Origin of the sequence: Microbacterium sp. NPDC076768 (assembly GCF_040687205.1) — a bacterium.
Taxonomy (GTDB): Bacteria; Actinomycetota; Actinomycetes; order Actinomycetales; family Microbacteriaceae; genus Microbacterium.
In genome coordinates this window covers 516,030-573,063 of sequence record NZ_JBFBMU010000001.1, presented here as the reverse complement: position 1 = coordinate 573,063, position 57,034 = coordinate 516,030, and the positions used below count along the sequence as shown (strand labels likewise).

At 63.0% G+C, this 57,034-nt stretch carries 53 protein-coding genes and 1 pseudogene (2 of these 54 only partly in view); 28 read left to right on the top strand and 26 right to left on the bottom strand.

What is annotated here, in order from left to right; all coding sequences use genetic code 11:
* The 7 genes from AB0O87_RS02910 to AB0O87_RS02880 form a co-directional block, all read left to right on the top strand.
* Positions 1-459, top strand: the 3' end of a protein-coding gene (locus AB0O87_RS02910; protein WP_363511561.1) for a hypothetical protein. 555 nt of this gene lie to the left of the window's left edge; only the last 459 of its 1,014 coding nucleotides appear in the window; the start codon falls outside the window, past its left edge; the stop codon is at positions 457-459.
* Complete coding sequence (locus tag AB0O87_RS02905; RefSeq protein ID WP_363511559.1) at positions 456-1,415, top strand: ROK family protein; 960 nt, start codon at positions 456-458, stop codon at positions 1,413-1,415. The genes AB0O87_RS02910 and AB0O87_RS02905 overlap by 4 nt, the downstream gene beginning before the upstream one ends.
* Positions 1,412-2,416 (top strand): ABC transporter permease, encoded by a 1,005-nt coding sequence (locus tag AB0O87_RS02900; protein ID WP_363511557.1) that lies wholly within the window; start codon positions 1,412-1,414, stop codon positions 2,414-2,416. Before AB0O87_RS02905 ends, AB0O87_RS02900 begins: the two co-directional genes overlap by 4 nt.
* Before the next feature lie 12 nt (positions 2,417-2,428).
* Complete coding sequence (locus AB0O87_RS02895) at positions 2,429-3,661, top strand: alanine racemase (RefSeq protein ID WP_363511555.1); 1,233 nt, start codon at positions 2,429-2,431, stop codon at positions 3,659-3,661.
* 24 nt (positions 3,662-3,685) lie between these two features.
* Positions 3,686-4,462, top strand: coding sequence for an ATP-binding cassette domain-containing protein (locus AB0O87_RS02890; protein WP_363511553.1), 777 nt, complete (start codon positions 3,686-3,688; stop codon positions 4,460-4,462).
* 11 nt (positions 4,463-4,473) lie between these two features.
* A complete protein-coding gene (locus tag AB0O87_RS02885; protein WP_363511551.1) occupies positions 4,474-5,487 on the top strand; it encodes an SIS domain-containing protein in 1,014 nt (337 codons plus the stop codon).
* A 200-nt stretch (positions 5,488-5,687) separates the two neighbouring features.
* The gene (locus AB0O87_RS02880) at positions 5,688-6,044 is read left to right on the top strand and encodes a hypothetical protein (RefSeq protein WP_363511549.1); all 357 of its coding nucleotides are present in this window, start codon (positions 5,688-5,690) and stop codon (positions 6,042-6,044) included.
* Positions 6,045-6,068: 24 nt separating this feature from the next.
* On the opposite strand, the gene AB0O87_RS02875 is transcribed toward AB0O87_RS02880, so the two are convergent.
* On the bottom strand, positions 6,069-6,524 hold the full coding sequence (locus AB0O87_RS02875; protein WP_363512896.1) for an Lrp/AsnC family transcriptional regulator: 456 nt from the start codon (positions 6,522-6,524) through the stop codon (positions 6,069-6,071).
* A gap of 233 nt (positions 6,525-6,757) precedes the next feature.
* Here AB0O87_RS02875 and AB0O87_RS02870 point away from each other — a divergent pair, with 233 nt between their 5' ends.
* A complete protein-coding gene (locus AB0O87_RS02870) occupies positions 6,758-9,103 on the top strand; it encodes a pyruvate dehydrogenase (RefSeq protein WP_363511547.1) in 2,346 nt (781 codons plus the stop codon).
* On the opposite strand, the gene AB0O87_RS02865 is transcribed toward AB0O87_RS02870, so the two are convergent.
* Positions 9,084-10,772 (bottom strand): hypothetical protein, encoded by a 1,689-nt coding sequence (locus tag AB0O87_RS02865; protein WP_363511545.1) that lies wholly within the window; start codon positions 10,770-10,772, stop codon positions 9,084-9,086. The two genes, AB0O87_RS02870 and AB0O87_RS02865, sit on opposite strands and share 20 nt — an antisense overlap.
* Before the next feature lie 213 nt (positions 10,773-10,985).
* On the opposite strand from AB0O87_RS02865, the gene AB0O87_RS02860 reads away from it, so the two are divergent.
* From AB0O87_RS02860 to AB0O87_RS02845, 4 genes are all read left to right on the top strand, one after another.
* Positions 10,986-11,588 carry a class I SAM-dependent methyltransferase gene (locus tag AB0O87_RS02860; protein ID WP_363511543.1) on the top strand — a complete coding sequence of 201 codons (603 nt, stop codon included), beginning with the start codon at positions 10,986-10,988 and terminating at the stop codon, positions 11,586-11,588.
* A gap of 204 nt (positions 11,589-11,792) precedes the next feature.
* Entirely contained in the window at positions 11,793-17,381 is a 5,589-nt protein-coding gene (locus AB0O87_RS02855; protein WP_363511541.1) for a DUF11 domain-containing protein, read from the top strand.
* Positions 17,382-17,597: 216 nt separating this feature from the next.
* Positions 17,598-19,943 (top strand): helix-turn-helix transcriptional regulator, encoded by a 2,346-nt coding sequence (locus AB0O87_RS02850; RefSeq protein ID WP_363511539.1) that lies wholly within the window; start codon positions 17,598-17,600, stop codon positions 19,941-19,943.
* Positions 19,944-19,992: 49 nt separating this feature from the next.
* Positions 19,993-21,684 (top strand): sugar phosphorylase, encoded by a 1,692-nt coding sequence (locus tag AB0O87_RS02845; protein WP_363511537.1) that lies wholly within the window; start codon positions 19,993-19,995, stop codon positions 21,682-21,684.
* 13 nt (positions 21,685-21,697) lie between these two features.
* On the opposite strand, the gene AB0O87_RS02840 is transcribed toward AB0O87_RS02845, so the two are convergent.
* The 3 genes and pseudogenes from AB0O87_RS02840 to AB0O87_RS02830 all read right to left on the bottom strand — a co-directional run.
* Complete coding sequence (locus tag AB0O87_RS02840) at positions 21,698-21,925, bottom strand: RNA-binding S4 domain-containing protein (protein WP_363511535.1); 228 nt, start codon at positions 21,923-21,925, stop codon at positions 21,698-21,700.
* A 118-nt stretch (positions 21,926-22,043) separates the two neighbouring features.
* Entirely contained in the window at positions 22,044-22,814 is a 771-nt protein-coding gene (locus AB0O87_RS02835) for a hypothetical protein (protein WP_363511533.1), read from the bottom strand.
* 164 nt (positions 22,815-22,978) lie between these two features.
* A pseudogene (locus tag AB0O87_RS02830) lies at positions 22,979-23,137 on the bottom strand (response regulator transcription factor); the annotation flags it as partial.
* An 88-nt stretch (positions 23,138-23,225) separates the two neighbouring features.
* Between AB0O87_RS02830 and AB0O87_RS02825 the strand changes: the two are divergent.
* Entirely contained in the window at positions 23,226-23,402 is a 177-nt protein-coding gene (locus AB0O87_RS02825) for a hypothetical protein (RefSeq protein ID WP_363511532.1), read from the top strand.
* Between the two features lie 14 nt (positions 23,403-23,416).
* On the opposite strand, the gene AB0O87_RS02820 is transcribed toward AB0O87_RS02825, so the two are convergent.
* Positions 23,417-24,799, bottom strand: coding sequence for an LLM class flavin-dependent oxidoreductase (locus AB0O87_RS02820; RefSeq protein WP_363511530.1), 1,383 nt, complete (start codon positions 24,797-24,799; stop codon positions 23,417-23,419).
* Positions 24,800-24,980: 181 nt separating this feature from the next.
* On the opposite strand from AB0O87_RS02820, the gene AB0O87_RS02815 reads away from it, so the two are divergent.
* Entirely contained in the window at positions 24,981-25,187 is a 207-nt protein-coding gene (locus AB0O87_RS02815) for a hypothetical protein (RefSeq protein ID WP_363511528.1), read from the top strand.
* 238 nt (positions 25,188-25,425) lie between these two features.
* Here AB0O87_RS02815 and AB0O87_RS02810 read toward each other — a convergent pair whose 3' ends face one another.
* The gene (locus AB0O87_RS02810) at positions 25,426-25,623 is read right to left on the bottom strand and encodes a hypothetical protein (RefSeq protein ID WP_363511526.1); all 198 of its coding nucleotides are present in this window, start codon (positions 25,621-25,623) and stop codon (positions 25,426-25,428) included.
* Between the two features lie 130 nt (positions 25,624-25,753).
* Between AB0O87_RS02810 and AB0O87_RS02805 the strand changes: the two genes are divergently transcribed.
* The 9 genes from AB0O87_RS02805 to AB0O87_RS02765 all read left to right on the top strand — a co-directional run bounded on the left by AB0O87_RS02805 (position 25,754) and on the right by AB0O87_RS02765 (position 33,441).
* Complete coding sequence (locus tag AB0O87_RS02805) at positions 25,754-27,202, top strand: adenosylhomocysteinase (RefSeq protein ID WP_363511524.1); 1,449 nt, start codon at positions 25,754-25,756, stop codon at positions 27,200-27,202.
* Positions 27,199-28,512: an amidohydrolase family protein gene (locus AB0O87_RS02800; protein ID WP_363511522.1), complete on the top strand. Its 1,314-nt coding sequence runs from the start codon at positions 27,199-27,201 to the stop codon at positions 28,510-28,512. The genes AB0O87_RS02805 and AB0O87_RS02800 overlap by 4 nt, the downstream gene beginning before the upstream one ends.
* Complete coding sequence (locus AB0O87_RS02795; RefSeq protein WP_363511520.1) at positions 28,509-28,937, top strand: cupin domain-containing protein; 429 nt, start codon at positions 28,509-28,511, stop codon at positions 28,935-28,937. Before AB0O87_RS02800 ends, AB0O87_RS02795 begins: the two co-directional genes overlap by 4 nt.
* 57 nt (positions 28,938-28,994) lie before the next feature.
* A complete protein-coding gene (locus tag AB0O87_RS02790) occupies positions 28,995-29,846 on the top strand; it encodes an ABC transporter substrate-binding protein (RefSeq protein WP_363511519.1) in 852 nt (283 codons plus the stop codon).
* Complete coding sequence (locus AB0O87_RS02785) at positions 29,843-30,709, top strand: amino acid ABC transporter permease (protein WP_363511517.1); 867 nt, start codon at positions 29,843-29,845, stop codon at positions 30,707-30,709. The genes AB0O87_RS02790 and AB0O87_RS02785 overlap by 4 nt, the downstream gene beginning before the upstream one ends.
* A complete protein-coding gene (locus AB0O87_RS02780; protein ID WP_363511515.1) occupies positions 30,706-31,443 on the top strand; it encodes an amino acid ABC transporter ATP-binding protein in 738 nt (245 codons plus the stop codon). The genes AB0O87_RS02785 and AB0O87_RS02780 overlap by 4 nt, the downstream gene beginning before the upstream one ends.
* A 195-nt stretch (positions 31,444-31,638) precedes the next feature.
* Positions 31,639-32,535, top strand: coding sequence for a LamG domain-containing protein (locus tag AB0O87_RS02775; RefSeq protein ID WP_363511513.1), 897 nt, complete (start codon positions 31,639-31,641; stop codon positions 32,533-32,535).
* A 65-nt stretch (positions 32,536-32,600) separates the two neighbouring features.
* A complete protein-coding gene (locus AB0O87_RS02770) occupies positions 32,601-33,032 on the top strand; it encodes a MepB family protein (RefSeq protein ID WP_363511511.1) in 432 nt (143 codons plus the stop codon).
* A gap of 208 nt (positions 33,033-33,240) precedes the next feature.
* Complete coding sequence (locus AB0O87_RS02765; protein WP_363511509.1) at positions 33,241-33,441, top strand: hypothetical protein; 201 nt, start codon at positions 33,241-33,243, stop codon at positions 33,439-33,441.
* A gap of 79 nt (positions 33,442-33,520) precedes the next feature.
* On the opposite strand, the gene AB0O87_RS02760 is transcribed toward AB0O87_RS02765, so the two are convergent.
* From AB0O87_RS02760 to AB0O87_RS02750, 3 genes are all read right to left on the bottom strand, one after another.
* Positions 33,521-33,859: a DUF4190 domain-containing protein gene (locus AB0O87_RS02760; protein ID WP_363511507.1), complete on the bottom strand. Its 339-nt coding sequence runs from the start codon at positions 33,857-33,859 to the stop codon at positions 33,521-33,523.
* 128 nt (positions 33,860-33,987) lie between these two features.
* Positions 33,988-34,248 (bottom strand): hypothetical protein, encoded by a 261-nt coding sequence (locus AB0O87_RS02755; RefSeq protein ID WP_363511505.1) that lies wholly within the window; start codon positions 34,246-34,248, stop codon positions 33,988-33,990.
* Positions 34,249-34,425: 177 nt separating this feature from the next.
* Positions 34,426-35,106, bottom strand: coding sequence for a DJ-1/PfpI family protein (locus AB0O87_RS02750; protein WP_363511503.1), 681 nt, complete (start codon positions 35,104-35,106; stop codon positions 34,426-34,428).
* Positions 35,107-35,140: 34 nt separating this feature from the next.
* Here AB0O87_RS02750 and AB0O87_RS02745 point away from each other — a divergent pair, with 34 nt between their 5' ends.
* On the top strand, positions 35,141-35,917 hold the full coding sequence (locus tag AB0O87_RS02745) for an IclR family transcriptional regulator (protein ID WP_363511501.1): 777 nt from the start codon (positions 35,141-35,143) through the stop codon (positions 35,915-35,917).
* Positions 35,918-35,933: 16 nt separating this feature from the next.
* Here AB0O87_RS02745 and pnuC read toward each other — a convergent pair whose 3' ends face one another.
* Genes pnuC through AB0O87_RS02730 form a run of 3 tightly spaced genes read right to left on the bottom strand, consistent with a single transcriptional unit; the run spans position 35,934 to position 37,984 of the window.
* A complete protein-coding gene (pnuC, locus tag AB0O87_RS02740; RefSeq protein ID WP_363511499.1) occupies positions 35,934-36,647 on the bottom strand; it encodes a nicotinamide riboside transporter PnuC in 714 nt (237 codons plus the stop codon).
* A gap of 2 nt (positions 36,648-36,649) precedes the next feature.
* Positions 36,650-37,177, bottom strand: a complete 528-nt coding sequence (locus AB0O87_RS02735; protein WP_363511497.1) for an N-acetyltransferase family protein — start codon at positions 37,175-37,177, stop codon at positions 36,650-36,652.
* A 48-nt stretch (positions 37,178-37,225) separates the two neighbouring features.
* The gene (locus tag AB0O87_RS02730; protein ID WP_363511496.1) at positions 37,226-37,984 is read right to left on the bottom strand and encodes an alpha/beta fold hydrolase; all 759 of its coding nucleotides are present in this window, start codon (positions 37,982-37,984) and stop codon (positions 37,226-37,228) included.
* Between the two features lie 73 nt (positions 37,985-38,057).
* On the opposite strand from AB0O87_RS02730, the gene AB0O87_RS02725 reads away from it, so the two are divergent.
* On the top strand, positions 38,058-38,756 hold the full coding sequence (locus tag AB0O87_RS02725; RefSeq protein ID WP_363511494.1) for a WYL domain-containing protein: 699 nt from the start codon (positions 38,058-38,060) through the stop codon (positions 38,754-38,756).
* Positions 38,757-38,798: 42 nt separating this feature from the next.
* Here the strand turns inward: AB0O87_RS02725 and AB0O87_RS02720 are convergent, their stop codons facing one another.
* From AB0O87_RS02720 to AB0O87_RS02695, 6 genes are all read right to left on the bottom strand, one after another.
* Positions 38,799-40,001: a hypothetical protein gene (locus AB0O87_RS02720; protein WP_363511492.1), complete on the bottom strand. Its 1,203-nt coding sequence runs from the start codon at positions 39,999-40,001 to the stop codon at positions 38,799-38,801.
* A 53-nt stretch (positions 40,002-40,054) separates the two neighbouring features.
* On the bottom strand, positions 40,055-40,975 hold the full coding sequence (locus AB0O87_RS02715) for a helix-turn-helix domain-containing protein (protein WP_363511491.1): 921 nt from the start codon (positions 40,973-40,975) through the stop codon (positions 40,055-40,057).
* Between the two features lie 100 nt (positions 40,976-41,075).
* Positions 41,076-41,960, bottom strand: coding sequence for a class C sortase (locus AB0O87_RS02710; RefSeq protein ID WP_363511489.1), 885 nt, complete (start codon positions 41,958-41,960; stop codon positions 41,076-41,078).
* Positions 41,957-44,782, bottom strand: a complete 2,826-nt coding sequence (locus tag AB0O87_RS02705; RefSeq protein ID WP_363511487.1) for a SpaA isopeptide-forming pilin-related protein — start codon at positions 44,780-44,782, stop codon at positions 41,957-41,959. Before AB0O87_RS02705 ends, AB0O87_RS02710 begins: the two co-directional genes overlap by 4 nt.
* A gap of 195 nt (positions 44,783-44,977) precedes the next feature.
* Positions 44,978-46,492 (bottom strand): SpaH/EbpB family LPXTG-anchored major pilin, encoded by a 1,515-nt coding sequence (locus tag AB0O87_RS02700; protein ID WP_363511485.1) that lies wholly within the window; start codon positions 46,490-46,492, stop codon positions 44,978-44,980.
* 236 nt (positions 46,493-46,728) lie between these two features.
* On the bottom strand, positions 46,729-47,646 hold the full coding sequence (locus AB0O87_RS02695) for a DUF808 domain-containing protein (RefSeq protein ID WP_363511483.1): 918 nt from the start codon (positions 47,644-47,646) through the stop codon (positions 46,729-46,731).
* 141 nt (positions 47,647-47,787) lie between these two features.
* On the opposite strand from AB0O87_RS02695, the gene AB0O87_RS02690 reads away from it, so the two are divergent.
* The 3 genes from AB0O87_RS02690 (at position 47,788) to msrA (ending at position 49,836) form a co-directional block, all read left to right on the top strand.
* Positions 47,788-48,708 carry a DUF4862 family protein gene (locus AB0O87_RS02690; RefSeq protein WP_363511482.1) on the top strand — a complete coding sequence of 307 codons (921 nt, stop codon included), beginning with the start codon at positions 47,788-47,790 and terminating at the stop codon, positions 48,706-48,708.
* Positions 48,709-48,814: 106 nt separating this feature from the next.
* Entirely contained in the window at positions 48,815-49,303 is a 489-nt protein-coding gene (msrB, locus tag AB0O87_RS02685; RefSeq protein WP_363511480.1) for a peptide-methionine (R)-S-oxide reductase MsrB, read from the top strand.
* Entirely contained in the window at positions 49,300-49,836 is a 537-nt protein-coding gene (gene msrA, locus AB0O87_RS02680; protein ID WP_363511478.1) for a peptide-methionine (S)-S-oxide reductase MsrA, read from the top strand. Before msrB ends, msrA begins: the two co-directional genes overlap by 4 nt.
* A 111-nt stretch (positions 49,837-49,947) precedes the next feature.
* Here msrA and AB0O87_RS02675 read toward each other — a convergent pair whose 3' ends face one another.
* From AB0O87_RS02675 to AB0O87_RS02645, 7 genes are all read right to left on the bottom strand, one after another.
* On the bottom strand, positions 49,948-50,751 hold the full coding sequence (locus tag AB0O87_RS02675; protein ID WP_363511476.1) for an alpha/beta hydrolase: 804 nt from the start codon (positions 50,749-50,751) through the stop codon (positions 49,948-49,950).
* Between the two features lie 97 nt (positions 50,752-50,848).
* Positions 50,849-52,300 carry a catalase gene (locus AB0O87_RS02670; RefSeq protein WP_363511474.1) on the bottom strand — a complete coding sequence of 484 codons (1,452 nt, stop codon included), beginning with the start codon at positions 52,298-52,300 and terminating at the stop codon, positions 50,849-50,851.
* Positions 52,301-52,375: 75 nt separating this feature from the next.
* Entirely contained in the window at positions 52,376-52,798 is a 423-nt protein-coding gene (locus AB0O87_RS02665; protein ID WP_363511472.1) for a Fur family transcriptional regulator, read from the bottom strand.
* 66 nt (positions 52,799-52,864) lie between these two features.
* On the bottom strand, positions 52,865-54,913 hold the full coding sequence (locus tag AB0O87_RS02660) for a hypothetical protein (protein WP_363511470.1): 2,049 nt from the start codon (positions 54,911-54,913) through the stop codon (positions 52,865-52,867).
* A gap of 4 nt (positions 54,914-54,917) precedes the next feature.
* On the bottom strand, positions 54,918-55,919 hold the full coding sequence (locus AB0O87_RS02655) for a glycoside hydrolase family 130 protein (protein WP_363511468.1): 1,002 nt from the start codon (positions 55,917-55,919) through the stop codon (positions 54,918-54,920).
* Positions 55,920-55,934: 15 nt separating this feature from the next.
* The gene (locus tag AB0O87_RS02650) at positions 55,935-56,777 is read right to left on the bottom strand and encodes a carbohydrate ABC transporter permease (protein WP_363511466.1); all 843 of its coding nucleotides are present in this window, start codon (positions 56,775-56,777) and stop codon (positions 55,935-55,937) included.
* Positions 56,777-57,034, bottom strand: the final stretch of a protein-coding gene (locus tag AB0O87_RS02645) for a sugar ABC transporter permease (RefSeq protein WP_363511464.1). Its footprint extends 663 nt past the window's final position; 258 of the gene's 921 nt are visible here — the last part of the coding sequence; its start codon lies off the right edge, out of view; it ends in the stop codon at positions 56,777-56,779. The genes AB0O87_RS02650 and AB0O87_RS02645 overlap by 1 nt, the downstream gene beginning before the upstream one ends.

The window sequence follows — 57,034 nt, the reverse complement described above, 5'->3', positions numbered from 1 at the left end:
CAGATCCTCCGCAGCGAGGGCATCGACCTGGATCGCGTCGTCATCGGGCACATGGATACTCACGCCGACCCCACTTACGTGCGGCGCGTTCTCGACCAAGGAGTCAACATCGCCATCGACACGATCGGCAAGCAGGTGTGGGAGTTTTTCCTTGGCCCCGCCACGCACCGAGACGAAGGTGAGTTCACGAAACGCTCCTATTTTCGATCTGACGAAAAGCGCGCCGACCTCGTCGCAGAACTCATCGCGGAAGGGCACGGAGACCGCATAACCCTTGCGCTCGACCTCACGGGTGCCGAAGTGTGGATGAACCCCACGACCCACGGCCAGACCGGATACAGCTACCTCAGCGAAGTCTTTCTGCCGATGCTGCGCGACCGCGGGGTGACCGGCGACCAGTGTGAACAGCTGATCACCGACAATCCTGCACGCCTCCTGCTTGTCGAGGGAGCATCATGACAACTGCAGCCTCGACCGGAAACACGCACTCTTCGATCTATGTCGTCGGGATAGATGTCGGCGGAACCAAGATTCATGCCGGCCTCGTGGACGCAAACGGAGACATCGTTGCGGAGACCACCGTTCCCACCCATGTCGCAAGCGGCGCCGACCTCGCTTCCCAACTCGTCGAGGTGATTGGCAACCTCGCCGACCTGGGCGGCGTCACCCTCTCTCAGATAGTTGCCACGGGGATCGGCGGCGCCGGCGTACCCAACGACACTGCGGGTTTCGATCTCGCTCCCAACCTCAGCGCCACCGAGAACGGCCTTTCTGAAGACCTCGAAGCCGCGCTTGGGCATCCGGTCCTGCTGGAAAACGACGTGAACGTAGCCGCTGTCGGAGAGCTGCATAGCGGAGTCGGTCGCGAGTCAGACAACTTCGTTTACGTGGCAGTTGGCACCGGAATCGGGATGGGCATTGTTGCGAACGGGTCGCTTGTGCGCGGCGCCACGGGTGCCGCAGGCGAGATTGGCTACCTTCCGATTGGTGCCGACCCGTTTGATGAGCGGAACCATCGCCGCGGCCCGCTGGAGGAAAGCCTCGCCGGGCATACTCTGGCCGACCGTTACAGGCTCAGCACCGGGCGCACCATCACCACGCGCGAAGTGTTCGACCGAGTTGCCGAAGACGACGAACATGCCGTCGCTGCCGTCAGTGACGAGGCCAAGCATTTGGCGCTAGGTCTCGCGGCGGTGAACGCGGTACTCAACCCCGAGATCATCGTCCTCGGTGGCGGTGTGGGTTCCCGCCCTGAGCTTCTCCTGCCCCTCGCGGCGTGGCTCCTCGAACTCGGCATCCCTTCTATTGACGTCCGTCTCAGCGAGCTCGGACACCGTGCTCCGGTAGTCGGAGCAGCGCGCCTCGCGCTAGACCACATTCTCGCCCCCCTTGTTTCGAAAGGCCTGACCCGATGAGCGCCGCAGCCCCTCAGCAAGCCCCCAATCGATCGGCACCAACGCAGCGTTCCTTGCTGACGCGGCTGAGCGAGGTGACGTGGAGCAACTACGTCGTCTATATCGGGTTCGCCGTCGTCTTTTTGTTCTTCGCGGTCACTCAGACGCAGTACTTTCTCACAGGCACGAACCTGGTGAATATCGTGATCCAGGCGGCGCCGATCACGATCATGGCGATCGGCATGGTGTTCGTTCTCAGTACCGGCGAGATCGATCTCTCGATCGGCTCTGTCGTTGCTCTGTCTGCGTTGACAGGAGCCGTCACGCTCGAAGCGACGGGGTTGTGGTGGTTGGCTGCGCTCGCGGGGCTCGCCATCGGTGCGGCGGTCGGCCTCGTCAACGGGATCTTTGTCACGTGGGTGCGGTTGCCTTCATTCTTGGTGACGCTCGCGATGTTGGGAATTGTTGCGGGCCTCGCTCGTCAGCTGACCGAGCTGCAGTCCGTCCCGGTCACCGACCCGACCTTTGTCTGGTTGTTCGGTGGCGGAAACTTCCTCGGGCTGCCGATCCTGTTGTGGTGGACGGCCGCAGCCGTTCTTGTTGGCTGGCACTTCTTGCGTCAGCGTCGTTACGGCGCGCACGTCCTCGCTGTCGGTAACAGTGCCCCGGCCGCCAGGGTGAGCGGCATCAAGGTGAACCGCGTGCGCATCATGGTTTTCGTCGGTAGCGCGACGGCGGCCGCACTGGCCGGTCTGCTGTATGCCGGCCGCCTACAAGGTGCCCGCTACACGCTCGGCGAGGCAGATCTGTTGACGGTGATCGCCGCCGTGATCGTGGGTGGCACCAGCCTGTTCGGAGGAAGAGGCACGGTGATCGGTGCGCTCATCGGCAGTCTGCTGATGAGCATGATCAATAACGGGCTCATACTCGCTGGCTTGAACGTTTCTCAGCAGATGATCGTTCGCGGCATCATCATTCTCATCGCGGTCTCGTTTAGCCTCCGTGGCAAGAAGAACAGCTAGGAGCGACACCACATGTTTCTGAATCTCCTTCGTCGGCGCAACGCACCGCTCCTTAACGCGGCAGCCGCGCTGCACCAGGCTGGCAAGATTCCGGCCAACACCTACGTGATCGACCTTGACGCTGTAGGCCGCAACGCCGCCGCTTTTGTCGCAGAGACCTCCAGGCTCGGGCTCACGCCGTTCGCGATGACCAAGCAGATCGGACGCAATCCAGACGTCTCCCGCACTTTGGTCGCTAATGGCCTCACCCACGCGGTCGGTGTCGATCTGGAGTGCGCTGTCGCCGCCACCACCGGTGGACTCGCTGTGGGGCACCTAGGCCATTTGGTGCAGATCCCGCGCCATCAGACATCTATCGCTGCTGCGACGGAACCTCTCTACTGGACGGTGTTTAACGAGGAGAAGGCGCGAGAAGTCGCTCTCGCGGCGATCGCACGCGGACGGGTGCAAGACCTGCTTCTTCGCGTGGTCGCCCCCGGCGATCGGTTCTACACAGGACACGAGGGTGGCTTTGCGCTCGACGACCTCGTCGCAGCTGCCGATCGCATCGACAGCATCCCTGGAGTGCGCGTGGCAGGGGTGACGACCTTCCCCGCCACGCTCTTTGACGCGATTTCTGGCCAAGCGCAGGCCACACCCAACCGCGCCACCCTGACCAAAGCAAAAGAGATGCTTCTCGCCTCTGGCCGCAGTCACGTCGAAGTGAACGCTCCTGGCACCACTTCTGTGTCTGTCTTGGAATCTCTTGCAAGCGCAGGGGCAACGCAGGTCGAGCCGGGGCATGGCCTTACAGGGACCACGCCACTGCACGCCGTCGAAGATCTTGTCGAAGAGCCAGCCATCGCCTACGTCAGCGAAGTGTCGCATTTTCACGACGGCTCGGCCTACGTGTTCGGCGGCGGCCTCTATGTTGATCCGGTGCTGGGCGGCAGCGCGACGCAGGCGCTGGTGTATCCGGCAGGATCTGTCGATACCGATGGGGCACACGATCGTGACGTCGATATGCCGGCGCCAGAGGCGATCGACTACTACTGCCGCATTCCGCTCGGCGACACGGCGTCGTCTTCCGGCGGTCGCGTAGAGGTCGGCGACACCGTCATCTTCGGATTTCGACCGCAGGTGTTCGTCACCCGCGGTCTCACCGCCGCGATCTCCGGTATCTCGACTGGCAACCCCCATGTCGAAGGGATCTGGGCCGCCGATGGCTCCGCTCCTCTCGTTCCTTTCTCTTCCACGCCTGCGTAACGTTTCTCAGAACAGGACACGCTGATGAATTCACTACCTGCCACCGCTGATAGCCCCGCTGGCACCACCGACCCCGCGCTGCGACTTGTCGGTATCCATAAGAACTTTGGTGGCGTCGTCGCCATCAAGCGCTTTGATCTTGAGGTGATGCCAGGCGAGATTGTCGCGCTCGTCGGCGATAACGGCGCAGGCAAGTCGACTCTGATCAAGATCATCTCCGGTCTCTATCAGCCCAGTGAGGGGGAGATTTGGCTCAACGGCGAACCGGCGAAGTTCCGTGATGCTTCAGACGCCCGCGCCAAGGGCGTGGAGGTCGTCTACCAAGACTTGGCGCTGGTGCAGGATCAGCCGGTGTACATGAACATGTTTCTCGGTCGTGAGCTGACAAAAGGGCCGCTGAGGATTCTCGACCGCAAGAAGATGGCGCGTCAGACACAGGAGCTCGTGGACACTCTGGATGTGCGCATTCCTTCCGCACGCGCGACTTTGAGTGATCTTTCTGGTGGTCAGCGACAGGGCGTGGCGATCTGTCGGGCGACGCACTGGGCATCTGGGCTTGTGCTCTTGGATGAGCCGACCGCTGCTCTCGGTGTGGCGGAGACGGCGAAGGTCGAAGAAACAATCGCGAAGCTGCGCGAGCGCGGTGCTGCCGTGCTCATCGTCAGTCACAACATGGAGCAGGTCTTCCGACTCGCCGACCGTGTGGCTGTATTGCGCCGGGGGACTCAGGTCGGCGTGAAGAAGCTCGCAGACACGAGCCACAACGAGCTCGTCGCCATGATCACCGGGTTGCAGTCGTGACAGGCGCGCACATGCGTGCCGAGATCGACGAGCAGCCCGAGAGGTGGCTTGACTTCGCCCGCACACAGCGGGAGGCCGTGCACTCCGCAGCTGCCCTCATTCGGAATGTAGATCCCGCGCTCCTGGTGTTCGCTGCTCGTGGCTCTAGTGATCACGCCGCTCAATACGGGCAGTACCTTGCCCACAATCTCCTCAACATTCCGGCGATGTTGGCGACGCCGAGCACCTTCACCGCTTTCGACACAGAGCTGCGTTTCCCTCGATCCGTCATGCTCGCCGTCTCGCAGTCAGGTGAGTCTCCAGACCTGCTCGCGACGGTGCGCTCTAGTCAGCGCGCAGGTGTTGCCGTGATTGCCTTCACCAACAACGCGGACAGCTCATTGGCGCGGCTCGGCGATGTTCATGTGGCGCTCGCTGCTGGTCCTGAACTGTCTGTGGCTGCGACGAAGACCTACACGGCAGAGCTGTTGGCGCTCTACTCCGTGCTTTCGCACGCCGCGGGTATCGAGTGGAGCGACACGCACCAGTCGATTCAGACGGCTGCCGCAGCAGGTGCCGAGCTCCTTGCGGCGAGCGGGCCCCTAATTTCGAGCTGGAGCGCGGAGCTTGCGGATGCTGCTCGTGTTCTTGTCGTTGGCCGTGGCTACTCCATGTCTTCTGCGAAAGAGGCCGCTCTGAAACTTATGGAGACGAACGGCATCGCCGCTTCGGGATGGAGTGCCGCAGACGCCAAGCATGGCCCGCTAGGCCAGGTCGTGCCAGGCACCCCAGTGATCTTTCTGACAGCGAGCCCAGGCGGGCGTGAATCTGTCGAAACGTTCGCAAACGATGTTGTGGCGTTGAGTGGACGTCCGATCGTGCTTGATTCATCCTTCCCCGGCCTGTCTTACGCCGGCCTGGATCCTGCGCTTGTTCCACTGCTTGAAATCATCCCGCTGCAGATCTTGGCACTGCAGCTCGCGGTGTCTCGAGGGTTGGACCCTGACCGCCCGACTGGGCTGAAAAAAGTCACACGAACGCACTAACAGCGGTGGGTTCGTGGCGCTGGGGTTTCTATACGAGTGTCAGTGTCGGTCTGCTCACGAGCGATGCGCTTACTTTTTCGGCTTACTTTAATAACATGACGCATGGCGCCGATGTGGACGAGCTCAGGTCGGGAAGTGATCATCTTTCACGTGATGCAGTTGGGGCCGGCGATCCGGCGTTTCAGGGAGGAGAATCCAGCATGAACGAAGGCCATGTCGACTACGACGCGCTGAGCGACAGGTACGCAGATCCGGCGGCGACGATCATCCCTTCGGGTCCCGCGCGAACAGGCGAGGATGCGGCCGCTGCAGGTCGGGAGTTTGCCGTCGCTGAGTATGGATCGGTTGAGGCCATGCAGCAGGAGATTCGCCGGGGGCGCCCACGGATCGGTGCCGAACCAGCGCGAGCAGCGACAACGCGAACAGTCAGGGCGACGCTGTCCGATCGGGAGTGGGAGGCGTTCGAGCAACTCCGCGCCCAAAGAGGCGCTCGTCAAGCGGAACTCGTTCGCGAGGCGGTTCACTTCTATCTCGTTGAGCATCGCGCAGCGAGCTAGTCCCGCAACAAGATCGTCAGTGCCTTAAAGCAGCTGCTCGATGCGGTACGGCACCATCTCGCGCATGACGAGCCCGGTGGTCGTGCGTTTTACGCCGTCAACATCGAGGATCCGCCCGGCGATGCGGTAGAGGTCGTCGGCGTCGCGGGCGACCACTCGAATCATCAGGTCGCTGATGCCGGAGAGTCCGAGAACTTCGGTGACCTCCGGGATTGTGGAGAGCGCCTCGCCGACCTGGTCGAGCTTGCGCTGAGTGACCTTGGTGAGCACGTAGGCGTGCAGAGGAAAACCGAGAGCGCCGGGGTCTACGCGTCGTTGGAACGAACGCAGCGTGCCATCTTCGTCCCACCGGCTCAGGCGGGCACGCACGGTGTTGCGCGCGAGGCCGGTCGCCTCGGCCAGCGCGACGATGGTCGCCCCGGGAGATCGGGTCAGCTGGCGGATCAGGCTGCGGTCCGTGTGGTCGGCGATCTTCCTCATAGACACAGTGCTCAGCTTCTCTCGTGGTGAGTCGGCGAAATTGCGCGTTCTGAATAGTTTAGAGAGTGACAGTTGTCCATTGCGATCTCTGCTGATCCAATAGCAGAAAGATTTGCTTTACTCCGCTCCCGCCTGTGGCGCTCACAACGCGCGCAAGGCGACTGCCTCAGAAAGGCAGGAGCATTCGAGGTTTCGGCGACGTCGCCGAAACCGATTCCCGAGGATGTCGCCGCATGACCATCTCTGCCCCCGTCGCCCCCGCCACTGCCATCGACTCGCGTGCCGATCTCCGCGCGCTCGCCGCCATCGAGCAGCGTGTGCTGTGGCTTTCGACGTCGATGATTCATCACGCCAACCGAGTGCGCCCGAACCCCTCCGGGCTCAAGGTGGGTGGACATCAGGCGTCGAGCGCATCGATTGCGACCATCATGACGGCGCTGTGGTTCGATCAGCTTCGCCCGGAAGATCGGGTCTCGGCGAAGCCGCACGCCTCACCTGTTCTGCACGGCATCAACTACCTGCTCGGTGAGCTGGAAGACGAGCAGATGACGACCCTGCGCGAGTTCGGTGGCATCCAGAGCTATCCGAGCCGCTCGAAAGATCCAGACACGGTGGACTACTCCACCGGTTCTGTCGGCATCGGTGCCACGGCGCCCATCTGGGGTGCAATCGCACGCCGTTACTCTGCGACTATCTCGACGACTTCAGCCCGTGGTCGGCAGTACTCCCTCGTGGGGGATGCAGAACTCGACGAAGGTGCGGTGTGGGAGGCGTTGCTCGACTCGCACGTGCCAGACCTCGGCGAGCTGGTGTGGATCGTGGATCTCAACCGGCAGTCGCTCGACCGTGTGGTGCCGAACATTGCGGCCCGCAAGCTGGAGCGGATGTTTGATGCCGCAGGGTGGCAGGTGCTCACCGTGCCGTTTGGGCACCGGTTGGAACGCTTCTTCGCGCGGCAGGGCGGAACGGAGCTACGCGACAGAATCCTCGGCATGCCCAACGCCGAGTACCAGCGGCTGTTGCGCTGTAGCGCCACCGAGCTGCGTCACCGCTTGCCTGGCGCTGATGCGGCCGCACCTGCGATCCGGGCTCTGCTTGACGGCATCGGCGACGCCGAGCTGGTCGAGACCATCCGCAACCTTGGCGGACACGACCTCGCCGCTCTGCGGGAGGCATTCGCGCAAATCGACGATGAGCGTCCGACTGTCATCATCGCCTACACGATCAAAGGCAATGGGCTGCCGACTGCTGGGCACCCCCAGAACCATTCCTCGCTGCTGGCAGACGAACAGTACGCCGCGTTCGCCGCCGAGACGGGCATGGATGTGTCCGCGCCGTGGCAGCGGTTTGATCCGGAGTCGGAAGAGGGGCAGCTGTGTGCCGAGACGGCTGAACGGTTGCGTCGCGATCCGGTGCCGACGGCAATCCCCCCGGCTGTTCCGACCGACTTTGGCCGCACCCCGAGCGGCACCGGTGCCACCCAAGCCGCGCTCGGACGCGTGCTGCTTGACCTCACCCGTTCGGCCCCGGCTGTGGCGCGCAGGGTGGTCACAGCCAGTCCTGATGTGAGTTCGAGCACGAACCTCGCCGGTTGGCTGAACAAGGTCGGAGTGTGGTCAACGCAGGATCGGCAGGACTGGTTTGACGATGACCCGGAGACGATCATGCACTGGCGTGAGCGTCCGAGTGGGCAACACATCGAACTCGGCATTGCCGAGGTCAACCTGGTGAGCCTGCTCGGTGAGCTCGGCGCGACCTGGAGCCGTTGGGGTGAACCGCTGTATCCGATCGGCGTGCTCTATGACCCGTTCGTGGAGCGGGCCCTCGAACCCTGGTCGTATGGGATGTATGCGGGTGGGCAGTCGATTCTGGTCGGCACTCCCTCTGGCGTCACGCTCGCTGCCGAGGGTGGTGCGCACCAGTCCATCAAGACACCTTCTATCGGACTAGAGCAGCCAGAGCTGCTCAGCTTCGAACCCGCTTTTGTGCAAGAAGTCGAATGGATGCTGCTCGCCGCGATGGCACAGATGGGGCGCCCTGGTGGTCGCTCCGCATACCTGCGGCTGTCGACCAAGCCGGTCGATCAGACTCTGGCGGCAGTCCCCGCCGATCCGGCGGCTCGAGAGCGGCGTCGTCGCCAGGTGGTTGCTGGCGGGTACCGGCTGCGCACAGCGTCCACGCCGGTAGCGACGCTCGTGGCGATGGGCGCGATGGTGCCAGATGCCTTGGAGGCAGCGAACCGGCTTGCCGACCTCGGCCGCGACGTCGACGTGGTGTGCGTCACGAGTGCAGGGATGCTGTTCGAGGCGATGCAGTCGCGCAAGGGGCAGGATGCGGGGGAGAGCTGGATACTCGACCAGGTGCTGCCAGCCGACCGCGCGACACCGATGGTGACCGTTCTTGACGGTCACCCGCACGCGCTGGCGTTCCTCGCCGGTGTGCACGGCGTGCAGAGTCGGCACCTCGGCGTGAGCCGCTTCGGGCAAGCAGGCAACCTCGCCGATGTGTACCGCTATCACGGCATTGACTCCGACAGCATGGTGCGTGCCGTTCTCGACCTCACCGACCACGTCCTGTAACGGTTGTGGGGGCGCTGGTCACGGAGTTCCCCGCGGCATCCGTGGCGGTGACGGTGTACTCCTGTTGCATTCCCAGACGCGCAGATCGATCGTTCAACACGATTGCGGTCTGATCCCACTCCGTTCCATCGGCCGCTACGGAATCAATGGGCGTATCGGTGCCGCTGCGCCACAGGTCGTAGGTGAGTGTCAGATCGTCTCTGTCCCAGTTTCCCGGAATCGAAACCTCGACTTGGCCTGGTCCTGAGAACTCCGCCGTCGGCGCCCATTGGGCATCTGCCAACCGCGGGCCGTCCTTCGCGCCGCCTGGTGGGGAGGTGGAGAACCGCACTAATCCTGCGAACTCGCCACCGTTGACTGACACAAACTCGCCACCGATCGAGATCAAGTCTCCTGCGCCGGTGATCGAAAGGCCCGCCTGCGAAAGTCCGGTCGAGTTGCCAATGCTCCAGGTTGGGCTCCACGCGTATTGCGCAGGTGCTGGTGCACCGCCCCAGTCCTGGAATCGGCTGTTGGTTTGTGTGCCCAGCGTGCCTCGCGCGTCTGTGGTGAATGCCGCGGAGTGTCGATACGTTTCGGTCGATTGAGCCTCTTGCATCCCCATCGTCTCGCACGAGTGCATGTGGTTGGTGGTGTACACAACGTCACCGGTGGAATAGACGCCATAGCTGTCGCCGAGGCAATCGGAGATCCAACGCACCTCACCGGTGCCGGCTTCCGCTGCGAAAGCCCCCTCGAGTTGCACGGTACCTGGAACGGAGTATGACCAACCCGTGCCGTACACGCCCGATGCGTCAACAGCGAGACTGAAAATGCCCGCCCTGCCCGTGGCATCGCTGTTGTTGATTGTCCGCGAAACTCCCCAGCGCTCGTCTAACGCGCCGGAGGTCTTGTCGAGGGCAGCGATGCCCCCGATCGACGAATTACCGTTCACCTCAGAGAAGCGACCGCCGACAATAACTTTCGCTCCCGCGGGGTCCATCACCATCGCATCGACTTGGTGATCAGTCTGCGGCGCCCAGGTTGCAAGGGTTGCCGTTTGATCGTCGATTGCGGCGAGATTCTTGCGGCCGCTGCCGTTGACTTGAGTGAACGATCCGCCCAGATAGATGTTCGGCCCATCAACAGCAATCGCATAGACGCCCGTTCCTCCCACGATCGGAGCAACTTCTGGAATGAGCTCTCCGGTCGTGGCGTCTAAGGCGGCAAAGTTCCAGCGGTCCTCACCGTTCACGCTGGTGAAAGACCCACCGATATAGACCCGTTCACCATCAGCCGACGCGGCAACTGCCTTGATCGCACCGTTGACCTGAGGTGCGAACGGCAAGAGCTCCCCAGATTGAATGTCGTATGCCAGCGCGTTCGCCCGCGCCGTGCGCGCGCCGCCGGTACCTGTCGATGCCTCACGTGCGTTGTCGAAATCACCCACAGCAAAGACCGTCGAACCGATCGTTGTCTGTGCCCACACATACCCGTCATCAATCTGCACCGTCGGAATCGGATCAGAGGTCACGACGTCTGCACTGCGTTGCACCAACAGCGAGCCTGTCGGCGGCACGACGTCGGCGGCCGATGCGGGGGCCGCGGCAATGACACTGACAGTCAGCAGCGCCGCCCAACCCAGTGCAATAGACCTCCTTCGGCCACCAAATACTTTGAATTTTCCCAAGAGTGCCCCCCACCCAACTTTCACCACAGACGATCCCAGTTGAATTCGCGGCTCAGCCTCACGTCAAGCGATTGGCGGGGTTGTTCCATCTGAAGCGGAAAAGCTGGACTCGAGGAGGCGCGGGCGGGCCCAGACGTGGTTCTGAAATACTCACTGATACTGGATGATCGTTGCAGGGATCTGCGCCAGCGACCGAAACTTTCGGAGGGTCATATGACCAGTGATGCGCGTGTTCGCCAGAGCTACACCGACCGTGCAAGCGAGTACACGGCGCTCTTGGGTGACATCGATCAGATGGACACGAGGGACCGAGCGCGCATCGCTCGGTGGGCTGAGGGGATCGACGGTCGCCTCCTCGATATCGGGTGCGGTCCCGGTCACTGGACCGCGTTTCTCGCCGATCGCGGATGCGCGGTGGAGGGCATCGATCTAGTGCCGGCCTTCATCGAAGGAGCCTCCGCTCGTTTTCCGCACATTCCTTTCAGAGTTGCGTCTTTGACCGACCTCGACGCGGAGCAGGATTCCTTTGGTGGGGTGCTCGCCTGGTACTCGATCATCCATGCACCCGCAGAAGAGATTCCGTCATTGCTGGCTGCCGTCCGCCGCGTGATCCCGGAGGGCGGCAGACTCCTCCTGGGGTTTTTTGATGGACCGGATGGCGAACCCTTCCCGCATGCCGTGACGACGGCGCATACCTGGACCATTCCGGGCATGGCAGAGCTGCTGTGTCACGCCGGTTTTTTGGTGAATGACAGCGAGTCACGAGTGTCTGAGGGGCAGCGCCCGCACGCCTCGATATCCGCAACGGCGGTGTAGTGGGTCGAGGGTGAGCCGCGGGTGGTTTTTGTCTCGCTACGTCGAGCGAGCCCTACTTCTCCTCTCTGCTGTTGCTAACAATGGGCGCGACCGCTCTGCGTAGCCATGCCCGTTGTGCTGCGCCAGAGGTGAACGGGTTAGGGAGAAACACGAATGCTTGGCGCGCCCAAAACTTCCCATAGCGATCGCAGGAGCCGACGTGGGGTGCTCCGGCGACGGTTGTCCGGCATCGCCTCACTGTCACTCGTCGTCGGGTTGCTGGCGACAGCTTCTCCTCTCGCCGCCTCTCCTGCTCACGCGGCGCCGGGTGATGCCTTCGACGGCGCCCGAGCGACGGTCTTCGTGGCGCAGAACGCCGTCGGTGCGGGAACCGGTCTCTTTCGCTCTGAAACAGAAGGCGACGGAACCTTCGCCTTTACCGCCGAGGGTGCTCCCGCCAGCGGAACGTACAACGCCATCGGCTACAACACCGCAGACGACTACATCTATGGCTCCACAACGTCGACAATCGGCACCATCCCGCCTCGCGCGTTCGTGCGCATTGGGCAAGACGGCGTCGTGACCAGGGTGGGAACCTACACCTTCCCTTTCGCCCAATATGCGGGAGCTTTCAACGCCGACGATGGGCTTTACTACTCGACACAGTGGACTTCGGGTCAGCCCACTCTTTATGCGCTCAACGCGGCGACGGGAACGGTGGCCTTTACCCGCACGATCGCAGGAACCGGTTGGGGCGTTGCCGACTTTGAGTACCTCGGCGGGTACTTCTGGGGCGTGGACTCGATGGGAAATCTGCCTCCGGGAACGCTTATGCGTATTGACCCCGGCAACGGGGCGGTCGCGTTCTTTGAGGGTGTGATTCCCGACGCCGCGGCGGGTTCTTGGGGGGCGGCGTGGAGATTCGGAAACGGCAACCTCGGGTTCTCCCACAACGCCTCCGGCACCATCGCTCAGATCAAGATCACCAATCCAGAAGCTGCTGCCCCGACCTTCGAGATAGTCGATGTTGTGAGGGGGCCGCTCTCTAACGGCAACGATGGCACGGCTATCCCCGGTGATCCTGTCGACCTTTCGATCACGAAAGAAGGTCCAGCAACCTTTCGCCCCGGTGGCACGATCAGTTACACGCTGACAGTAACGAACGACGGTCCTGGTGAATCCAGCGGTTGGGTGATCAAGGATGCCGCGCCAAGCGAGCTTTCGAACGTCACCGCTTCGGGAGATGGAACCTGCACCGTCGTCGGCAACAACGTCAGCTGTTCTGGTGGACGACTCGCAGCCGGTGCGTCTGCCGAGATCGTGCTGACCGGCGACACCGCCACCACGGAGCGCGCGTGCCTGACCAATACCGCCAGCGTCGGCGGCAACGAGAAAGACGACGACGAGAGCAACAACGCCAACTCCGCGACCAGCTGCGCGCAACTGATCGAGATAACAAAGAGCTCCGACGCCTCGGCGCAGACACGAGTGGGCGATACGGTCACCTACCAGGTGAGTGCCACCAACGTCGGTGCGTCGGATTTCACCGAGGCGGAGCCCGCGTATGTGTTTGATGACCTTTCCGCAGTCGTCGATGACGCTGTCTACAACGACGATGCGACGGCTTCTCGGCCGGGAAGTACCTCCTATAACGCCCCAGTGTTGACCTGGTCTGGTGCGCTCGCCGCTGGCGAAGCTGTGGATTTGGAGTACAGCGTCACGCTGCGCGCAGGGGGCGATGGCCTCGTGCGCAACGTCGCGTGGGAGCCTGAGGACCCGAACGCGCCGACACCCCCCGACTGTGACCCCGCTGTTGACGGACAGGACGCGGCGACGGGGGAGACCTGCGCGCAGAGCGAGTTCCTGCTGCCGAAACTCTCGATCGACAAGTCCGCCAACCGCACCGACTTGCCAGCGGTAGGGGAATCGGTGGAGTACACCGTGACGATTCGGAACCAAGGTCCTGGGGACTTCACCTCTGAGGAGCCGGCCACCTTCACCGACGATCTCTCCGCAGTACTCGACGATGCAACACTCGACTCCGGGGCTGCCGCCAGCGTCGGAACGGTTTCGTTTGCGTCCCCTGAACTGTCTTGGACAGGCGTTCTGGCCTCGGGGGAGTCGGCAACGATCACGTACTCGGTGACCTACACAGGCGACGGGGATCAGATTCTTACAAACCACGCGTGTCTCCCCGCCAGCGATATCGCCACGGGGCACCCCCAGTGCGACACAGTGACAATTCCTGGGTCTGGGCTGTCGCAATGGAAGCAAGCGACAGGGTCTTCGCCGCCCCTGGTTGCGGGCTCGACCATCACCTACACGCTCTTCTTTGACAACGATGGCCAGGCTGCCGCTACGGTAGACGCGGTTGATGACCTAACCCACGTCCTCGATGACGCCGATGTCACGGTCGAACCATCGTCTGCAGACGGCTTAACCGCGGTTCGCAATGGCGCAGAGATCAGCGTCAGCGGTTCAGTGCCAGCCGGCGAGCTGTACACCGTCACCTATACCGTCACTGTGTTGCCAGATGCGCAGCGAGGTGACGACACCGCTTCCAACTTCTTGCTCGCGCCGGGTGAAGAGCCGCCGACCGATGGAGTGTGTGATCCCGCTGATTCCGAAGCACCCACGTGCACCAGCAACCCGATTAGCGGTATCTCGTACGACAAGACCGTCGTGGCCTCGGAGACGCCAGTGCGCGAGGGCACTGAACTCACGTACACCGTCGTCGTTACCAATACCGGCGCGACGACGGTAGATGTCGCGCGTGATGACGATCTGAGCGATGTGCTTGACGATGCATCTCTCACGACCACGCCGCAGTCCGACACCTCGAGCGTCACTGTCGACGGGCCTGAAGACGGCCTACTCCAGATCCGAGGCACCTTGGCCGTCGGTGAAGTCGCAGAGATCACCTACACCGCCACCGTCAATGCGCAGAGCGATCGGGGCAACAACACCGCGGCAAACTACCTTGTGACTCCAGGACAAGCCCCCGATCCAGACTGTGACCCGGCCGATGGACAGTGCACCCTCACACCGATTCAGAGCTACACAGTGTCGAAGACGGCAGATTCCGCTGTGGCAGCACCCGGTGATGTCATCACATACACAGTCGAGATCGCAAACACGGGAGCGACCGCTTTCACAGCTGCCGATCCGGTGAGTTTCACCGATGACCTGTCGGCGGTGCTCGATGATGCCGTGTACAACGGCGACGTGAGCGCGGGCGGGACTGTGGAAGATGACGTGCTCACCTGGTCCGGCGCACTTAACGTCGGCGAGACCGCAGAGGTGACGTATTCCGTTACCGTGAACGACCCCGCTACCGGTGACGGAGTGTTGACAAACGCTGTGGTTCCGCAGGCCCCTGGCGGGGATTGTGCCCCCGATGCCGACTGTTCCGTCAGCACGTTGGTCTCTTCCTACACCGTGGAGAAGCAGGCATCGTCGACCACGGCATTGCCTGGCGACACCATTGACTACACGATCACGGTCACCAATACCGGCGAAGTGGACTACACCGCGGATGCCCCCGCGTCTTTCACAGACGACCTCTCGGATGTGCTCGATGACGCTGTTTACAACAACGATGCCTCTGAGGGGGCCTCAGTCGACGATGGCGTACTGAGCTGGGCGGGGCCGCTCCAGGCCGGTCAATCGTTGATCGTGACGTACTCCGTCACAATCAACGACCCGGTCACAGGTGACCAGAATCTCAGCAACGCCGTCGTCCCCACGAGCCCAGGTGGGGTGTGCGCTCCTGATCAAAGCTGTGAAACGGCGTCTGCCGTCGCATCCTTCGCGGTTTCGAAAGCTGTCGATCTGCCGTCAGCGTTGCCCGGCCAGACAGTGACGTACACCGTTACCGTGACCAACACCGGCGCAGTTGACTATTCGGATCTCACACCAGCGTCGTTCACGGACGACCTCTCTGGGGTGCTCGATGACGCGACGTATAACGGCGATGCCTCGGAGGGGGCATCTGTCACGGGCAGCACGCTCACATGGACTGGCGCGCTCGCCGCGGGAGCCACCGTCGACGTGACCTACTCTGTGACTCTCGATGACCCGCTCACGGGCGATCATGAGCTCGTGAATGTCGTGACGCCAGCGGCTCCGGGAGGCGAGTGCGACGAGCAGTGCTCGACCCAGACGCCGGTCGGTTCTTTCCGGGTGGAAAAGTCGACCACCTCCACTGAAGTGCTCCCTGGCGAGGTCGTCGAGTACGAGATCGTCGTTGCCAATACGGGTCAGACGGCCTTTACAAACGAAGCACCGGCGAGCTTCGTCGATGATCTTTCGAAGGTGCTCGACGATGCAACCTACAACGGTGACGCCCGCAGCTCCCGTGGTGACAGCGTCGATGTGACCGGTGGAGTGATCTCCTGGAGCGGGCCGCTCGCGATCGGGGAGTCCATCACTGTGACGTACTCGGTCACTGTGAGTGACTCGCTGACGGGGGATCAGCTGCTGCAGAACGCGGTGGTGACACCTCCTGGCGCAGGCGGTAACTGCGCGGTGGGGTCTAGCGACCCCGCGTGCGTCGCCAACGTGCCGTCAGGGTCTTTCACGGTCTCCAAAACCTCGGACCTAGAAAGTGCGTTCCCCGGTGAGGTGGTGAGGTACACAATCACGGTGACCAACACCGGACCGATTGACTACACCGACGAAGAGCCTGTGTCATTCACCGACGACCTCTCGCGGGTGCTCGATGACGCTTCGTACAACGAGGATGTCTCGCATGGTGGCGCTCTTGTGGGCACGGAACTCGTGTGGAGCGGGCCGTTGGGTGCGGGTGAGAGCGTTGACGTGACCTATTCGGTCACGGTGCATGCGCCGGTCACCGGTGACTCCATGTTGCGCAACATCGTTGCTCCCACGGCGCCAGGCGGTTCCTGCGTCGAAGGCGGATGCGTTACTCAAACGCCGGTCGCGTCGTACGCAGTCGCCAAGTCAGCTTCGGTGGCCGATGTCTCCCTCGGCGGCACAGTGACCTATTCGGTTATCGTGACAAACACCGGACAGGTGGACTATTCAGCAGAGCAGCCGGCGTCTATCTCCGACGACCTTTCCGGTGTTCTCGACGACGCTACCTATAACGACGATGCGACCCAGGGTGCGGTTGTTGCGGGAACGGAGCTGAGCTGGTCAGGGGGGATCGAGGTAGGGCAGTCAGTTACGATCACCTATTCGGTCACCGTAGAGCAGCCAGCGACCGGAGATGGCCTGTTGCGCAACGCTGTCGTGGGCGATGCTCCCGGTGGGGCATGTTCCCCGACCGGTGAGTGTGTGACCGAAACGCCTATTGCGTCATACGCCGTCAACAAGACCGCCTCTACGCAGAGCGCCACCATCGGCGACACGATCGTCTACTCGATCTCGGTGACGAACACAGGGCAGGTGGCCTTCACTGAAGAGCGCCCCGCTTCCTTCACCGACGACCTCAGTGACGCTCTTGCGCTCGGCGAGTACAACGGAGACGTCACGCATGGCGGCACCTTCGCGTCGCCGGTATTGAGTTGGGCTGGCGCACTGGCTGTCGGAGAAACGGTCACGCTGACCTACTCGGTCACGGTGGCGCACGCGGGCACGATCGAGAACGTCGTCGTCACTCCGCCAGGATCAGGAGGCAACTGCGGTGCAGAATCCAGTGATCCTGACTGTCAGACGGTGACCCCGGTTCTGCCACCGCTGGCAGTCACCGGTGGGCAAATCTGGGGTATCGGTGGCGCGGTTGGTGCCTTTCTCCTAGGCCTCGGTGCGTGGTTTGTCGCGCGCCGACGTGCAGTGGTGACGATGGGCTAGGAGAATGCTGGTGGGACGTTCCCGACGTCCCACCAGCATTCGTCGGCTCAGGGCGCACCCAAAGATCGGTGTGCCCGGCAGTGTAGCGACCGTCGTCCAGTGGTGTGTGCGCGGCCAGAGTTGCCACGTGATCGCACAACTGAGAACAGCAGAGGAAGGAACATCGTGCCCGACCAGCAGCATCGCTTCTCAGTCTTGCGTTCCTCCGAGGGTGGTGTGCCTTCTCGCACAGACACCGCAGCATGGCTTGTGCGACAGGGGTGGGATGCTCGCTACTTCTCCCTGTGGCTGGAAATCCAGCCGGGTTCCCCCGCGGGGTGCAAGGTTTGGCTACGCGCGCTGACGCGGTTACACAGCACCGGACTGGTAGACGATGAAGAGCTGCAAAGACAGCTGATTCTGGATGACGGTGGATCGTCCGCGCTCAACGCGGTTATCGAGGCCGCCAGACGCCAGAGTCGTCCTTTCCTGCTTCTGCTGAGAATTAGCGCGGCGCCAGAGGGAGCGGCCGAAAGGTCGTGTGCGCAGCTCGAGCAAGACCTGGCGCGCCTCCTCGACGAGCTCGACGGTGCGCACGTCGTGATCATTGCCGAACAGATGGTGCTGGAGGAGCAGTCAACGCGCCTCCTGGGCGTTGAACAGATTGTTGTCGAAGTAACGCAGTTGACGCAGAAAAGTAGCTCCGCGCCTGCGCGCGATGACCGCACCTCGCGTGAGGCACCGGTGTTGGAGGACGTGCTTGTTCGCGCACGAGGGGCTTTCGTGCGCGCGACGGCTCTGGCTCCGTATGTTTCCGAAAGGCTCGCTCACGTCTTGATGCCCGGGGTCGATGCGCGCGTAGCGCTCGACGACGCGGTGCGTCTCGGACTCGGCGAATGGAAAACGTCAGACCGAGGGGAGCGCGTCGTCAAGTACACCGACGAAGTGCGGACCTACTTCGGGTGGACGGCCGAGTCGCCCGTAAAGACCGCAGACGACAGGGTCAGTGCCGCTGTCGTTGCGCGATGGTTGCTGCGAGACCAAGAAAATCCGCACGCAGCGTTGCGCTATGCCGTCTGGAGTGACGACCTCGATCTGGTTGCCGCTGCAGGAATGCGCGCGTTTCCGTTTACACAAGAGGCGGCTGACCTGGCGCGCGGGCTCATTCAGCAGCTTCCAGCGGAGCGTCGCGCGAAGCACCCCTTGCTCGCTCTTTGGCTAGGATCCTTGCTTGCGCTGCAGCCCGGTGGGGCGAACCGAGCGGCTAGCTACTTCGAGACGGCAGACCAAGCGGCCATCACGAGTCTGCGGTCGCTGCCGCCGACCGAGCAGGCGATCATCGTCGGATCGCGTGCGTACTTGCTCCGTCGTGCCGGTGGCTTTGCGCAGGCTAAAAAAATGGCGATGAGGGCGTACGAGCGAGCCGATGATCTTCTCCAGCGCGGAGGAGTCGACCCGACTCTGCGCCACATGTTCGCTTCAGTGATGCATCAGGTGGGCGTGAGTTTGATCTACTCCCGCCTCGACGACGAAGCTCAGGCTCTCTTCGGGGCGCTGTACGAATTTAGTGCGGAGTATTCGCTCGGACATCGTCGAAACTCTGCTGCGGCAGCGCTCGCCTTCCTGCATGCCGAGCGCGGGGACCTGCGACTCGCCCGTCGTTGGCTCTCACTGCTACGAGTCGAAGATTGGCCGGAGGCGTGGCAGACCGGGCATGCGCCGACATTTCATGATCTTGCCGAAATGCTCATCGCTGCTTTAGGTGCCAACGCACCTGAGCTGAGTCGCGTCCTCGAACGCTTCAGCGCTTACGAAGATGAGACAGAGCATTGGGACATCGTGCTCTTTGCGCGGGTGTGCGAACAACTGCTCCGAGGGGATCCCGCGTCTGCGGTGCTGTGGTTCGATAACGTGTTGGCAGAACGGCTCAACGACGCAACACACCCTCGAATCATTGCGCGACTCAGAAAGATTGAGCTCTTCTTTCGCGCAGCCGGAATCTCTCCGCGCACCAGTATCGGCAACCGTCAGGGAACCAGCGACCGAGCGGTGACGGCGGCGCTGCGAGCGCTCATTGCTGCACGGGCTGGCCAAACAGAGAGAGCTGCCAGTGCTCTGGCTAGAGCCGAGCGAGACCGCAGCACGCCGCTTGACGATGCGTCCTCCGCCATCGCCGCTCTCGCTCTGCAGAACCGAGAATCGACGCTGAATCTTGATGACATCCGTGCGCGGCTGAGATATGCCGTCGACCACACGGGTCTCCGGCTCCCATTGATGTTGTTGAGCGCAGCGGAGCGCGACCAACTCGCCATCGGAGACAGCCTTGCCGACCTGCCAGTGCCGCGCCAAGCGTCCAATGAAGTTCGGCACTCCGAACTCACCCCTCAGGAGCTCAATGTGCTGGCGGCACTGGTGGATTTCGAAACACGGGCAGACATTGCCGCAGAATTGCACCTCTCTCTCAACACGGTGAAAGCGCACCTGGCGTCCATTTTTCGCAAGCTCGGCGTGCACTCGCGCGCTGAAGCTCTTGTAAAAGCGGCCACGTATCAACTCATCCCGAAGCAAGGGGAGGGGCAGTAGCGCTCAGCGTTGTTGATGTTCTGGCGGCTTGTGTCTAACGTGTAGGCCAATGCATCCCCTGGAGCAACGCCTCGCCCCGCTCGTCACCGAGCTCTACCCTGACTCTGCGGAAGAGGTGCTCGCCGCGCTTCTCGAACTCGCCGAGACTTGGCGCACTCGACTCGCACCGGCTGCGCAGACGCGGCCAGATGCACGCACCGCGTACTTGATTACGTACGGAGACTCTTTCCGGCGCGAGGGGGAGGCCCCACTCCGCACGCTGACGACCGTGATGCGAAAGCACATCGGCGATGCCTTGAGCGACGTGCACCTGCTGCCGATCTACCCCTGGACATCAGATGACGGCTTCGGCGTTGTCGATCATCGAGAGGTCAATCCCGCACTGGGCGCCTGGAGTGACGTCTCAGAGCTGGGTCGCGAGTACGCGCTCGCCCTGGACTTCGTCGCCAACCACGTCTCGAGCTCGTCGCCCTGGTTTCGCGCCTGGCTCGCCGGCGATGAACGCTACGCGGGGTACTTCCTCGATCCGGGGGCAGACTTCGACGTCTCACGGATTGTGCGACCGCGCACCACACCGCTCGTCCACACGTATGAGCGGCCGGATAAATCGATCGCCCACGCGTGGACGACATTCGGACCCGATCAGGTTGATGTGGATCCGAGTAACCCCGCCGTGCTGCTCGACCTCACCGACATCTTGCTCGGCTACCTCGCCCGCGGCGCGACCACCGTGCGCCTCGACGCGATCGGGTACCTCTGGAAGCAATCGGGCACCACCGGCATCCATCTTCCGCAGACCCACGCGATCATCCACATCTGGCGGGCGATAGTCGACGACCTTGCCCCCGGTACGCTGCTGCTCACCGAGACCAACGTGCCGCACGCCGACAACATCACCTACTTCGGCAACGGCGAAAACGAAGCGCACATGGTCTACCAGTTCGCTCTTCCGCCGCTCGTACTGCACGCATTCGTCACCGGTCATGCCACGGCGCTCGCCGAGTGGGCGAGTGGGGTGGGCCCGGTGAGCGAGACTGCCACGTGGTTCAACTTCTTGGCGAGCCACGACGGTATTGGGTTGCGCCCCACCGAGGGGTTGCTCACCGATAAAGACCGGGCGCTTCTCGTGGAGCGCACTCTTGCTCGTGGCGGGCAGGTCTCGATGGCTCGCCGCCCTGACGGCAGCGAGGGCGTGTACGAGCTCAACACCAACTTTCTCGAAGCGCTGGTGGAACCGGGAGATCCTGATCCCGACCTTTCGGCGGTGCAGCGCGGTCTCGCCGCGCACGCCATTCTGCTCTCCCTCGTCGGCGTCCCGGCGATCTACTACCACTCGCTGTTTGGTTCCACGCAAGATCAACAGGCTGTGCGCAAGAGCGGGATCGCGCGAAGAATCAATCGCGAGGTTCTCGACGCCGATCGCTTGGCCGAAGAGCTACAACTCACAGGACGTCGCGCAGGGATGCTGAACGGCCTGCGCGCGATGCTCGCGGTGCGGCGGGAACTCCCCGGCTTCTCGCCATTCGCCTCGCAGCGGATTGAGTCAATCGACGACCGTGTCTTTGTGGTGCGGCGGGCGGCAGGGACCCCGGAAGAGGTCGTTGCCGTAGTGAACGTGAGTGCCGACACGGTGGATCTTCCCGCACTCGCTGGCACCGATTTGTTGACGGGTGTGCACCATGACGCGGTGACACTCGCGCCCTTCGGCTACGTGTGGCTCTCCCCGAGTCCTGCCGAGTGACCCCACACGCGCGTTAGGGGCGGACGCGCACCGTCTTGCCTTCGAACGAGACCAGATCGCCGTCGTGCAACTGGCGTCCGCGGCGACGATCGACCTCGCCGTTGACCGTCACGTAGCCATCGATGATGACCTCCTTGGCGTTCCCACCGGAGTCAAGAAGGCCGGCGAATTTGAGGAACTGCCCAAGGCGGATCATCTCACCCTCGATAGAGATGTCTTCGATGGGATCGGTGTTCGTCATTCTTGAATGCTAGCTGTCGATGTCGATGGAGCGGGTGTCTGAAGTGGACACGGGTGCGCTGTAGGGTCTGGCGCCGACTTGCAGGCTGGCCCACGCTGTCATGCCAAACGATTCTGAGTTACGAGCCCTGTGCCACGGCTTGAATCGCCGCGTCGGGGGTAGCGAAACGGCCGCGATCTGCCGGATGCCGGAGGTAGTAGTTGATGATCGCTGCGACGGCGTCTGGGTCAGAACCGATCAGCCGCCGCGGGAGAACATGGACCTCACCGGTTTTAACGTGGAGACCGAGTTTCGCACCGCTACGCGTGCTTATCGCAGCGGCTGCGCTGAGATCATCCCAGTTGAGCACGATACGCCCCGCCCCGCTAACACCGCGCACTCCTTCGGATGTGAGTTCGAGTCCGCGCGGAACGCGCAGTGCCCACAGCTGTTGCACGAAGAACACGAAGCCGAATATCCCGAGCACGTAAACGGTTCTTCGCCCGACCCCAATTTCTGCAGCAGCTTCACCGCGGAGCAGGGCAAAAATGGCGACGATCGCAGGGAACATGATGAGCACGGCAGCAAGCGGGTAGAGCACACCAAGGCCCGGAGAGTAGGAGAAACGCAGCAACGGCGATTGGTTCTCGAATCGAACAACTCCAACGGTGACCGAAAGCTCCCAAAATAGTAGAGCCGCACCCAAGACTCCGAGAGCCAAGCCAAGGCCCATCATTTGCAGCCGATCATTCAGGTCGTTCGACTGAAGTGAGAGCAGAATTCCCACGATCATGGCCACAAACAGCAACACCGCTGCGAGATGGCGCTGAGCTGGGTTCTTCGCTGGGTGCAGCGGAGTCTCTCCGACACCAGGGAAATGGGCACCGAGATCCTGACGAATAACTTCCATAGCTGCCCCGATCAATCCCCGGCATCAGCGGGTGAACACGTGCTGTCCACGTCGAGTACTGCGTGTGGCTGAGTCACACCAACGTCGCCCGCCGGGTACCACGTCACCATCGCTTCGCCGATGTTTGTATCCGCTTGCGTAGCCCAAACGCGCCAGTACTTCGGTATCAGGTCGAGCACGATCGCGTCATACTGTGTCGCACGCGCTCGCCAGGTACCGTCGATTCCGTTGTGGGCGACGTCGACGGCGAATCTCTCGGCCTCGAGGCCGCGACGTACGCCCTCTGCCAGGCGCACCTCGTCGTCCACCACCAGGATTCGCATTCTTCTAGTGTGGACCGTCGACGCTGAAGTGTGGCTGAAGCTGTCCAGCGATGAGCCACCCGCACTCTCGACTCCGTAGGCTGTAGGGATGACCAAGAACATCTGGACCATCCTCGGCGTCATCCTTGCCGTCGTTATCGCGTGGTGGCTCGTGGGCGTGCTGTTCTCGGTGCTCGCCTTCGTCTTCAAGCTTTTGATCGTTGCGGTGGTTGCCGTTGTCGTCTTCTTCCTGCTTCGCGGAATCTTCGACCGCAGCAAGGACTGACACCGCGCGCCGTCTCACGCCAGGGTTTTTTGCCCCACGCGATACTGGGCAGCGCGATGCGTGTCTTGCACCCGGTCGCCTTTGCCCTGCAGCTTGTGGCGGAGGGTGCCGGGCGTGTATTCCTCTGGGTAGAGGCCGCGCTCGCGGAGCACAGGGATGACGTGCGTAATCACGTCTTGCCAGGTGCCTGGGGTAACGGCGTAGGCGAGGTTGAACCCGTCGATGTCGGTTTCATCTACCCATGACTGCAATTCGTCAGCGATCTTTACGCCAGATCCGACGATGGTGGGGCCGAGGCCGCCGATCGCGTTGTGGCGTCCGAAATCACCGACCGTCCACTCGCGGCCCAGGTCGGCCTCTTCTTTGAGGTGCTGCAGTACTGACTGAATCGCGTTGGACTCGACGTTTCCGATCGGCTCGTCTTCGGCGTACTCGGAGAGGTCAACGCCCATCCAGCCCGACATGAACGTAAGCGCGCCCTCGGCGCTCGCGTAAGAGAGGTACTCGGCATGTTTCGCGGTCGCGGCCTCGCTGGTCTCGGCTGTAATCACCGTAACCAACGTGTAAATGCGGGCGTCATAACGGTCGCGTCCGGCACCCTCCAGCGCGTCTCGAATGCGCTTCACCGTGCCAGCGAGCACCTCTTTTGAGGGAGCTGCGACGAAGATGGCCTCGGCATTCTCCGCGGCGAACTGCACGCCGCGAGGACTCGCGCCCGCCTGGTAGATCACGGGAGTGCGTTGCGGTGACGGTTCGGAGATGTGGATGCCCGGCACGCTGAAGTGCTTTCCCTCGTGCCCGATAGCGTGCACTTTCGATGGATCAGTGAAGATTCCGCGCTCGCGGTCTTCGATCACTGCGTCGTCTTCCCACGAGCCCTCCCACAGCTTGTAGAGCACCTCGACGTACTCATCCGCGTGGTCGTAGCGCGCATCGTGGGCGAGCTGATCTTCCTGACCCATGTTGCGCGCGGCACTGGGGAGGTATCCGGTCACGACGTTCCAGCCGATGCGGCCCTGCGTGAGGTGGTCGAGAGTGCTCAACCGGCGTGCGAACGGGTACGGGTGCTCAAACGCGGTGCCCGCGGTGATGCCGAAGCCGAGATGTTCTGTAACAGCGGCCATCGCGCTCACGAGCAGGATCGGATCGTTCACCGGCACCTGTGCGCCATTGCGAATCGCCGCCTCGTTCGTGCCGCCATAGACGTCGTAGGTGCCGAGCACGTCGGCGATGAAGATGCCGTCAAACGTTGCGCTCTCCAGCAGCTTCGCCAGGTCGGTCCAATACGAGATGGTGTTGTACTGCCGGGACCTGTCATCCGGATGCCGCCACAAACCGGACGACTGGTGGGCGACGCAGTTCATATCGAAGGCATTGAAGCGGATCTGGCGGCTCATGTCCCCATAAAAGGCGATCCGGTCGGCCAAGGCCAGCATCACCGAAACGCACGGACACAATCCAGTCCGGCATCGTCGGCTCCACCGGGCAGCGCGGTCGCTCTTGGTCACGGATAATGCTCTGACGACAGATGCAGAACGCTTCTGCATCCGAATCCTCTATCCCGCGAGGAGCGCGCCGATGTCAGGTTTCCATCACGTCGAATTGTGGGTCGCGGACTCCGCGTCGACGGTCGACGAGATTATCGAAGATGCACCCGCGCACGGTTGGCGCCCGCTCTACCAGGAGCGCTATCCGCATGCAGGTGGGGAGGACCATTATGCAGGCTGGATCGAAAACTCCGCTGGGTTCAAAGCCGAGGTCATTGCACCAACCTCTCGGGCGTGAAACGGAGAGGTCCCGCCAGCCGACGGCGCGACTCCCGTCACATCTAGTCTCGTATCTCATCCGTCTCGGGGGACAAATGCGCAGTATTGCTCTCATTGGGGCCTATGAGAGCAATACTGCACACGGAGGCTGAGCAGTCAGCTCATGCGTGGTGAGGCCGATCGGTGAGCGGCGCACATCGATCGGCCAGGAACTTCGGGGCCCGAGTCCACCACGAAGGTGGCATTCGAAGCGGCGATCAGATGGCTCGCAGCGGTGCCCGGTCATTCGTGGTCGGCGCGGCCTTCACCATCAGGTCGAACGCATCGCGCACGGCGGCTGGTGTCGTCACGACCTCTTCGTAATAGTGCGTGAACCCGCGATCATCTTTCACAATGAGCGATACGCGCACTGTTTCATCTGCGACGGTGGTCGACATTTGAGCCTGCTTCTCCATGAATTGACCTTTCTTGGTGGCCCCGCGTCAGGGATCCCCTACGAGAGATGCGCACTGGCCTCATTCATTACGACGAATCCAGGATTCTGGTCTGGCGCAAGCTCGGTCCGGCGGGCTCTACCCTTGAAAAGTGACCGACGAGACCGCGACCGCCCAGCGACTGGTGCGCCGCTTCGCCCGCGAAACCAACCTGCTCGTGTCCGGCCGGGGTTTTTCGGTCGTCGGCACCGACGCTGTGGCTGAAGCGTTGCGTGCGCTTCTGTCCGCACTTGGTGCTCGCCTAGACAGCGGCACCGCAAGCGTTGTGGTTGCCCCTGGGCGCGCAGTAGAGATTCTGCTCGACGGGGCGCCGCTCCCCGCGCGGTCAACTGCCGAAGCCAGGGTCGATGCTGCCGGGGTGCATATGCCGGTCTCGACCGACCTTGCACAACGCCTGCGTGAGGCGGGGACAGTCCGCGATGTGCGGATCGGCATTGCAATGGTGCTGGAACCCAAAACTGCACAGCTTGCGCTGCTTTTGCGGGACGCAGGTGCAACGGTTGCCGTTTATGCCCACCCGGACGAGATCGACGTCGAGGTCGCTGATGTCTTGCGCGCCCGTGGGATCCCGGTCGACGGCGACCCCACGCTTTCCGGAGCAGCCGAGCGCGCCGCCGCAGTGTCGTTCTTGCGCCGCGGATTCGATCTGCTGCTCGACGATGGCTCGCATCTGATCCGCCTGGCACACGAGGAAGGCCTTGCCGCTGAGTTGCGCGGCGCTGCCGAAGAGACGACAAGCGGCCTCACCCCGTTGCGCCTGATGGAGCACGAAGGTGTGCTCGACATTCCCGTGATCGCGGTCAACGACGCCCTCACCAAAACCTCATTCGACAACAGGTATGGCACCGGTCAGTCGTGCGTTTTTGCAATTGCGGACGCGTTGGAAACAGCCGGCATTGATCTGCGTGATCAGCCAGCCGTTGTCGCCGGCTACGGTCCGGTCGGCGAAGGCGTCGCTGCGCACTTGCGGGCGTTGGGGGTCGACGTCGCGATCACAGAGACAGACGCCGTGCGTGCGCTCAGAGCCGCACACGACGGATACCGCGTCGGCCGCCTGCGCGATCTCGCCCCTGGTGCCCTCGTCGTCTCGGCTACCGGCGTCCCGCACACAATCGATGCCGAGACAGTGCGTGTCTCGCGGGTCGTCGCGGTGGCGGGTGGAGTGCCACACGAGATTGATCTCGACGTCTCAGCCCTTCGGCCCTACGTTGCCGCCAACGGTGCCTCATCGCCCTACATTGAACGCGCAGGGGAGGGGGCGCTCGTGATCGCCCGCGGTGGCTGCGTGAATCTCTCTGCAGGAGAAGGCAACCCCATCGAGATTATGGACCTGTCATTCTCCGTGCAGCTCTACGCGGTAGAGCATCTGCTCACGCAGAAGCTGACAGTCGGGGTGCATCCATTGCCCGCCGAGGCGGATGCCACGATTGGCGCCGCCGCCCTGGCGTTGCGCGGTGAGCAACTCGACGAGCGCAGTGATGCGCAGATCGCGGCTCAGCGTGAGTGGCGCTCGCCACGATTCCGAGGAGCAGCTTCATGAGCGCCGTCACTGTCTATTCGGCTGGTCTGGTCGTGCCGATTACGGCGCCACCGATTGTTGATGGAGCTGTCGCCGTGCGCGATGGGCGCATCATGCACGTGGGTGAGCGCGCATGGGTGCTGCACTCGCTTGCCGAGCGTGGTGTCGAGGTCGAAGAGGTGCATTGGGGCGGCGTGCTCACTCCCGGTCTCGTGAATGCGCACACGCACCTGCAGTACACAGGCATGGCGTCGGTGGGACGCGGGCAGTACGAAGGCTTCGAAGACTGGGTGCGAGCGTTCGACCCGGTGTATGAGGCAGGGTGCGACTGGGCCGCAGACGCGGCGGATGGTGCCGCCCAAGCGCTGCGTTTCGGAACCACAGCGGTGGCCGATGTGGTGACCGACCATGTCGCTGCTAGCGCTCTGCATGACGCCAGGTTGCACGGCATCACCTACTGGGAGGTGATGAGTTGGACCAACTCCGATTGGGCGCGCACCGGTCGGGCACGCGTCGAACGAGAGCTTGACGCGCTGCCAACCCCGCCAGGCACGGGGCTGTCGCCGCACGCGCCCTACTCGCTCGACATCGAGCCGCTGCTGGAGATCCCCGACATCGTGCGCGAGCGCGGCGGACGCATCCACATTCACCTCGGTGAGGCCGCCTTCGAGAACGAGTTCGCGCACGAGCACCCACAGGCATGGCACACGGCTGGACTCGCCAGTTTTCAAGAGCTCCGCAAGGCCGGATTCGGCACCAGCGCAACCGAGTTCGTTGACCAGCTCGGCGTGCTCGGCCCGGACTGTCACATTGCCCACGGTGTGTATATGAGCGCCAGAGACCGTGCGATTCTGCGCGAACGCCGCACCACGGTGGCACTGTGCCCCCGGTCGAACGCGGTTATCGGGCTGGAAGAGCCGCCGATCGCGGCCTACTTGCGGGAGGGGAGCCCGATCGCTGTCGGCACTGACTCGCTGTCATCCAGCCCCTCGCTTGATGTGTTGGCCGATGTGGCAGCGCTTGCGCGCATCGCTCGCTCTCAGGGTTACACCGACCGTGACCTGCACGCGCGTCTGCTGGGTGCCGCAACGCTTGGCGGTGCCCATGCGATGGGCATCGACGTCGGGCCTGAGCGCACTGGTTACCTCGCCGTGGGGGCACTGGCCGACCTCACCTTTTTCGATGTTCCTGCGGGGCCAGACGCCATCGTCGAACTCGTCGAGCAGGGAGCAGGGCGCGCCTCAGCGACGGTCGTCGCAGGCGAAGTGCGCTTTGCTGTCGAGTCTTTTGGCCGCATCGCGGTTTCCCCCGAAACAGGAGGTGTCAAATGACACAGCGTCCAGCCACCGCCGAGCGACTCGACCTCGCCCCGCACCCAGAGGGTGGATGGTTTCGCCGCACGTGGACCAGCCCGGTTCCCGTCGAGACCCCGAACGGCACACGACCGGCGGCCACCAGCATTCACTACCTCTTGCTGCCTGAAGAGCGTAGTGAATGGCATGTGGTCACAAGCGACGAACTGTGGTTGTGGCACGGACCAGGGCGCCTCGAACTCCGCTTCGGCGGAGACGGCGAGCAGCCGGGCGACGCTACCGCTGTGGTGCTCGGGCCAGACGACCACGCGCAAGTACTGGTGCCAGCCGGCACCTGGCAAGCGGCGCGACCACTCGATCAGAGTGAGGTGCTCGTTTCTTGCTTCGTGTCGCCAGGTTTCGACTTCGCTGATTGGCGCTTAGCTGCATCGCATACGCTGTAAGGGCAGACCCGACCTGCATCGCATTCCCTCCCTCTTCTTTCTCGCACTGGAGTCATCGTGCCCTTCGCTCCCTCTTTCCGCCGCGCTGCCGCCGCCACTGCTGCTGCCGCCGCCATCGCTCTTACCCTCGCCGCGTGCAGCGCACCGTCGACCGAAACGGCTACAAGCGACGATTCCGCTCTGCAGACCGTGACAGAGGGCAAGCTCACCATCGCCACCGGCGAGCCGAACTACGAGCCCTGGTTCGTCGATGACGACCCCTCCAACGGTGAAGGCTTCGAAGGTGCTGTCGCCGTCGCCGTGGCGGAAGAGCTCGGCTACGCCGCAGACGACATCGTGTGGGTGCGCACCACGTTCGACGGCGCCATTGCTCCGGGTCCGAAGGACTGGGACATCAACCTGCAGCAGTTCTCCATCACCGATGAGCGCAAGAACGCGGTGGACTTCTCCTCCCCGTACTACACGACCACCCAGGCTGTCGTCGCAGTCGGTGACTCGTCAGCCGCATCGGCGACGACCATCGACGAGCTGAAAGAAGCAACCGTCGGCGTCGCCAGCGGCACCACCAGCTACACAGTTGCCAAGGCACAGCTCGGCGAAGCGAACCTCAGCGTCTTCAACTCGGTCGACGACGTGGTGCTCGCGCTCAAGGGCGGCCAAATTGACGCCATGATCACCGACCTGCCTGGCGCGTTCTACGTCGTTGGCGCTCAGCTCGACGACGGCGTTGTCACCGGACAGTTCCCCGACGCAGACGGCGGCGACGACTTCGGCATCGTGCTCCCGAAAGACTCCGCCCTCACCGCTGACGTGACCGCCGCCGTCGACGCCCTGCGCGAAGCAGGCACGCTCGACGAGCTGCAGCAGACGTGGCTGAGCGACGCAGTCGACGTACCCGTTCTGAAATGACCTTGCAGTCCGTCGACGCGGAGTGGCAGCCGAGCGAGCTCGAGCTGTCACGCCGCGTTCTGCGGCGTCGAGCGACCACAAAATCAGTCCTGATCGCGCTCGGCAGCAGCGTCCTGCTGGCCGCCGTGCTGATCTTCATCATCGTCAGGACCCCCGGCTGGGCGATCGTCAGCCAAACGTTCTTTGACCCGCAGGTAGCGCTGCAAAGCACCCGACCAATTTTTCAGGGGTTGCTCGTCAACCTTCTGGTGCTCGTGATCGCCGCCGTATGCGTGGCAATCCTCGGCACAACGCTCGCCACCATGCGCTCGCTCCGAGGCCCGGTGTTCTTCCCGCTGCGTGCGCTCGCCGCGGCATACACCGACTTCTTCCGCGGCGTGCCGCTGTTGATCGTGCTGTATTTGGTGGGCTTCGGCATTCCAGCGCTGATGATCTTCCCTCGAATGCCCGCGATGTTCTGGGGCACGATCGCCCTGGTGCTCACCTACTCGGCGTATGTCGCCGAGGTGCTGCGCGCGGGGATGGAAGCGGTGCACCCTTCGCAGCGCATCGCGGCACGTTCGCTGGGATTGAGCCACAGCCAAACCCTACGGATCGTCGTGATCCCGCAGGGCGTGCGCAAGGTTGTTCCCGCGCTGATGAACGACTTCGTCTCGATGCAAAAAGACGTGGGGCTGATCTCGGTGCTCGGAGCCGTCGATGCTGTGCGCGCGGCTCAGCTGATGGTGGCCGAGACCTATAACTTCACGCCGTACATCGTTGCGGGGTTGATGTTCGTCATTCTCAGCTGGCCGATGATCCGGCTGACCGACGTCGTCACCGCTCGTTTGAACAAGCGCGAGCAGGCCGGAGGAGTCGTATGAGCGTCCCCGTGATTGAAGCCAGGGGAGTGCGCAAGCGCTTCGGTGACCATGATGTACTGCGCGGGATCGATCTCGCAGTCGGCACGCATGAGGTGGTGGTGCTGATCGGTGCGTCCGGTTCGGGCAAGTCCACGCTGCTCAAGACGATGAACCTCATCGAGGGCATCGACGACGGCCAAATCTTCCTCTCCGGCGAAGACATCACTGACCCGCGGGTCGACGCCGACAGTGTGCGCGCGCGCATTGGGGTGGTTTTTCAGCACTTCAACCTCTTCCCCCACCTCACCGTGCTGGACAACGTCACCCTCGCCGCTGTGCGGGTGCATGGGCTCCGCAAGTCTGAAGCGCGCGCCAAAGCGCGCGAGCTTCTGGAGACGCTCGGGCTTGGCGCCAAAGCCGACGAGTATCCCGATCGACTTTCGGGCGGACAGCAGCAGCGGGTGGCGATCGTCCGCGCTGTGCTCACTCAGCCAGAGGTGCTTCTGCTGGATGAGATCACGAGCGCCCTTGACCCTCAGCTTGTCGGCGAGGTTCTCGACCTCGTGCGCGATCTGAAGCAACAGGGAGCGACCATCGTGATGGCGACGCACGAGATGTCGTTCGCTCGCGAGGTGGGTGACCGCATCGTCTTCCTCGAGCACGGGGTGGTCGTTGAGCAGGGGCCGCCGTCGCAGGTCTTCGATGCTCCGCAGCAGGCAGCCACTGCCGAATTCCTCGCCCGCGTGCAGCACTGACTCGCTTGGTTTGAGGCGGTCATTACCAACCCCCCGGACCCGCGAGCACTATATACGTAGCTACAAGTACGCGTTATCGTAAAAAATGTGAGGGCGAGGGTTGGCGCGGCCAATGCGGCGCAGTTCGCGAGGGCTGCTACGCCAGATTTTCGTGGGGCTGCCCGGCCCGCGAGGCCTCTAAAGCGAAAGCGCGTTTTGGCACCTTTGGTACTGGTTCCGCTTCTTGCTGTCGGTTCGGCGGCTGCGCCTCGAGCCACCGTGGCGTACTTCACTGACACCCCCACAGTGAGCACGTCGGTCGACGGTCTCGATGCTTCCCCGTGGTTCACTTGCGCGCAGGCGGTGGCGGTGGACCCGACACCGGAGTACGCCACGTTGGAGCCGTATTTTTACTATGCGCTTAACGAAGCGCCGGGTTCGACCCAGGCGGCGACTTCAGGAACGCTTCAGCCGGCCGGCGGTTTCCCTCTCAACGCGTGGACGAGCGCTTACTCGTTCGGTGCAGGGCAGCCGTGTGCTCGCGACACGAATGTCGGTTCGCCCGACACTGCGCTGTCACTCAGCGGCGGTTGGTTCTCGACGGAGGACGTTCTGAGTCTTCCCCCGCCTCAGCCGAGCTGGAATGACCTGACGCTCTCTTTGTGGTTCCGAAGTACGGGCGGCGGCACTCTGATCGGGTTGAACCGGTATCGAGAAGCGGGCCCGGCGAGCAACAACGACAGAACGATCTATGTAGACGGGACAGGCACCGTCTATTTCGGAGTCGGCGTTGCCCATGTAACGCTGTCGAGCACGAGCGGCGACTATCTTGACGGTGAGTGGCACATGGCGACGGCATCCCTCTCAAGTGTCGAAGGCATGAAGCTGTACGTCGACGGAAACCTGGAAGCTTCGAACACCACGACGTCAGGACGCGGCTACCCCTTTGCCTATTGGGTGGTCGGAAACGGCCGAAACAACGGCGAGTGGCCGGGCACCGGCACGCTCGATAGTTGGTACGGAGATGTTGCGAAAGTTGGCATCTGGGACCGCGTCCTGAGTGATCAAGACATCTTCAACCTTTACCGGTCCGCTTTGCCCGTCAATCCCTAGGCCGTTTTGCCAGAGGTTTTTGGTGCACTGGCCCGGGCTGATGGCTCGAAAGATAGCGTGGCTACATGCAGTTCAATGCCTTCGCGGTCTACTCGGCTGGTGTGGGCGTGACCGCTGAAGTCATCCCCGACACTCAGAACAGCGACTATGAGTCCGGGATTGTCCAGATAGGCGAAGCGGCTTGGCATATTCGGACTGCGCGGAACACTCCCACCAAACCGGGGGCCTTCGTCGCGTTCTGGCAACGGGACGCGGAGGGGAACACAGTGCCGTTCAGTGATGCCGATCCCGCTGCGGGGCTGCTTGTTTTCGTAGAGCAGCATGATCAGCGAGGGGTGTTCCGGTTCACCAGCGCGCACCTAACAGCGCTCGGCGTCACGTCAGGAAGACGGCCAGGCAAGCGTGGGTTCCGGGTGTATCCGAGCTGGTGCGCGGGCTTGAACGCCCAGGCCACGACCACGCAACGTGCTCAAGCGCCCGCGTTTCAGGAGTTCTGAGCTCCTCGGGTCGTGCTGGTGAGCCGGGGAAGAGTCGCGCCGTGCAGGTCTTCGATGCTCCGCAGCAGGCAGCGACTGCTGAGGTCCTCGCCCGCGTGCAGCACTGAGTCGCTTGGTTTGAGGCGGTCACTAAACGGCAGTAGCGCGCGAGGAACGCACGGGCGTGTAGCGTCCTCGGTAGTACACCCGCACCCTCGAAAGGTAAGCCATGAACGACCTCCCCTTCCTGTGGTTGGCTATCTCGGCCATCGGCATTCTGCTGCAGATCGTCATCATTCGGTACGCAGTCTTACTTGCACTGCGGGATGCCCGCCACGAAGATCGAGTGGAACGCTTGGCGCCCGATCAGGCTGCAGAGTTCCTCAGCGCCAAGCACCACAAGTTCCTGATGAGGCGAAAGGCCCAGTGAGCTCGACGCGTGCGCGTACGTCACGCCTCTGTGGGCACGCAGAGATCGAGAGCACTGGCGTGCTCTCGATCCGCAGGTTTTACTCCGTGAGGTCTGCGCAGTCGATGACCTCACCGAAGTAGGTGACCGTGCCGGTGTCGCTCGCCGCGCAGAGGTTCACTAGGTCAGCAGCTGCGCCGAAGCCGATCGTGACGACGACGATGACGCCGACGATCGTACCGATCACGATCAGGGCGGAGCCGATCACGATTGCCGCGACAGCGAAGCCGTTCTTCTGGCCTGCGCGCTTGGACTGAACGAGCGCGATGATGCCGAGAACGAGCCCGATCAGCCAGAGGAAGAACGACAGGACGAATGCGACAACGCCCAGCGTTGCCCCAGGGCGCGGGCCAGTGGTGCTGTCCGTCGCCGCGGGCATGGGGGGAGGGGAAAGGTCCGGAGTGGAGTTCGGTGAGTCGGACATACTGTCTCCAAAAGTCTGAGTTGCCAGTATCGGTCGACACCGGCGGGGTACATGCTACGAGATGAGTCCGTTGCGCTGGGGAATTACTGCAATACGCCGGATGCAGGATGAAGCTCGTCTGCGGCGAAGTGGAAGGTGCTCGCGGTGAAAATTTCGCGGGGTCTGACCTGCAGCACCGCTGCGAGGCGCGCCACATCCTCCGATGTGAACGACTGTTGCCGCAGCCGAACTCGAAACTGCTCCACGCTCATCCCCGCGTCCTCGATCACCGCCCTGGCGGGACGGCCGCGCTGTAGGCGAAATCGCTCGAGAGCAGCCGGATGAACCCGAATACCGAAATCCATAAAGACCCCTTACGCGAACAGGATTTGGACAAGTATGCATCGCGCGTGGCATTTAGGGAAGACCCTAAACAAAAGCGTGACGAACTAAGTCGGCTGCGGTCGAGGGTGTGACTTTCGGCTCAGGCGAAGCCGAAGGGCACGCTGTCCGATGACAGCGTGCCCTTCGGTCTGCACGAGCTAGACGGAAACCTTCGCTGCCTCGAGCAGAGTGACGAACGCGCCCATCCACGTGCCGTTGTCTGGCCATGCGCGAGCGCTCACCATGTTGCCGTCGACCACCGCACCGCCGCTTTCGAAGGTGGCGCCGGCCAACTCCACGTCGATCGCGAGCTCCGGATATACCGAAGTCGTACGTCCGTTCAGCACGCCGGCCGCCGCGAGCAGTAGTGGACCGTGGCACGTCGACGCGACCGGAGCGTTGCGCTCGAAGAACGCGCGCACAATGTTCTTCGCGTCAGCGTTGTTGCGAATGTACTCGGGAGCGCGGCCGCCGGGAACCACCACCGCCACGTAGTCATCAGGGTTGACGTCGCTGAACGCGATGTCGGCATCCCAGCTGTGTCCGGGCTTCTCTGTGTAAGTGTCGTAGCCATCGATGAAGTCGTGCACCACAAACTGGAGTTTCTTCTTCTCGGGGGCAGCGATATGCACCTCGTACCCGGCTTCCTGGAGGCGGTGATACGGGTAGAAAACCTCGAGTGTCTCGGCGGCATCGCCGGTCAGGATGATGATTTTGTCCATGAGGAGGACCTCCTTGTCGTGGGCGGCCCCAATGCCATCCCCGTGAATCGTCTGAGATCGTGGGAGCCCGCGCAACGCATGTTCCCACCATCTGAGAATCAGTGCGAAATCTGCCATTCTTGGCATCCCGGTTGGCCCGTACAGTGAGGGTATGAGCACTGCGATGGAGCAGGATGGCGGATCGGGCACACAAGCGGTCGAACGCCTCCTCAAGGTGCTCGAAGTGGTGGGGGACAGTGCGCATGGCGCCGAAGTCTCGACCATCGCCGCGGCGCTCGGGTTGAGCCAATCGACCACATACCGATTGGTGGGCGTACTGCAGCGGCAGGGGTATTTGCTCAAACGCAGCCAGGAGCCGCGCTACGTACTCGGGCGCGCCGTCACTGTGCTCGGAATGGCCGCCAATAGGCAGCTACTCGCGATGCCAGCAGTGTGCGCCGTGCTCGCGGCAACCCATGACGAGATCCTCGCCCCCGTGTACCTCACGGCGTTCCACGTTGACGAGATCGTTGTTGCCCACATCGCCGACTCCGCAGAGCACCCGCGAATCTCGCAGCTCCATGTCGGCTTCGCCGATGCTGCCCATGTGACAGCGTTCGGCAAACTCATGCTCGCCGAAAAGAGCCGCAAGCAGCTAGATCACTATCTCGATGAACACCCGATGACGCCCCTCACTCATCACAGCCCTTCTTCGACGTCCACCCTGCGTGACCAGCTCGAGCAGGTGCGAGACAACCGCATCGCCGTCGAAGTAGAGGAGTACATGTCGCGGTTGGCGTGCATCGCGGCGCCCGTCCGCTCTGCGCGGGGGCACACCATCGGTGCCATCTCTGTCTCTGTTTCGGCAGACGATTTCGGCTCCCGGGCCGACATTCTCGAACGCGCCGTGCGTCGCACCGCGTTGACGGTGTCATCCCGACTCGCCTAGCGGTGCTTGGAGCGGTTCAGACCGGCTCGTCGTCTTCAGACCACTGCGGACTCGGATGCGCTGGCGGGATCGCAGCCAGCGCCTGAGCGCTGCGTTGTGCGCGCCACCACACCACGAACCCCACCGCCGTGAAGACTCCATAAAACACGTACATGAAGCCGGTCGCGTAGTAGCCGGATCCGAACAGCAAGGGCACGCCGACGATATCGACGGCGATCCAGATGAGCCAGAACTCGGTCCAACCTTTCGCCATGCCGTAGGTGGCGAGCAGTGAGCCGACGAAGGTCCATGCATCAGCCCACACAGGCTCCCACGAACCGAGCGCGCGGAACAGCGGAGTCAGCGCGATTGTGCCGACGATCATCACGACGATCATCCCGATGCGTGCATTTCTCGGTGCCCACCGTGGCACGATGCGCCCGCCGTCGGCATTACGCCACCGCACCCACCCGTAGACCGAGACGGCGATGAACATGATCTGCCTCCCGGCCTGGCCGAGGAGGTGCGGTAGCGACGGATCGGCGCTGAGGGCGGATCCGAGAAAGACAGTGAGCAGCAGCACGTTGCCGATGATGCCGATCGGCCATGCCCAAATCTTGCGGCGCATGCCGCCCAGTGCGCTCGCGAGACCAAACGCGTTGCCGACGACTTCGCGCACGAGCAGCGTCTGCCCGCCAGGAAGAGTCCAGAACGAGTTGAAAGCCTCGACGAACCACTGCATCAGGTTCATCGTCAGGGGCGAGGTGCAGGTTCAGCGTGGTCGTCGAGCAGAAGCTGCAACATGCTGAGGTCGAGCCAGCGCCCGAATTTTGCCCCCACCTGTGGCATCCTGCCCACCTCGACGAAGCCGAGGCGCTTATGCAACGCGATCGAGGCCGTGTTGCCGCTCTCGATGCCCGCGATCATCGCGTGCATTCCCGCCGCTCTGGCGCGCGTCAGCAACTCATCCATCAGCATGGTGCCGATGCCACGCCCGTGCTGACCGTCGAGCACGTAGACCGAATGCTCAACGCTCAACCGGTAGCCGGTGCGCGGACGCCAGCGACCGTACGACGCGTAGCCCAGCACCCCGGCTTCGTCGATGGCAACGATCACCGGGTAGCCGCTGGCGAGACGATCGGCGAACCATGTCGTGCGCTCGGCAACATCGGTCTCGTCTTCATCCCAGATCGCGGTGGTGTGCAGCACGGCGTGGTTGTGGATTTCGGTGATGGTGTCGAGATCTGCGATCTCGGCATCCCTGATACGCACGGATGTCATCTGCGGTCGTTCTCTTTTCGTCTGCGCGTCGGGTGCGCATCGCCGACGCTAGCAGGGTGCAGGGCCTTCAGGCACTCCGCAGGCCGCCGAGTGGATGGTTTCGGCAAGCTCGCGCGCACGGCTCCACATGGGCCAATGGCCTGTGGGGAGGTCGACGACGTTGAGGTCTTCGATGTGTGCCACCTCCGCGAACATTGCATGTCCGGAGTGGGCGAGTTCCATCACCTGCGCGCTCGTGATTGAGCAGCACACCAGGGTAGTGGGGACTGCGCGGCGAGCGTCGTTCGTGAGTTCGACCCTCTGCCGGAGCACGGGGGCGGGCTCTGGCACGGCCAAGGCGCGAAAGCGCGCCAGGACCTCCGGCGTCAGACCGTCGAGGCTTGCCTGTTGTGCCAGCGCGTCGAAGGGAGGCAGCGGCAACTCGTCCACCCCTGCGGGAAGGTCAGGGGCGAAGACGCTTCCGTTCGACAGTGGGCCGGAGTCGACCCAAATCACCCGCTTCACAAGCTCAGGGTGTCGATCAATGACGAGGCTTACTGGCGCATTCGCGCCACTGTGCGCCACAAGAGTGGTTGGCTGGTCTTCGGTGACTTCGAAGCCAGCGAGGGTTTCGAGAATCGCGGCGGCTTGATCGTCGAGGTCTTTTGTGGCTCGCTCTGGATCGTTCGGATCGAGGCCAGGCAGCGTCATCGCAACTGCTCGGGAGTGTTCGGTGTCGAGGTGCGCCAGCACTTCATCCCACGCCCATGCGCCAAGCCAGTGGCCAGCGATGAGAACAATGGCCGGACTGTTATTCGTCAGTGTCATGTCACCAGCTTGAGGGGGCCAGTGGGCAGGTGTATGGCACTATTTATGTCATGAATTTCCTCCGAGTTGCTCCGTGAAGCGCGCAGAGCGTCTCCATGCGCTTTCTGAGATGCTGCGTCGCTCCGGCACGCGCGGGTACTCCGCCGATCGGTTGGCGAGAGAGTTCGATGTGTCAGTGCGCACGGTCAAGCGAGACCTCGCTGCGCTGGAAAGCAGCGGCGCACCTGTCTGGTCGCGCCCAGGGCCCGGCGGTGGCTACGGGCTCGCGGCAGGTTCGTCCTTGCCGCCGGTAACACTGTCTCCCGCGCAGGCCGTGGCGCTCATGGCCGCTGTTTCTGCGGCCGCTGACGCGCCCTTCGCCGATCTCGCAACGGCTGGTGTGCAGAAAATCCTTGATGTGCTCGATCCGAAAACGCGATCCAGAGCAGATGAGTTGGCCGGCCGCGTTTGGATCAACACTGTTCCTGCTGCGCCGCGCACGATTAGGTCGGCGTTAGAGGAGGCGATGGCTGATCAGCGGGTTCTCCGTCTTCGTTACACGTCGAGAGACGGGACGACGACTACCCGCGACGTCGAGCCTGTGCTGTTCGCATCGACGAACAGCCAGTGGTATCTGGTGGGGTGGTGCCAGCTCCGTACCGCGATGCGGTGGTTCGCGATTTCGCGCATCGAGAAGGCCAGTGTCACTCGGATGGTGTGCTCGGGTCACGCCATTAGCGAGGTGGGGGAACCTCCGGCGAGTGCGCGGCCAGTGCACGGTCGCATCGATTGAGTGCTGACGCCGACGCCGACGCCGACTCCGTCATTGGCCGGGCTAGAAGACGTCGCGCGTTGCGGTGGTGGCGAGCGCATCGCGCACCAGAATCGCGCGGCGCATGTCTGCCATGATCGGGTCAAAGAACCGCTCGCGATAGCGCGCCTCGCTCACGGCTGAGAAGACGAACGGCAGGGTGGCGATCACGGAGACCAGGGTCGCGGCTTTGAGAAGGTTCACGGTGATCGGTAGCTCAGCACCGGCGATGATGAGCGGCTCAACAGCGAGCGCTTCTCCCGCGTTGCTCGGCGACAACCAGATACCGATCACGTTGGCGGGAATGGCGATACTGCCGATCACGATCAAGAGTGCTGCGAGCAGCGCAGCGAAAAACGCGGCCTGCACGAGTTGAGCCACCGTCATCGCGAGCAGAATGTTGACGCGCTGAGCCGCCTGCAACGGTCGACGCTCGATCGAGGTGACGTAACTGTGCTCTGCCGGGGTATCGCGAAGCAGAGCCGCACGTTGCTCCGCGGGTGGAGACTGCGAATCGTCGTCGAGCTCTGAAGCGCTCACACGCAGTGCGACGATTGCGGCAAGCGTGGCGACGACGAGTCCGACCAGCCCGATCGAGCCCCAGGAGAGAGCGGATGAAAGCTGCCAGACCTCCACGGAGAAAAAGGCGAAAACCACCAACATGAGGATGACCGGCAGGGCGATGGATGCCATGTGGCCCATCGCATGCGCGTTTCGCACAGCCAGGCGCAGTGCCCACGAAATCAGCGCCCCGCCACCCATCCCTGTGAGCAACACGCAGACAGCGACAATGAGCAACGCTCGGAAGACGGGCCCGACCGTTGAACCAGGACGAATTCCGTATCCGAAAAGGATCAGGAGCGCGACGCTACCGGCGATCACCAGCAGGGCGACAACCGTGCCAACGCCCGCAGGGAGCCGGCGCAACACGGTGCGCACGATGAGGTAGCCGATCCAGGGGATACCGATCGCCAGCGCAAGCACAAACAGTACCAAAATGGCGATCACGGCCGCTTCCTCGCCCGAAGCGTCGAGGGCGAGGTCGACGGCCAATTCGATCCCGCCGGCCACGGGGAGCCCCACGATTGCTACCCACGCGATTAACGGCGCGACGCGGCGCGGAAGGTCAGTAAACCAACGGCGGAGGGGCACGAAGGTCGGCAGACCTTGTTCCCGGAACCACCGGTCAGCATCGCGTTTCGCGCTCCGGGGCTTCCGAGAAGACATGTGTTGAGAATACGCCAGCGGGCAACAGTGTCCGCTCGAGTGCGTGCACGGTTCTAAGTCGAATGAGCGCTGCTGGCCTGCAACGCGCGATAAAGCGAAGACACCGAAGAGAAGCCCGACAGTTGAGCTATCTGAGCTTGGGAGAACTTGGGGTGTGTGCGCAGAAGACGAGTCGCGGCTTCGCTGCGGGTGCGACGAATCTCCCCGCTGACAGTGAGCCCTGCTGAGGCGAAAGTCGCTTGCAGGGTCCGCTGCGAAGTGCGGAGCTGTGTTCCCAGCGAGGCAGAGCTGAGCCGAGGGTCGCTATGGTTCTGTTCGATGAACGCTTGCGCCCGGGAGAGAAGATCGTCGACGGGCGCAATGTCCCATAGGGCTGTTCTTGCAAGACCCTCGACGATGCTGTCGGTCGCATCTGCGAGAAGGTCGGGCTCCGTCGCCAACGGTGGCGGCGTGACGCAGAGAGTATGCAAGAAGCCATAGAGAGGTGCAAGTGTGCGCCATGGTACCTGTGGTGCACGGATGTTCTCTTGAAGATCTAAGGCAAGAGAGGGAAGGACCTGCGCGGCTGAGCTGATGTAGATCAGTTCGTTCTGCGGGCCAGTGGCACGTATCTCTGTCGGAGCGCTTCCCGGAGGAATAATGAGCGCACTCTTTCCCCTGCGAATCACGGGTGAAGAAGAAAAGACCTCTAGCTCGCCTTTGCGGGCAAAGACCATGAGGGCGCGCCCGCGCGACACTTCGTCGCGATGCCAATGGGCACTTGCCGCTGGCGTGGAGACGGCGACAAGGCTGGTCTGGGTGCGGTGTGCGAGATGCGCGATAACGGGAACGCCAGGCTCGAGATCTGCGATCTCAAAGTTCGCTGCACGAAGGTAGGTGCGCAACGGGGCGTCTCGGTCGAAGTCGCCGTCGTCGACGATACGAAAGCTCTCCTTCATTAGAGGCAATCGGTACCTGTTTCGGGGCTCGCGCACCGAGCACCTCCTTCACTGGGCGCTTCGCGTCCCATGCGAAGGCCTCACCCCGAGAGTCGAGTTATTCGCAGTATATTGATCGCGCATCTAGCCCTCGGGGCTATTTTTGGCGGCCTACCCGGGCGTCGCGGAAGCCCTGCGAGACGAGATATCCGGAGATCACAACGAGGCCGAGCCCTCCCCATACGCTCCACCACGGGAATCCGGGCGTCTCGCTGGGGGCTGCGATCGCCTCGATTTCGCCAGCGGGCGTGGGGGTAATTCTCTCGCCAGTGACGAGGATGCGGTGCGTGTTGATGCCCAGAGGCGTGCAGGTAATGAGGGTCACCAGGTCTTCCCCGGCCACAGGTCGCAGCGTCTCGGTGTCTTCGGGGGCGATGACCTGTTTGGTGATGACTCGATATGTCAGCACCCGGTCGAACACAGCGACGGTGAAGATATCTCCGACCTCAACTCGATCGAGGTCGGTGAACATCGCCGCATCCGCCAGTCCACGGTGGGCCGTGATCACCGATCGAGTGCTTTCGCCTCCGATCGGGAAGTGGGAACCCTCAAGATGCCCTGCACCGCTGGCCAACACGGCGTCGCTTGTGCCGTGATAGATCGGCAGGTCCACATCAATCTTCGGTACGCGGACGCGTCCCATTAACCCGTCAGCTGTCGCAGACAGGATGTTGTCATAATCGAATCCGCTGCCGGCCCGCGCGCTGTCGCTCACCGGTATGTTTCCGTTGCGCTCGATCAGCACTTCACCAGAGCTGAGTGCATCGTTGTAGGCCTTCGCCTCGGCGAGTTGTTCGTCGATCGACGGGTCGACATCGTCGAGGAGTGATTGATAACCGTCAACGACGAGTGACTGGTTGTACGACGACACCCATTGTGCGGTCATCGGGTACAGCCCAGCGGCGAGGCCACCGAGTGCGAGCACGGTGATCAGCATCGTAAAGATGCCTGGCCTCCACCGCTTTAGGCGGGTGCGCGTCACAATTTTTTCGCCTTGAGCTGCCTGCGCTGCCTCCAAATACCCAGGGCGGCCAGGCCGCCGAGTCCCCCGGCGCCGAGGAAGAACATCAGAGTTCCCATACCGCCGGTGAGCGGGATGCCAGGGATCTGGATCTGATCGTTCTCGATGTCGCCGTACGACACGTTCGTGTTAAGGGCAATGTCGATCGTTTGCTCCAACAGCATGTACCCAGCTGGCGCGGTCGTCTCACTGAGCTCGTAGGTACCAGGAGTGATGCCTACCAACAGAAACTCACCAGCCTCCGGGTCGCGGTCAGCGCCCGTGCAGTCATCCGCGTCGGCTGTGATGCAGTCGACGACGATGATCGCGTTGGTGGGGTCGAGCTCGCCGCTGGCCGTGTAGGGAGTGAGTAGCCACTCCGAGCCGGAGAGTCGGTCGCCCTCGAGGTTGACCTTGTTCCACGCAAGACTCACACGCACCGGGTGCTCCGTACACGGGGTTTCCGGGTCGCACGTCTCCGGTGGTTCCTCGCCCGTTGGCACAACGAAGTTGCCAAGCATGGCGTTGCTGGTGTCAAGAAGCGGATCCTTCACTGTGACGGAGTACGTCACGGTCCGCGTTGTGTTGGCCGCGAGCTCGCCGGTGACCCGGATTCGATCGCCGTTCAGCACAGCGGCCAGAGGTGCCTCTGCGTTGATCGCGCCCTGCAGGTCTGCGTCGTCGAGCACGTCAGAGAGAACATCCTCATGATCGACGGTTACGGGAAGCCCACCGGTGTTGCGGAAGGTGAGCGTGTAGGTGACGCTCTGACCCGGGGTGACTTCAGCACCGGAAGCGGGGTCTGAGCTCTTCTCGACTTCGATGGCGCCCGGGGTAGGTTCGCGATTGTAGATCGTGCATTCGACCCGTTGGTTCTTCAGGCCGCTCACGGTGAATCCTGGCTGCGCGGCGGTGCCTGCGTCCGTGACTGTCACAGACGTTCCGGTCTCGCTGTTGACGCAGACCGCGTTACGTGCCGATGCACCGGTTCCGACCGGCACGATCTCGTAGCCGTCTTGCTGGGTCTCGAGGATCTGCACTCCGCCGCTGTCTGCGGCGCCAGGGAACGTAAGCCCGAAGTCAACCTTGCCGTCGCTGTCTTCTGTGGTGAGCTGCGAGCTTGGAGCGTTGACGTTGACCGCGGCCGTGGCCGTGCTGGTCGCATCGAACTGCCATCCGGCGGGAGCCGGGGTCGCATCCTCAATCGTGCCGTCGTTCGGCACAATCATTTTCTGCACGCCGATACTGCCCTGACAGTTCGTGTTGGCGAGGTCAGCGAGGGTGTCAGCGGCCGCCGCGAACGACGAGGCACGGTAGTAATCCGAGTTCAATGTCGGTCCGGAGACAGCGCGAAGGTTGAACTCACCTACGGATGTAAAACTTGGCCCCACTCCCAAGGCGATAACCCGAGTGCCCTCGGCCTTGAGTTGATTCGCTGAGAAGATCCCGGCATCGACGTCCTGAAGCGAGTTGTAGGCGCTCGACCCTTCGTTATCGCGGATGACGCTGGGGTTTCCGTCGGTCAAGAGGACCGCAACGTCGTAGTGGGGGGCTGCCGTGGCTGCGGTCGCGAAGCCAGCATCCCAGTTCGTACCACCGCCGTCTTCCCAGTCCGCGTACTGAGCCTTGAAGCTGTTGCCCTCCTCTGCTGTCGTCACGGGCAGAAGCGTCGGGCTGTTGCTCGCGTTTCTGCCGGGGCTCGAATCTGAGAACGAGAAAAGCCCCATCCGTGTCGGAGTTCCACGGAACGCATCAACGAACGATGACATCGCTGACTTCAGCTCTGCCATGCCCGACGTGCCGAGGGAGTTGGAGGTATCCGCAAGGAGTGCGACATCGAGCGTGCACGATGCGGGAAAGACCGGGTTTGCCCTGGACTGGCTCCATACTCCCGTCGTGCGGGTCACGTTCGCCGCGTACCAACCCTCGGAGTTGTTATCTAAGCGGTTGCGCATGAAGTAGCGGTCAGGGTCACCTGAGCCGATTCCCCGATCATTGGGATCGTTCCAGGGCATCGCTGCGGTTGAACTGTAGGTCACTCCCGCTCGTAGCTGCGTGTCGGTGCGGAAGCGATATTCCCACGCAGTTTCGGGCGATTCGCTGTACTTACCCACGCGCAGCTGAGGATTGGAGTACCAGCCTTCAGGGCTTGCCTCCTCCACGACCCAGAAACGGGTGTCCTGTGGCACGCCTGTCGATGAGATTCCGCCGCTGCGGATCGGGATGACGAAGTTGCAGTCGCCGTCAGCATCCGACACGCAGGTCGTCCAAGACCATGCGGCGCTGTAGCGGCTTCCTGCGTTGCCCTGGTCGGGAGTTCGTTCGGCGGCTCCGTTGCGGAAGCCGCCTCCTGTGGTCGCGGTGCCAGCGGCATGAAGAGCAAGTTGCACGCCGGCAAGGCCCTGCACAGTGCCGTCAGGCAGGCGATCCCCGCCGACCTTGACGGTGATCACGGCAGACCCGGCCGGTGGCACGGGAATGGACCTCGGGGTGATTGACGACTCGGGCTCCGCATCGTCGGTCGCGGACGCAGACGCATCATCCTGGGGAGAAGTGGACTCAACGTCGGAGGCCTCGGGAGCATCAGTATCGGGCGCCGACTCATCAGTCACGGGGACATCTGGTGCAGGGGTTGCAATGACCGGGGCGGTGTCATCAGCCACAGTTTCGGCTGACGCTGTCACCGGGGTGCCCAGTACCGCGATACTGAGCCCGACCGCCAGGGTGCAGGCGGCGAGCCGAGAGCCGAAGCGTCGCTCGGGTCGGCGCATTCGCTCACTACGCGTAAACGGATTGATTTCCATAACGAGATTCCTGGTGCTGCTCGGTGATGACAGATGGCGTATCGACGCGGACGTCAAATACAAGAACGTGGTGACGCGGGCGGGCTAGGGAAGCGACCCGCGCCACCACGCCATAACGTGACGGTCCGAGGAGTGCTCAAACCACCACGTCTGCGACGACCCGCACGAAGTCGTGCCGCCGCAGTCCGGGGGTGCTTACTCGGCGATCGCTGCTTCGCGGCGACGCTTCATGAGCACCAGTCCAAGGGCGATGACGCCCGCTCCGATACCAGCCGTGATCAGAAGGATCTGGCCGTTCGCACCGGTGAGTGGCAGTCCGGGAACTCCCTGCTGGGTGTTGATGATGTCGGCGTTATCGGCGGTGGTCGTCGCGCCAATCTGCACTGTGACACCGTTGAACGGGTCAGCCGGAAGCACGAATCCAGCGGGGGCTGCGGTTTCCTTCAGCACGTAGCAACGCTGCGGGCTGTCGATGACCGGGTTCTCGCTGTCGCTGACAAAGAGACCAGCGACGGAGATCACGCCGCCGGCTTCGGTCGTGAATGAGCTTTCGCCGTCGACCGTGATGGGGTCGCCCTCTGCCACAGCTGCGGTGCAGTCCGCTGCGTAGGGGTCTGTTGCGTTGTAAACCTCGAAGGTTGCGCCGGCGAGCAGTCCTTCAGTGCCCGACGAGCCGGAGGAGCGCTTGAGGATCTCGAGCGAGCCCCAGTTGGTTTCGACCTCGTTGGAAGGCAGCGGCGGGCGCACATTCGGGTCGAAGCCCGGGTTGTTGGTCCACAGCTCAGCATCGTTGACGATGGTGCCGTTTCCGATTGAGGTGACGGTGCCAGCGAATACGACGGTGACTTCCTTGCCTGCCTGGGCGTTCGGGCCCTGGTTCAGCCACGCCAGACCAGCTGGGGTGAAGTTCATGGTGATCTGCTGTCCGACAATGTCGATCGTGTAGTAGCTCGAGTCAAGTGCAGCGTCATCGACCGTGACGGTCACCTCGGATGCGGCGACCGCGGCAAGGCGTGTGTCGAGCGTGTCGCGGATCGCGAAGCCGGTCCACACATCGTTGGTGGTCGGGACGGGAGCGGAAACGGGGAAGCGGACGACAGAGCCGAGGCCTGTGTCCTGCTGCTCCTCGATCGTCTTCACGATCTCGCCTGCACCGTTCTTCGGGTATGCGTGCACGTCGTACACCCAGCCGTTCTCGTGTGGCATCGGGATGGTGACGATGAAGGGGGCTGCACGGTCGACAATTTGCGCAGGTGCTTCGGTCTCGCACACCTGGTAGGCGCCGAGCGTGAGGGCGAGCGTAGCCGCACCCTGTGCATCAGTGGCGGGGAATGCGACACCGGTGCCGAGGGTGAAACCGGCTGGCGCGGTGCAGGAGGCCCCGGCCTGGACGTCTGACAAACCATCCCAGTTCGTCGCAACCGCGAGGTCGAGAGGCTGTCCGTCTTTGAGGAGCGGGTAGGCGGTGAAAACGACGTCGGCTACGGGGTCGGAGAAGTCTCCAGCCGCAGGTTCCTCGCTGATGTCACCTTCAACATCGCCTACCTGGTACAGGTACTTGTGGACAGTCAAAGACCCAGTGCGGTCTTCGTCGATGTTGCCGTAGTCCTGCGGGCTCGCGTGTGCGGCGGTCGCCCCGACCGCACTACATATTCCTACGGTCGCCACTCCAAGCACTGCAGCGAGGCGGTGCATTCTTTTTTTGCGCACGGAAGTGCTCCTTCACTCTCTTCGGGTATGGCTGCCAGGTGCAGCCATCGGGAAGGCACGCATTAGCAGCTCGCGTCGACCCTCACATGGAGAGAGTGGATGCGACGAAGCCGCTTACGCGGTGTGCGCCGAGTGGGAGAGTGTTTGCGCGTTTTGACGAGATTGGGCGCGGCAGACGCGGTTCTGGTGGGCTAGCCCAGCAGGTTCCACCGCCGCCCTGAGGAGGAGCGCTCGACTCAGATACGCACGTGGGCGGGGGACTCTTCGCCCTCATGGAAGCTCGGGCTTTTGCCCAGCATCCGCGCGATTCCGAGAACGATCCCGACGATCACCAGTCCGACAATCAGTCCGACAATCGCCGAGATGATGGTCTCCACCAGCCACACCACAAACCCGCCGAGAGGCTCAAGTGCGCCTTCGACCGCGTGCAACATGTCGGTGGTCACGTGCAGCCCCACTTCGCCGAGGTTGACGAGCAGCAGATGCCCACCGACCCACAGCATTGCGACGGTGCCGAGCACGCTGATGAAGCGGAACACCGCAGGCATCGACCGCACAATTCTGGTGCCAGCGTGGCGCACACGCTGCACCGAGTTCTTCGCCATCTTGAGTCCGATGTCATCGATCTTCACCAGCAAGGCGACAGCCCCGTAGACAACGCCGGTCATGATGAGGGCGATCACGGCGAGGATAGCGAGCGTCGTCCAAAGATCGAGGCCGCCCTCCAAACCGGCAAGCGAGATGAGCATGATCTCGGTCGAGAGGATCAGGTCGGTGCGCACGGCACCGAAGACCAGTTTCTTCTCGTCGCGCGCACTCTCATCGGCTTCGCCGTGGTGCACGCCGAACCACTCGAGCACCTTCTCTGCACCCTCGAAACACAGGTACGCGCCGCCCAGAATCAGCAGGTACGGCAGCACCCACGGTGCGAACGCGGTGAGCAGCAGTGCCGCCGGAATGATGATGAGGAACTTATTGGCCAGAGAGCCGAGCGCGATCTTGCCGACCACTGGCAGTTCGCGCGCCGGCGTAATGCCCTGCACGTACTGCGGAGTGACAGCCGCATCGTCGATCACGACGCCAGCTGCCTTCGCCGACGCCTTCATTGCAGCGCTCAGAATGTCGTCAACGACGGCGAGCAATCCAACCGACATATGCAGTTCCCCTCAGAGGTGTGTGGTGCGGAGGTAACTCTATCGAGTGCACGCGGCGTCGCCGTGCTCGAAGGATACGATGAACACTCACCTCTCGGCTGGCACCAGTTGGTGCGCCGACCAGATCGCGGAGATACGCGCATGACTGCACCGATCCTCGTCAGCTCCTACACAGTCTCCCCGGCTCATGCGAACTGGGACCCCGCACTTGAAGCCGAGCTGCTGCCAGCGCTCTGCGCGCTTCCTGGCGTCGCCGGTCTCGAAGTGCCGTGGGCAGGACGCATCCACCCCCACGATGAGGCCTGGTTTCTCGCCAACGTGCCAGCGGTATCGCTCGCCGTGACACCGGTGCCCTTCATTATGGGAAGCATCGGAGCCGACCCCGCATACGGCATCTCCTCGACCGATGAAGAAGGACGAACCCGTGCCGTCGATGACCTGCGTCGCCTCGCTGCCGACGTCGCGCGCATCAACGCAGAGAGTGCGGCGACCGTTGCGGTCGTGATGTTGCACACGGCACCGCGTGCCACCGGTGCCGTCGAACCCCTGGTGCGGTCGTTGGGCGAGATTACGGCGCTCGACTGGTCAGGCGCCCGTCTCGTCATCGAACACTGTGATGCCTTCGTGCCAGAACAAGCACCGAGCAAGGGATTCTTGTCGCTCGACGCCGAGATTGCCGCCATTCGTGCAGCCGACGTTCCGGTGGGCCTCTGGCTCAACTGGGGGCGCTCCGTGATTGAACTCCGCGACGCCGACGCCGTGACCGCGCAGATCGCCACCGCCGCCGACTCCGGCCTCCTCGTAGGGCTCGCTTTTTCAGGGGCCGCCGCAACAGAGAGCCCCTATGGGCGACCGTGGATCGATGCGCACCTACCGATCGCCTCGGCCTATCCGGAATCGCTCTCTCTCCTGGACGACGCGCACGTTGCTGATGCGCTCGCCGCAGCAGGAGATGTTGCGTGGCTGGGAATCAAAACGGCGAAGCGTCCAGACGATGCGTCGGCGGATGATGCGTTGCAGATGGCCTCCCGCAACCTCGAGGTCGTGCGCGGCGAAGGGTGAGCGTAAAACTCACAGGCCGCTCACAGTCCCGCGGGACCAAATTCGGGCGTTCGTTGGTTCTCTTCTAAGACGCCGCAGCCAGCGACGTCAGAAAAGGAGTCAGATCATGTCGAACGACTACGGCAAGACCCCAGAGGCCATCAGTGCCCTCACACACCTTCAGTACGAAGTGACGCAAGAAGATGCCACGGAACCGCCATTCCGCAACGCGTACTGGAACAACCACGACGAGGGTATCTACGTCGATGTCGTCTCCGGAGAGCCCCTCTTCTCCTCGAAAGACAAGTTTGAGAGCGGTTCGGGGTGGCCAAGCTTCACCCGACCGATCGAAGCGAATGCGGTCACTACCCGCACTGACCGCAAGCTGTTTATGAAGCGCACGGAGGCGCGCTCCGCCGTGGCAGACAGTCATCTCGGACACATCTTTGACGATGGCCCCCGTGCCGAAGGCGGGTTGCGCTACTGCATGAACTCCGCCGCGCTTCGCTTCATCCCCGCTGATCGCTTGGAAGCAGAGGGGTACGGTCGCTACCGGACTCTCTTCGGCGAGACGCCCGAAACTTCCCCCACCAACACTTCTGAGGAGCAGTCATGACCGACGCTGGAACCATCACCCGCACCCCCGGAACCGAAACTGCCGTCTTGGCTGGCGGTTGCTTCTGGGGCATGGAAGACCTGATTCGCCGTCAGCCAGGCGTGCTCTCCACCCGCGTCGGCTACACCGGCGGATCGAACGATCACGCGACCTACCGCAACCACCCCGGCCACGCGGAGGCTGTGGAGATCGTGTTCGATCCCACAAAGACCACGTACCGCGACATCCTCGCGTTCTTCTTCCAGATCCACGACCCATCAACGGTCGACCGCCAAGGAAACGACCGCGGATCAAGCTACCGATCTGCGATCTTCCCGCTCACTCCGGAGCAGGAAACCGTCGCGCGCGACACGATCGCTGATGTGGACGCGTCTGGCCTGTGGCCCGCGAAGGCCGTCACGAAGATCGAGCAAGAGGGGCCGTTCTGGGAGGCCGAGGAAGAGCACCAGGACTACCTTCTCAAGTACCCCAACGGCTACACGTGCCACTTCCCCCGCGCCGGTTGGGTGCTGCCCAAGCGCGACGCCTCCTGACGCGATGCTTCGACAAGCTCAGCAACCCCATTCCAATGGTCCCCTGAGTACGCAACGTTTGGTCCCTGAGCTTGTCGAAGGGCCCCGGCGGTCCCTGAGCTTGTCGAAGGGTCAAACCCCCTCAGCAAGGAACGCGACAGCGGCGTCCTTAAACTCCCGTGAGCCTGGAGCGTTGAAGTGGTTCCGTTTCGGGATCTCAAAGAAGCGCCCCGCTGGCGCCGCACTGGCAAGCGTGCGGGAACCTTCGATGATCGCGTCTTTCGCTCCCGTGGCGAACAGGATGGGGCTGGTCGGCGCATCGGAGGGGTCTGGGTCGATCATGCCTGAGGCGCGCATGCCCTCGGCGAGGGCGACCAGCGCCTCCAGGTCGTTGCCGGGAACCCGCTCGGTCAGGGCGATGTAGTTCTTCGTCGTCTGATCGGCCACGGGCGTGCCGTCAGCGATGTACGCGCGTACTTGCTCAAGATCGAGGCGCGCGAGTGGAATCCCATCGGGCACGCCGCCGAGTACCGCTCGCCCAATGCGCTGCGGAAGCTCACGCACGACTTCCCACCCCACACGCGCACCGAGCGAGTAGCCGATGTAGAACGCGTCGTCGACGAGGTAGGTGTCCATCACGGTCTCAACGTCGGTGACGAGCGTGCGAATGCGATAGCCGTCTGGATCGTGCGGCTTGGCGCTGTGGCCGTGCCCTCGCTGGTCGAGCGCCAGCACGCGATATCCGGCTTTGGTGAGTTCGCGCACCCACCCTGTGAGAACCCAGTTGTCGCGGGCATTGGAGGCGAACCCATGCACCAGCACCACGACAGGGGCATCGAGGTCGCCCCAGGTATACGTCGCCAGGCGGGTGCCGTCGGCGGCATACACCTGCTGGGGGTCTGGCATGCGGGTCAGGTCGGAGAGTGGAACGGCCATGCTTCCATCTTGGTCGCGTTTGAGCTGTTGAGGGTGACACGAAGAAAGCCGCCAGCCACCGAAGACGGTGACTGGCGGCTTTTTGTTTCAGAGTGGATCAGACGCGGTCGCGCAGGGCGGCGCCGAGCTCTGCGTCTACGTTCGTCCAATACTGGAAGAAGCGCTCACGGATGCCGTCGAGCGTGATCGACTTGCCCTGACCGGTGAGGGTCTCGAGGAACCGCATGCGCTGCTCTCCGTCGAAGACGTCGCGGTACAGCGTTGTCGCCTGACCGAAGTCGTCGTCATCGGCGTGCAGGGTTGCCGCAGCGCGCATCAGCTCGCCGTCGCTTTCCCAGCTCGCCTCGACGCCAGCTACCGGGTCGGCCTCTGGGCCACCGGCAGCGCCGTACGAGTTCGGCGTGTAGACGCGGTGCTCTGCCGGGTTGAACTTGTACTGCATCTGGCCTTCGTGCATGTAGTTGCGCACCTCGGCCGCGTGCGGCTGGTTAACCGGCAGCTGGTTGTAGTTCGCGCCGATGCGGTAACGCTGAGCGTCGGAGTACGAGAACACTCGTGCCATCAGCATCTTGTCCGGCGAGATGCCGGTACCAGGAACCTGGTTGCCCGGCGAGAAAGCTGCCTGCTCGATCTCCGCGAAGAAGTTCTCCGGGTTGCGGTTCAGGGTGAACGTGCCCACCTTGATGCGCGGGTAGTCCTTCTTCGACCAGGTCTTCGTCAGGTCGAACGGGTTGAAGCGGTAGTCCTTCGCCTCGTCGTACGGCATGATCTGCACGTACACGTCCCACGACGGGTGCTCGCCACCGGCGATCGCGTCAAACAGGTCGCGACGGTAGTGGTCTGCGTCCGAGCCGGCGAGCTTCTCGGCTTCATCGGCGCCCATGGCTTCGACGCCCTGCTGGGAGAGGAAGTGGTACTGCACCCAGAAGCGCTCACCAGCGGCGTTGATCCACTGGTAGGTGTGTGAGCCGTAGCCGTTCATGTGGCGCCAGCTGCGCGGCAGGCCGCGGTCACCCATGAGGTAGGTGACCTGGTGGGCGGTCTCAGGAGAGAGCGTCCAGAAGTCCCACTGCATGTCGGAGTCGCGCAGACCGGAGTCACCGAGGCGCTTCTGCGAGTGGATGAAGTCCGGGAACTTCATGGCATCGCGCAGGAAGAACGTCGGGGTGTTGTTGCCGACGATGTCGAGGTTGCCCTCGCTCGTGTAGAAACGCAGCGAGAAGCCGCGCACATCGCGCCAGGTGTCTGGCGAGCCCTGCTCGCCGGCGACGGAGGAGAAGCGAATGAGTGTCTCGCTCTTTGCGCCAGGCTGGAATGCTGCCGCGCGGGTGTAAGCCGAAACGTCTTCTGTGACGACGAACTCACCGAACGCGCCGCCGCCCTTAGCGTGCGGGTTGCGCTCCGGCACTCGCTCGCGGTTGAAGGAGGCAAGCTTCTCGACGAGGTAGCGGTCGTGCAGAACCGTGGGTCCGTCGGCGCCGACGGTGAGCGAGTGCGCGTCGCTCGGTGCCGGCGTACCGGTTTGGGTAGTGGTGGCAGGTTTCGTCATTGTTTCTCCTTCTGCGCGCAGGCACGATAAACAGCCCTCTTCCGCTGTTGGCGGATCGGTGACGGGTTCATCGGACTAGTGCGCGGCGTGTTGGCAACTGGGGCAGAGACCCCAGAAGGTGACTTCGGCTGTCTGGACGGTGAATCCCCCGGTAGATGAGGGAGTAAGGCACGGCGCTTCGCCGACGACACAGTCCACATCGCTAATCGCCCCGCAAGAGGTGCACACGATGTGGTGGTGATTGTCGTGTATTCGACGTTCGTAAAGCGCTGCAGAACCTGCCGGTTCAATGCGGCGGATGAGGCCCGCCGCCGTCAGGTCCGTGAGGATGTTGTGCACCGATTGGATTGATGTCGTCGGGAGCACGTCAGTAACGGCACGGTAGAGCCGTTCCGCATCCGAGTGGGCCATGGAGTCAAGGGCCTCAAGAACGGCAACACGACCAGCGGTCGCCCTCAACCCAGCGTCGCGAAGCGCCGAGTCGAGTGTTGTCTCCATGCCCACGAGCGTACCTTCTATTTTGAGTAACTCAAAATACATACCGGTATGTTGGTCCAGCGTTCATCAGCCCGTCGTGACCGTGAAACCCTTTCCTCGCACGCGTACCTTGCCGCTCTGTGCCGCCTGTCCGCGGGCAGACCCGTCTGCCTCATACGCGCGACCCGACCCAGGGGCGAGCGGCGCGATCCGCTCATCGTGCCGTGATCCATTGGCGTACAGCACCGCAGAACCAGAAGTCGTGGCGTAAACGGCGTTCACAATCTGCGGTTGAATCACCAGCGCATCCAGACGCACATCTCCGTAGCTCGTGCACCGCACAGTCACCGCCTCGGCGGGCAGATCGTCGCCGAGAAGCTGCGGCACGAGCATGCCGTCTGCTTCGGTGAGTCCGCGATCGCCGGTGGAGCCGGCCTTCGTGCGGGTGCGCCACAGCCGCCGTCTGCCGCGGAAGACCTCCCACTCCGCCTCGCCGACGTCGGCGGCCTGTCGCCAAACCACGCCATGAAGGATGCCGCCGGCCTCGGTGACATCGAACTCGACGTACTCGCCGCGCGGAACACGCACATACGCGCCGCCGGAAAGGTTTCCCTCGCCGGTCCACGCGCCTTCGTCTGGACGCACAACCTCACAACCGGTCGAAAGTCGCGCGTTCTCGGCGTCGATCACGCGCAGCCCCGAGTGTGCTGAGAGCCCAGTGATCGACGTCGCGAGCGCGGCAACATCAGCATGCGCATCCAGGAGCAGCATGGTGAGCAGGCCGTGGATGGTCGATTCTGCTCCGGAATTGCGGTTAACCCGGCCGTCGGTCTCGACGCCGTCGAATGTCACACCCGTTGCCGGGTCATAGACCGGAATCCCCGCCGTATTCGCCCCAAAGAACCACCCTGCGGCGAGGCCAGCGAGCAGGCGGAGCCCATCGCCACCGACCTCGGCGGCCTGCAGCGCGCCAGCAACACGTCCGTGTGCTCCGTACGCGATCTGCGATTCGGCAGGAAGTGGTGCCCACGAGTTGTTTGGTCCACCAGCCGCGAGCACCTGCGGGGTGAAGCGCCCGGCGTCTGCGATCGCCGCGGCCGTCCAGTCGCGCTGTCTCAGTAGCGCTCCGGCGCGAGCGAGAGCTTCTGGTGCCGCCGCGCCCCACGCATGCCAGAACCCGAGGGATCCTGTCCACGGCAGCACTGCGCCAAACGGCCAACCCTGATCGGGATTGCTGGCCATCGCCGCCACGCCCTTGCCATAGATCTGCAGCGCAGAACGACTGCGGGAGTCGCCAGCGTCGGTAGCAGCGGCGAGTCCCAGCATGGCCTCGGCTGTCGCGTCAGCACCGCCGGCGATCAGCCAGCCGGGCAACTTGCGCCCATCGCTTTGCACCCACTGGCCTGCGCGCGAGAGCGACTCACGCTCAAGCGCATCGAGGCAGAGATGCAAGCGCGCCAGCAGGAACGCCGCGAACTCCGGGTTCTCCCGGCGGAAAGCGGCGTACCCCTCACCAAAGGCCCACACCGCACGGGCGAGCCAATAAGACTCTGCCGAATCAGAAGGATCAGGCAGTTCGATCGGAGTCGCGCTGGGGGTCAGCGTGCCGTCCTCTTGCTGCCAGAGCACCACGCGCCCCGCATTCGCACCAGACGTTGTTTGCAGGAACGCCAACGAGCGCAACACATCTGCCGCCTCATCACGGCTTTGTGCGTCACCCGTTGCTTTCCAATCCCGGAGGAACACGATTGCCGCACGCGCAATGTCATCGGCGTTGTACGCGCCCTGCGTCCAATACCCGGTCACCGCATCACGCGTGCCGCCGCCGACCGGCCGATACCCGCCGGCCCCGTCTGTGTCGGCATAGGTCCAGGGTGCTTTTACGGTCGGCCTCGTCTCGATGCCGAACGTGGTGTGCGTAGCGCTCGCCACTACCGGAACCTCAGCGAGCAAGAACCGCAGATGAGAGAGGTTTGTCAGCCGCGAGCGTCGTGCAGTCCCTTGCGAAAGGTGTGCGGCGCCTGGCGCGGTGTCCGTCACCCGGCTGGTCGACCCGAAGGCCGCGTCCACCGGAAGTAAAGCAAGCGCAGAGGCCGCGGCGGTGAGGGTCAGAAACGTGCGACGCGAGGTGGCCACGTCCTCACCTCTCTTCACCGGCAGTCGCGCCAGCGCTATCGCGCAGCGCACTGCCCCACGGGGTTGCAGGGTCGTGGATGGCAACGGCCAGGGTCGTGTCTGACTGCCCGTAGTAAGCGAACCACTTGTTCTGGAACTTCACGAGGCCCTCCACGAAGGTCACATTCGAGACCAGCCCGTTCATGTCCTCGAACGTCTGCGGGCGCAGCCACGGCTCCTGCAGGCGAGCGATGACCTTGGTCGGCTCGTCTGGATCAATTGCGATCTGGCCGCAGCGGTAGTCAACTTCGATCGAACCGTCTTCGTGAACGACGCGGGTGGCGCCGTTCGTGAGAAACAGCAGCAGTCCGTTGTCGGTCACCACAGGGGAAGCGCCGATTTCGACGAGCGCTTCATCCCAGGTGCCAGGGGTCGGTTCGTACATCGGCTCGGTGTCCAGCGTGCCTGGCGTCCAACGGATGAGGTTGTCGCTGGTCGCCCAGTAGATCGCGCCCTCTCCGAAGTACATCCACCACTTGCCATGCATCTTCTGTGGCACGATCACGCCGGCTTTTGACCAGTTGAAACCACGCGGATCCATGGTCTTAAAGGTGTCGAAGTCATCGAACAACGGGCCGTGCTTGGTCCACGTGCGCAGGTCCGTCGAGGTGGCGAGGCAGAGCTGCGCGCTGCGGCGGTCCCAGCCCGTGTAGGTGAGGTAGAAGGTGCCATCGATCAGCGCGATACGAGGGTCTTCGCAACCGTACTGTTCGTAGTCTTCAGACGGGGAGAGGATGGGGGCATCCTCGCGGGTGAAGTTGACGCCGTCTTTCGACCGGGCAATGCCGATGTGCGAAATGATGTCTTCGGCGTGCGCGCGGTAGAGCAGCACTACCTCGTCACCGTCGACGATTGCGGCGGGGTTGTAGAGGTTGGCTGATTCCCAGCTCTCGCCCCGAGGGCGCAGGATGGGGTTGCCCTCGTAGGGGGTGAACGGTCCGAGGGGGAAGGATGCTCCGGTGAACATGAGTGCCCTTTCTGGCTAGCCTTTGACAGCAGCGCCGAGGTCGGTGGCTTTGAAGAAGCGTTGGAAGACGATGAACAAGATCACGACGGGGAAGGCCAGTGCCGTGGCGCCAGCAAGAATTGCGCCGTTGGGGTTGGCCGCGGTCTGTGAAACGTTCGAGATGTAGTTGGCGAGCGAGACAGCCAGCGGCTGCAAGCTTGCATCTTTTGTGACGAGGAACGGCCACAAGAACTCATTCCACGGTCCGATGAACGTCACCAGCACGACGGTGACCAGCACGGGGCGGATGAGTGGGATGGCAATAGATGTCAGCATGCGAATCTCACCGGCGCCATCGATACGCGCCGCTTCGAAGATCTCCACCGGCAACGCCTTGAAGAACTGCACGAAGATGAACACCGCCGTCGTGTTGATCAAGAACGGCAAGATCATGCCCGTGTAGGTATCGCCGAGGCCGTAGCTGCGGGTGATCTGCACATAGAGCGGGATCATCAACAGTTGGAACGGGATCATCTGCACCAACAGCATCAGCACCCAGATGACACCGCGACCGCGGAAATCGAGCCGAGCGATCGCATAGCCAGCGAGGAGCCCGAACACGACCGTTCCCAGCAGCACGCCAGCGGTGAAGATCAGCGAGTTCAGCAGTGAGCCGACCAGGTCGATCCGTGAGTCGATTGCGAGAAAGTTCTCGACAGTCCAGCCACTCGTCGGGAACAGCTCACTCGGGGAGTTCGTGGGGCTCTCTTGGAACGCCCCCACGATCATGAAATAGAACGGGAAGGCGAAACCGATGGCCGCGATGGTGAGCAGAACAATGCTCAGCATGCGGGGCAGTGACCGTTTGCGTTGCTTCATCATCGCTCCCTGGTTGCGCGGTTGGCCGCAAGTGACAGCATTCCGACGAGGATCACGAGGATCATGCCGATAGCCGCAGCGGTGTCGGGGTTCTGCTGCTGAATACCCAGCTGATAGATCAGCAGCACCGGCGTGGTGGATGCGCCATCAGGGCCGCCGCCGTTGGTGAGCAGGTAGGGCTCGGTGAAGAGGTTCGCTCCGGTGATGATCGAGAGGATCAGCACGAGGGTGGTGGCGTTGCGGACCCCGGGAATGGT

What these genes read in the sequence shown, in the direction of transcription:
- AB0O87_RS02905 (WP_363511559.1), top strand. Translation starts at nt 456, where the DNA reads ATGACAACTGCAGCCTCGACCGGAAACACGCACTCTTCGATCTATGTC.
- AB0O87_RS02900 (WP_363511557.1), top strand. Translation starts at nt 1,412, where the DNA reads ATGAGCGCCGCAGCCCCTCAGCAAGCCCCCAATCGATCGGCACCAACG.
- AB0O87_RS02895 (WP_363511555.1), top strand. Translation starts at nt 2,429, where the DNA reads ATGTTTCTGAATCTCCTTCGTCGGCGCAACGCACCGCTCCTTAACGCG.
- AB0O87_RS02890 (WP_363511553.1), top strand. Translation starts at nt 3,686, where the DNA reads ATGAATTCACTACCTGCCACCGCTGATAGCCCCGCTGGCACCACCGAC.
- AB0O87_RS02885 (WP_363511551.1), top strand. Translation starts at nt 4,474, where the DNA reads ATGCGTGCCGAGATCGACGAGCAGCCCGAGAGGTGGCTTGACTTCGCC.
- AB0O87_RS02880 (WP_363511549.1), top strand. Translation starts at nt 5,688, where the DNA reads ATGAACGAAGGCCATGTCGACTACGACGCGCTGAGCGACAGGTACGCA.
- AB0O87_RS02875 (WP_363512896.1), bottom strand. Translation starts at nt 6,524, where the DNA reads ATGAGGAAGATCGCCGACCACACGGACCGCAGCCTGATCCGCCAGCTG.
- AB0O87_RS02870 (WP_363511547.1), top strand. Translation starts at nt 6,758, where the DNA reads ATGACCATCTCTGCCCCCGTCGCCCCCGCCACTGCCATCGACTCGCGT.
- AB0O87_RS02860 (WP_363511543.1), top strand. Translation starts at nt 10,986, where the DNA reads ATGACCAGTGATGCGCGTGTTCGCCAGAGCTACACCGACCGTGCAAGC.
- AB0O87_RS02845 (WP_363511537.1), top strand. Translation starts at nt 19,993, where the DNA reads ATGCATCCCCTGGAGCAACGCCTCGCCCCGCTCGTCACCGAGCTCTAC.
- AB0O87_RS02840 (WP_363511535.1), bottom strand. Translation starts at nt 21,925, where the DNA reads ATGACGAACACCGATCCCATCGAAGACATCTCTATCGAGGGTGAGATG.
- AB0O87_RS02835 (WP_363511533.1), bottom strand. Translation starts at nt 22,814, where the DNA reads ATGGAAGTTATTCGTCAGGATCTCGGTGCCCATTTCCCTGGTGTCGGA.
- AB0O87_RS02825 (WP_363511532.1), top strand. Translation starts at nt 23,226, where the DNA reads ATGACCAAGAACATCTGGACCATCCTCGGCGTCATCCTTGCCGTCGTT.
- AB0O87_RS02820 (WP_363511530.1), bottom strand. Translation starts at nt 24,799, where the DNA reads ATGAGCCGCCAGATCCGCTTCAATGCCTTCGATATGAACTGCGTCGCC.
- AB0O87_RS02815 (WP_363511528.1), top strand. Translation starts at nt 24,981, where the DNA reads ATGTCAGGTTTCCATCACGTCGAATTGTGGGTCGCGGACTCCGCGTCG.
- AB0O87_RS02810 (WP_363511526.1), bottom strand. Translation starts at nt 25,623, where the DNA reads ATGGAGAAGCAGGCTCAAATGTCGACCACCGTCGCAGATGAAACAGTG.
- AB0O87_RS02800 (WP_363511522.1), top strand. Translation starts at nt 27,199, where the DNA reads ATGAGCGCCGTCACTGTCTATTCGGCTGGTCTGGTCGTGCCGATTACG.
- AB0O87_RS02795 (WP_363511520.1), top strand. Translation starts at nt 28,509, where the DNA reads ATGACACAGCGTCCAGCCACCGCCGAGCGACTCGACCTCGCCCCGCAC.
- AB0O87_RS02785 (WP_363511517.1), top strand. Translation starts at nt 29,843, where the DNA reads ATGACCTTGCAGTCCGTCGACGCGGAGTGGCAGCCGAGCGAGCTCGAG.
- AB0O87_RS02780 (WP_363511515.1), top strand. Translation starts at nt 30,706, where the DNA reads ATGAGCGTCCCCGTGATTGAAGCCAGGGGAGTGCGCAAGCGCTTCGGT.
- AB0O87_RS02770 (WP_363511511.1), top strand. Translation starts at nt 32,601, where the DNA reads ATGCAGTTCAATGCCTTCGCGGTCTACTCGGCTGGTGTGGGCGTGACC.
- AB0O87_RS02765 (WP_363511509.1), top strand. Translation starts at nt 33,241, where the DNA reads ATGAACGACCTCCCCTTCCTGTGGTTGGCTATCTCGGCCATCGGCATT.
- AB0O87_RS02760 (WP_363511507.1), bottom strand. Translation starts at nt 33,859, where the DNA reads ATGCCCGCGGCGACGGACAGCACCACTGGCCCGCGCCCTGGGGCAACG.
- AB0O87_RS02755 (WP_363511505.1), bottom strand. Translation starts at nt 34,248, where the DNA reads ATGGATTTCGGTATTCGGGTTCATCCGGCTGCTCTCGAGCGATTTCGC.
- AB0O87_RS02750 (WP_363511503.1), bottom strand. Translation starts at nt 35,106, where the DNA reads ATGGCAGATTTCGCACTGATTCTCAGATGGTGGGAACATGCGTTGCGC.
- AB0O87_RS02745 (WP_363511501.1), top strand. Translation starts at nt 35,141, where the DNA reads ATGAGCACTGCGATGGAGCAGGATGGCGGATCGGGCACACAAGCGGTC.
- pnuC (WP_363511499.1), bottom strand. Translation starts at nt 36,647, where the DNA reads ATGAACCTGATGCAGTGGTTCGTCGAGGCTTTCAACTCGTTCTGGACT.
- AB0O87_RS02735 (WP_363511497.1), bottom strand. Translation starts at nt 37,177, where the DNA reads ATGACATCCGTGCGTATCAGGGATGCCGAGATCGCAGATCTCGACACC.
- AB0O87_RS02730 (WP_363511496.1), bottom strand. Translation starts at nt 37,984, where the DNA reads ATGACACTGACGAATAACAGTCCGGCCATTGTTCTCATCGCTGGCCAC.
- AB0O87_RS02720 (WP_363511492.1), bottom strand. Translation starts at nt 40,001, where the DNA reads ATGTCTTCTCGGAAGCCCCGGAGCGCGAAACGCGATGCTGACCGGTGG.
- AB0O87_RS02705 (WP_363511487.1), bottom strand. Translation starts at nt 44,782, where the DNA reads ATGGAAATCAATCCGTTTACGCGTAGTGAGCGAATGCGCCGACCCGAG.
- AB0O87_RS02695 (WP_363511483.1), bottom strand. Translation starts at nt 47,646, where the DNA reads ATGTCGGTTGGATTGCTCGCCGTCGTTGACGACATTCTGAGCGCTGCA.
- AB0O87_RS02690 (WP_363511482.1), top strand. Translation starts at nt 47,788, where the DNA reads ATGACTGCACCGATCCTCGTCAGCTCCTACACAGTCTCCCCGGCTCAT.
- msrB (WP_363511480.1), top strand. Translation starts at nt 48,815, where the DNA reads ATGTCGAACGACTACGGCAAGACCCCAGAGGCCATCAGTGCCCTCACA.
- msrA (WP_363511478.1), top strand. Translation starts at nt 49,300, where the DNA reads ATGACCGACGCTGGAACCATCACCCGCACCCCCGGAACCGAAACTGCC.
- AB0O87_RS02675 (WP_363511476.1), bottom strand. Translation starts at nt 50,751, where the DNA reads ATGGCCGTTCCACTCTCCGACCTGACCCGCATGCCAGACCCCCAGCAG.
- AB0O87_RS02670 (WP_363511474.1), bottom strand. Translation starts at nt 52,300, where the DNA reads ATGACGAAACCTGCCACCACTACCCAAACCGGTACGCCGGCACCGAGC.
- AB0O87_RS02665 (WP_363511472.1), bottom strand. Translation starts at nt 52,798, where the DNA reads ATGGAGACAACACTCGACTCGGCGCTTCGCGACGCTGGGTTGAGGGCG.
- AB0O87_RS02655 (WP_363511468.1), bottom strand. Translation starts at nt 55,919, where the DNA reads ATGTTCACCGGAGCATCCTTCCCCCTCGGACCGTTCACCCCCTACGAG.
- AB0O87_RS02650 (WP_363511466.1), bottom strand. Translation starts at nt 56,777, where the DNA reads ATGAAGCAACGCAAACGGTCACTGCCCCGCATGCTGAGCATTGTTCTG.